Below are 57,671 nucleotides of genomic sequence, written 5' to 3' on the forward strand. Positions count from 1 at the left end.
CGCCCGCCGCACCGCCCGCCGCACCGCCCGCCGCACCGTCCGCCGCACCGTCCGCGTCGGCAGCCCCGTCAGCAGCCACGTCAACAGCGACGTCAGCAGCGACGTCGGTGGAGCGGCACGACGCCTCCAGGTCGGCGGCGAGGTCTGCCCACAGCCCCTCCACCGCCCGCACCAGCTCCACCCCGGGCGTCAGCGCCGCCCACGCCAGCGCCGCCTGGTCGCGCACCCCGACCAGGCACGCCTCCGGCGGCAGCGCCGGCGTCCCCTCGGCCGATCCCTCAGCCGCTCCGTCAGCAGGTCGGGCGCCCTCGTCGTCGTCGTCCTCGAAGGGACCGTCGAGCAGGCGCACCTTGGGGTCGAGCTCGTACTCGGCGGGGTGCACCGACGCGGCCTGCCACCACAGGCGCGCAGCGAGGCGCTCCTCCAGCAGCGAGACCGACGTCGAACTCATGTCCACATTCCACCACCCACCACCGACAGCCCGGAGTGCACGAACCACCACACCCCCACCAGGCTGGACGGCGTGAAGCCGGTGACCAACGAGGCGATGCTCATCACCTACGCCGACAGCCTCGGCGGCGACCTGCGCCAGCTGCAGCAGCTGCTCGACGGTGAGCTGGCCGGCGCCTTCGGCGGGGTGCACGTGCTGCCGTTCTACCCGTCCTCGGGTGACCGCGGTTTCGCCGTCGTTCACTACGACACCGTCGACCCGCGCTTCGGCACCTGGGACGACGTCGAGCGCCTCGCCGAGCGCTACACCCTCATGGCCGACTTCATGATCAACCACGTCTCCATCCGGTCAGCGGAGTTCCAGGACTACCTCGCCCACGGCGACGCCTCGCCCTACCGCGGCATGTTCATCCGCTGGGACGAGTTCTGGCCCGACGGCGCCCCCACCCCCGATGACCTCGAAACGCTCTACAGCCGCCGCGAGGGCGGCCCCGTCCGCACCTTCACCCGCGCCGACGGCACCGAGGTGCAGCTGTGGAGCACCTTCTTCGCCGAGCAGGTCGACGTCGACCCGTTCCACCCCGCCACCCAGGAGTACTACCGGCGCACCCTCGGCCGCCTCGCCCAGCTGGTGCCGATCGTGAGGTTCGACGCCGTCGCCTACGCCTTCAAGCGGCCCGGCACCAGCTGCTTCTTCGTGGAGCCGGAGATCTGGCAGGTCTTCGAGATCGGCACGGAGCCCCTCCGAGCGCAGGGCACGCAGGTGCTCCCGGAGGTCCACGAGCGCTACGAGATCCAGCTGGCCATGGCCGAGCGCGGCCTGTGGGTCTACGACTTCGCGCTGCCGATGCTCACCCTGCACGCCCTCATGACCGGGCGCACCGACCGGCTCGCGCACTGGCTGCGGATCTGCCCGCGCACGCAGTTCACCACGCTGGACACGCACGACGGCATCGGCGTGGTCGACGTCGCCGGGCTGCTGTCCGAGGACGAGGTCGACCTCGTCAGCGAGCGCGTCAGCGCGGTGATCGCCGACAGCCGCCACCTCGTGCAGGGTCGCGAGCCGGTCGTCCGCCGCGACGGCCAGAAGGCTCGCCGCTACCAGCTCATGTGCACCTTCCACGACGCGCTGGGCGACGACGACGCCCACCTGCTCGCCCGCGTGCTCCAGCTCTTCGTGCCGGGGATCCCGCAGGTGTACTACGTGGGCGCGCTGTTCGGCGGCAACGACCTCGAGGCGCTCGCAGCTGTCGGCGACCCGCGCGCCATCAACCGCCACGACTACACCGCCGACGAGGTCCGCGAGCGCGTCGCCCACCCGCACGTGGCGCTGTTCCTCGACGTCCTGAGGTGGCGCAACCAGAGCCCGGTCTTCGACGGGGAGCCCACCGTCACCGAGACCGGCGAGCCCGGCGGGCTGGTGCTGCGCTGGACCAGCGGTGAGGAGGCCGCCGAGCTGCGCGCCGACCTGGTCGGCCTGACCTTCGAGGTGGTCGAGGAGCGCGACGGCGGCGAGCGGGTCACGGTGTTCCGCAGCCTCCGGCCGGCGCCCTGACCGCGCTGGGGCCAGGAGATCAGGACGACGACGGGCGCGCCGCCCCGGCGGCGCCCGTCAGTCCCCGGGATGACGGTGGTGCGGCCCACGGGTGATGACCGTGCGTCGACAGTCCGGCTGCGCGCTGATGCCGGCGGCGGTGGTGGCGCGGGAGCCTTCCACCATGAGCGACCCGGCCGCCGTCACGAGCCTGCCCAGTCCCCCGCGGGCTGCCGCCCGGCGAGGCGCTGGGCGGCGCGCTGCCCGCGCAGCTGACCGAGGCGCTGACCGGGGCGCTGACCGAGCAGGTCTGCGGCCGGTGCCGCTGCTCGGAGCGGCGGTGCTCGTCGGGCTCGCGTGGGGCGCGGCGACGTCAGGCCTGCAGACCGTGCTGCCGTGGCCCTTCGCCGGGCTGGCCAACGCGGTGGGCCCGTGGGTGGCACCCGCGTTCCTCGTCGGGGCGTGGAGCAGGCGCCCGTGGGCCGCGGTGTTGGCCGGGGTGCTCGTGTGCCTCGGGGAGGTCGGCGGGTACTACGCCACCTCGTCGCTGAGGGGCTTCGGCATCAACCCCTCCTGGGTGCTGCTGTGGGCGGCCACCGCGCTGCTCGGCGGACCGGTGCTCGGGGCGGCCGGCTGGTGGTGGCGGCGCGCCCGGTCGCTGCGCCTGGCTGCGCTCGGGGCAGCGCTGCTGGGCGGGGTCTTCCTCGCCGAAGGGGCTGTCACGTACGGGTACTACCTGGGCTACGTCGGCGACGCCGTCGTCTTCTGCGCGCTCGGGGCGCTGCTCGTCGCGGCGCTCGGCGCGACCGGCGCGGTGGCACGGACGGCAAGGTCGCGACGGCGGGGTGTAGGTGCCGCGGCGGCGTGGCTGCTGCTCGTGCTGCCGCTGGGGGTGGCCGGCGAGGTGCTGCTGCACAGCGTCCTGGTCTGAGGCACGGGCGGTCAGCCGAGGCCGTGCACCCACAGGTAGCAGACGCCGACGAGCGTTCCGAGCAGCCCAAGCCGCACCAGCGCGTACTCCGCCTTCGACTGCGGAGGACGACGACGGACGCGTCGCTGCTGCACGGCTCGTGCCGATGGAGCAGCCGTGCGCGTCGAGCGCAGCAGGAGTCGCCGGCCGGGAGGACGTCGTCGGGCCCACGGCCAGCTGCTGGGCCGGGTGGCCTTGGCGTCATCGGCATGAGCGGGCGGAGAACCACAACGCTCAGGTCTGCTGCAGCAGCCAGGAGCTGACCTGCTGCACGAAGGCGGCAGCGTCGGCGCGCGCCCGAGGCACAGCAGCGGCCACCAGCTCCAGGTCAGCCCGCACGGACTCGTGGACGAGCAGGTTCCGCATGCCGACCGCCTGCCGGAAGGACCAGGCCAGCTGCTCGTCCACCAGCCCGAGCGTCGACGCCGCGTCGAACGCACCGCGGTAGCTCGTCGGAGGGCTCGTCCCCCGGCTCGACACCACGTGGCTGCACACCGAGGCAGCGCGGTCGACCACCTGCATGAGCATCCGCTCGACCGCGCGTCGGAGCAGGCGGTCCTCCAGCAGCCGGCCGCCGCCGACGGCGCCCACGGCATCGAGGTCCTCGACGAGCTCGGCCATCAGCGCCAGCTTCGCCTGCACGCTGAGGGGGTCGAGGCGCGGCGGTGTCATCCGGCGGCCATCCGCTCCAGCGCAGCCTGCCGCAGCCACTCGGTGTCGAAGACCTCAGATGCTGCAGCCATCTGCGTGGTCCCCCAGCGCCCTGGGCCGTCCTGCCAGAGGGGCAGCGCGCCCGTCAGACCGTTGAAGCGGGCCTCCGGGCCGGCGTCGTCGAGGACCATGAGGTCGACGCGCTCGGTGCCGCTGAGGTCCATGAGCTCCTCGAGGACGGCCAGCTCCGCAGCGGCGGTGCGCTGCGCGAAGAGGACGGCGACGTCGAGGTCACGCGCGGTGCTGGCGTCGCGGACTGCACTGCCGAAGACGGTGACCAGGGCCAGGCCGTGCCGTCGGGCGATCTCGTCGAGGTGGCCGTCGTCAGCGGCTGCGACCAGCCGCATGAGCGCCTCTGCGATGCCCATTCCGTGACGGTAGCGCGGTGGAGCTGGTCGGCGGGTGGTCCGGCGGCGCGACGCTCGCCCCGTGCCGGTCATCGGCGACCGCGGTGGAGCCGCGCCACCTGGGCCTCGACGGCGTCCAGGTCGAAGGGCGCGCCGCCAGCCCTGTCGTCGTCGAGCCGGTCATCGTCGAGCCCGTCGTCGTCGAGATCGTCGTCGTCCCCGGCGGCCTCCACGCCGGCACGAGCCAGGTGTGCGCCGGTGCCGGCCAGGCAGGACGGGAACACCAGGGCCCGGCTGTCGTCCGCGGAGACCGTCCTGACCACGCGCAGGTGCAGCACCGGGTCCTCGACCACCGCACCGGCCGAGGTGCGCAGCGGCAGCTCCCATCGCTCCCCGAGGTGCTCCACCAGCGACCTCACGCTGACCCTCCACGCACTGACGACCGCGTTCGCCTCTTCGGGGTCCTCGAGGCACGCGACATCCCCGACGGCCAGCATCCACGGGTCGTCGGGGTCCGCTCCGGCGGCGGTCAGCAGACCGGCCTCACCGAGGCTCGACGGCAGGGGCACGCCGCTCCGAAGGCCGATCCGGCCTTCGTGGCGCAGGCCGAAGACCGTCATGACCAGGTCGGTCAGGACGCTCACGCGGCTGGAGCCGCTGATCCGGACCAGGCGCACTCGACGCTCGCCCGCCACGTCCACGCTGGCCTCCACTTCGTAGGTCGGGCCTGTGACGCGGGAGTCGGGATGGCGGGGCTCGGGAACCCGCGGCTCGTCCAGTGCGCCCGCGAGGGTCTCGAGCAGGGCCTTGGCATGACCGTGCGCCTCGAGCGACGCGCCGGCGTCGAGCACCCCGAGCCACCGCAGCCGGTCCAGTCCCCGGTGGACCTCGGGCAGGAGCAGGAGGCTGCCGAAGGGTCCGCCGCGCGCCTCGAGCTGGCTCGCCGTCCACGGCTGAGCGCTCGCCGCTGCCGCGACGACCTCCGCGAGGAGGGAGGACGTCTGCTCACCGTGGTAGCTGCGGCCCGGTAGCGAGCGCACGACGACCTCCGCCGCTGCCGCGAGGAGGAAGGCACGGAACCACGTCCGCGTGCGTGGGTCGTGGGAGGTCCACAGCGCAGCACCGGGACCGGGGTGCAGCCCGTCGTCGTCCTGGGAGAGGACGTGGCAGTGCAGGCAGGCGGTCTCGAGGAGCCGAGCACGGGCCTCGACGTCGCTTCTAGTCTCGTCCTGCTCACCTGCGGAGCCAGGAGGAGTGCCGGGTGGTGAGCTCTGCCGCGCCACCCGGGCCAGCAGCGCATCGACGTCGCGCACGGCAGCCAGACCGTCGACCCAGCTGGCGAAGCCGGGCTCGCTGAGGGCGCTGGACAGCGGCCTGCAGTACTCCCACTCGGGTCCCGTGAGGCCGTCGGGGATGACCGGTGCCGGCCCGGCCACGACAGGCTCGGCGGTTGCGGGCGTGAGGCTCGCGCGCCGACCCCCGCGTGGACGCGAGCGGCTCTTCGGTGCAGGACGACGGCGTGTGCGGCGCTTCGGCATGGCAGCACCGTGGCGCAAGGCCACGACCGCTCGGTGATCTTGTCCACAGGCTGTGTGCTGTGGGCGGACGACGTGGTCAGCGGGACGGCGGCGCCTCGCTCGCCCACCGCGCTCCGCACGCGCGGCACGCGCTGTCGACCCACGTCCTCGGCGAGCGCGGGCGCACGGAGCGGTCTCCGCGCACGACGTCGCGCCGGTCGGCCTCCGCAGCCCGGCCGGGGCGTGGAGAGCCGAGCACCAGCCGCACGCCCTCGCGCTCCCCGCAGCCGGGGCAGGTGAGCGGCGCCGCCATCACCTCACGGTAGCCCTGGGGCCGGGACCGGTCGCCGACGACGGCCAGCTGGCACCCGACGCCACACGAGTGCGAGCGTGACGCATCGGTGTGAGGCAACGGCCGCGGCGTTGTCCCGCGGTCGCCGCACCGGCGACGGTCGAGCGGTGTCCCTGACTGCCACCCCGGCCACTGCCCGTCACCTGCCTGCGGACGCCCTCGACCTCCGCCTGCGCCTGGGCGAGTGGCTCGACCGACCGGGCAAGAAGCGGGCGCGGGTCACGCCGCACCGGTGGGACCGGCTCCCGCTCCTGCGCGCGGCGCTCATCGACGCCGCTCGCCAGCGTCGGCGCCTCACCTACGAGGAGGCGTCCGCGGCATCTGACGGCATCGCCCGGCCGCAGGGCATGGGCGAGGTGCTCTTCCTCATCGGTGAGGACTGCCGCCGTCGGGGCGAGCCCGACCTCGCCGCGCTCGTCGTGGAAAAGGGGACGCGGGAGGTCGGCGCTGGGTTCTCCGGTGACGCGGTCCGCATCCGCGAGGCCTGTTACGCCCGGTGGTCGTGACGCTGACACCCCTCGGTTGGGCGATCTGAAAGCGACGGTCCGCGGCCTCTCCTCGGGTGATGGCCCCCGGCTCGGTCAGTCGTCCGTGACGATCGACGACGACCGGTGACATGCTCAGGACGTCGGTCAAGCCGATCCCGACGTCGTCCCTCTGACGTCGCCAGGCCCGTCCGCCACTCCCTGTGATGAGCTGTCACCGTGGACGTCGACGTCGAGCGGGATTTGAGGCAGCGGATCATGGCCTGGGTCGCCGACCGAGCTGCGCGCAACGGGGGCTGGATCTCCCGCTCAGACCTGCTCGGCCACACCTTGGAGGACGGCACGTCCCTGCCGCTCATCGACTTCTCGCGCGGCATCCGCAACCCGCAGTCGATGGTGGCGACCCTCGCCATCGTCAGCGCGACGGACGGCCCGTACGAGGACAGGGACACCGGTGACGGCCTGCTCCACTACGCCTACCGCCGCGGCTCGGGTGGCGACAACCGCAAGCTGCGCGAGGCCCACAAGCGCGGGCTACCGCTGATCCTCTTCCTCAAGCCGGAGAAGAACGTCTACATCCCGGTGCACCCGGTCTACGTCGTCGACGACGACGAAGCGGCGGCCAGCTTCACCATCGCCCTCGACGAGTCCTTCCTCTTCATGAGGGACGTCGCCCACCCCACCGAGGACCAGCGCCGCTACGCGGTCCGGCTGGCCAAGCAGCGCCTGCACCAGCCGTACTTCCGCGGACAGGTCATCCGCGCGTACGCCACGCGGTGCGCCATCTGCTCCCTGCGTCACGCCGAGCTGCTCGAAGCGGCGCACATCTACCCCGACAGCCACCACGAGGGACGGGCCGTGACGACCAACGGCCTCAGCCTCTGCACCATCCACCACCGCGCCTACGACGCCGACCTGCTCGGCATCTCCCCCGACCACCGGGTGGCGATCAACCAGGCGCTGCTCGACGAGGTGGACGGCCCGATGCTGCGCCACGGCCTGCAGGACATGCACGGCCGAACTATTGACCTGCCACGGCGCCCGCGAGACCGCCCTGACACAGACGGCCTCGCGTGGCGCTACGAGCGCTTCGTCTCGGCCGGCTGATGCGACGCATGCCCAATCGCGTGAGGTCGCTGCGGTCAACGGGCGCTTCGCACTGTGGGCAGTGTGTAGCAGCCAACTCGCCGCTCACCATTTTGTATAGCGATTGATGACGAGTGCCGCCGGTTCGCGCGCACCCATCACTACGCAGGATTTATGAACACGTGGAGGTCCATCATTTGCTTATGCACCACAGCTACGTCTACCAGCACTCAGATGGCTGATTTCATACGTGCCACTAGAGCGCTTTCAGCTCCGAGCAAGTGTCGTCGCGACTCTACGCACGCCATGCCTTGCCGGGCCTGCTCCTCGGTTGCCTCCTTGGAGGCTTCATGACGGGTGCAGGAGCGGCTCCGCGTTCACATGAACAATCGCCCAGTCGCCTCACGGCAATGAGCGCTTTGCGGCGTAGGGCAGACGCGGGCGCTCCCTTAGCGATGTCGAGAGTCGTGAGCAACGGTGGTTGCTTCAGCTCCTTCAGCATGGCGATCGCCCGATGAACTAACTGTCGATCATATCGGCACTGGGAACAGGACCCTGCCTGAGTGCTCAACTTCCCAGGTCTCCGATACGTTGGCGCCTCACTTGCATCAACAGTCGTGCGCCACTGGCTCGGCTTGCGGCCGCCGGTTCCTGCGCGGACATCGGCCGCGCTCACAGAACCCGAATTCAATCGAACCCGTCCCACCATTCCTCCCGCCGAGCCGAGCTACGTCGCGAGGCGACAAGACCAGTCACCTGAGACCGCTGTATTGATCATGCCGTTCGATCCTGTGATCAAGCAACACTTCTCTAGGGAGAGGTTGTGGACCACCGTGGACCTCAATCGTGGTCGGGGGCGCTCACGTGCTGGTGGTCTGCTGACCGGCGGGCTGCAGTTCGTGACGCTCAGGCCGCGAGCACCAGGTGGTGCGTCCGGCTCACCGCCGGCAGGTGCACCACCTCGCCGTCGCGCAGCAGCGCGTACGCGTCGACGTACGGGTCGGCGTCGCGCGGGTCCTCCGCGACCGCGTCGGCCGGGGCGTGCCTCGCGAAGCTCCGCGCCCGCCACGCCTCCGTCACCACGTCCGGCTGCCCCGCGGCGTCCATGAGCGCGGCCTCGACGATCGAGCGCCAGTGCAGCTCCAGCAGTCGCGGGTGCTCGAAGACCTCCATCGACACTACGTGCCCGCCGATCCCCACGATCACGCCGCGCTGCGCCGGCACCGGCCGGGTGCGCGCCGCCGCGGCGGCCACGTGCGCCTGCAGCTCGGCGTGGACCTCGGCGTAGGAGCCGGTCGCCGAGCGCACGAAGCGCTGCTGGACCCGCTCGACACTGGCCCACACCTCGCCCTGCCGCTCGTGGCCCTCGGTGCGCCGGGCGCGGCCGTCGGCCCCACGAGCCACGCCGTGCAGCGCACCACGCGTCGCTGCCAGCACCCGGCGGGTGCCCCCGCCGTGCGACGTGCCACCGCCCCAGCGGCCCTGCTCGACGCACGCCACCGGCACCACCCGGGTCTGTCCGGGCTCGACCAGCACGCTCATCGCGACGGCGCGGGTCTGCCAGCCGCCCTCGAGCACCGTGCCCTCGCACAGCAGCAGCGGGCGGTGCCGGGGGTTGGAGACCTGCAGCGCCTCGACCGTCGGTCCGCCCAGCAGCTCGTCCACCTCGGACACCACCCCGCCGGTGGTGACCACGCGGCGACGGGGGCGCAGCGGAGCCCCCGTCCACACGGGGAACAGCGACACCGGACCGACCTGAGCGGCCCAGCCGACGTGCAGCGCTGTCAGCGCCATGACGACCACCTCTTCACCTAGTAACCTCGTTGATGCGTTAACTCTAGCGGGCCGGTCGGACGATTGGCGCGCCAGCGCGTTAACCTCACCCGTGTGGACGCCGACACTCCTGCCGTGACCACCCACCGCGGGCCGCAGACCTACGTGACGCCGGCCCTGGCCGTCGACGTCGCCGCCCTGACCGTGCTGCCCAAGGAGGCGCCGGGTGGGCTGCGACGCCTCGGCGTCGTCGTCGTGAGGCCGGACGGCGAGGACGGCTGGCGCCTGCCCGGGGCCTTCGTGCACGCCCCCGCCCGCTGGGCCGACGCCGGGCGCAACGTCGGCCCGTCACCGGCGGACGAGGTCCCCCCGCTGCGTGCCGCCGTGAACCGGGCACTGCGCAAGGCGGGCCTGCGCGAGCGCCTGCCCGAACAGCTGCACGTCTTCGACGCGCCGGACCGCGACGACCGGGGGTGGGTGATCAGCGTCGCCCACCGCGACACGCTGCCGCGGCGCGAGATCCCAGGAGCCGGGGTGGAGGTCGGCCAGGGCCACGGCCACCAGGTGGCCGTGGCGGTGGTGAAAGGTGAGGACGACGACGTCAAAGCCTTCCTCGACGGCGTCCCGCTGCGCCTGCCGTACGACCACGCGCACGTGCTGGCGGTGGCCGTCGCAGACCTGCGCGCCCGCTACGCGGTCGAGCCCGACCCCGGCCACCTCCTCGGCGAGTACTTCTCGGTGCGAGAGCTGCGCCGCGTGCACGAGGCGGTCAAGGGCGAGGAGCTGCAGGCAGACACGTTCCGCCGGCACTTCGAGCACACCTTCACCATGACCGAGCAGTGGGCTCCTCGATCTGTGGGTCGCCCTGCCTACCTCGCACAGCGCCTCCCCCGCGAGAGGTGGGGCCGCCCGAGGGGTGACCGACCGCTGCGCACGGCCGCCGCACGGGCGGCCAAGCTCGACAGCCGCGACTGAGTCGCCCGACAGTCAGTCCTTCGGCGCACCGCGCCGGTCGAGGTCAGCGACGAGCGACCCCCACGGTGCTCCTGCGGCAGCCAGCCGCGAGCGCAGCCCTCGCAGCTCGGCGGCCAGCTCGCGCTGTTCGTCCGACGCGAGCAGCACGGCGAACCGGTCGTCGAGGAGCCAGGACTCGTCCGAGCTCGCCCGGGCGGCCAGGGCGTCGAGGAACAGCTCCACCGCGCGCGCCCGGTCCGGGACCTCGTCGCCCGGCATGGAGTGCCACGCGAGCTGGCCGTCCCAGAGCTGCCCCCGCAGGCTGCCGCCCTCGACGTCGAGCACCGTGCCGAACGCCCGCTCGACCCCGCGCTCCTCGTGGAAGCTGGCGACCTCGTGGACGAGCCGCAGCACGTTGTCGTCGGTCAGCGACGCGCCCACGACGAGCAGGTGCCGCGTCAGCAGCAGGGACTGCAGGACGGCCGCCGCGGGACGCGAGCCGGCGTCGTAGCGGACGAAGTCCCTGCGCGACAGCACGATCGAGCGCTCGTCCTCCACGTCGCCGTGCATCTTGAGCAGCCACGGCGCGCGGCCCACGTGGGTCGAGTGCGGGAGCACCGTGGTGAGCGCGTCCTTGCGCACCGCGTCGTGCGCCCGCTCGTAGCAGTCGTCGAAGTTGGTGGTCACCACCTCGGCGCAACCGAGCGAGGCCAGCAGGGAGTGGCCGATCGCATGGCGGTCGGTCCGGCAGGCCTCGATGACCAGGCGCTCGAAGTCCGGGACCTGCTTGCGCAGTAGCTCGGCCTGGTCGAGCGGCCCCAGCCGCTGGAACTCCTCGCGGGGGTAGTCGCGACCCTCGCTCAGGCCGGTGACCAGCTGGGTCCACGTCGGCAACCCGGCGGGGACGCTGACCCCGGCGCCGAGGAAGAGCGCGAGGCTCCCCTCCCGGGCCTTGCCGGCCAGGTCCTGCGCGAGCGCGAGCAGCGACTCGTCGAGCTGCCACCAATCGCCGCCGTCGCTGCGGCGGACGTGCTGCATCGCTGCGTAGACAGCGGGGTCGTTGGTGACCACGGCGACGTCGACTCCCCGCGCGCGGGCGACCTGTCGCGCGGTGCGCAGCAGCGCCAGGACCACCTCACCGCGCTGCTCGGTGAAGCCGCCGCGCCCGATGCCGACGAGGGGGATCGCGAGCAGCGGCCGAGAGCGCAGGACTCCCCCGTCGCGGCGCGCAGGCCGCAGCCCTTCCTCGGCCATCGCCTCGAGCACCTGGCGGACGCCGTCCACCAGCCAGGCGGTGTCGTGCTCGGGCAGGAAGGAGCCGACGTCGACGAACCACACGCGGTCCTGGGCGCTGCCGATGCGCGCCCCACCCTCGGCCCAGCCCTCCGGTCGGACGGGTGCGCCGCCGATGGCACCGCGCCAGTGCGCACCCACCGAGAACCGCCAGTCCGTCGGGATGGCGACGGCGTCGAAGGCGAGCGCGCCGAGGTCGCCGTGGACCACGAAGACGTGGCCGGGCCCCGTCCACGAGTTCTGCGCAGCTGTCACTCACCCAGCGTGACAGCCGTATCCCAGCACGGAGCCGTCCATCTGGGGGATGCAGTTAACGCGCAGATGCGGTTATCCGGTATGTTGGCGCACAGTTGAGTCAAGGAGGTGGGCCACGATGGCTCCCACGCAGCACCAGCGCCTCACCAGCGCGCAGACCGACCGCGCCACCGGCGTCCTGCTCGGCCAGGCCGTAGGCGACGCGCTCGGCGTGCCGTACGAGTTCGGCACTCCCCCGACCGGCGAGGCGCAGATGCTCGGCGGCGGGCTCGGGGGCTACGCCCCCGGGGAGTACAGCGACGACACGCAGATGGCGGTGGTCATCGCCCGGGTCGCGGCCACCGGCGCCGACCTCACCTCCGAGGCCGCCCTCGACGCGGTCGCCGACGGTTTCATCGCGTGAAAGCAGAGCGGCCCCGCGGACATCGGCGTGCAGACCTCGTCGGCGCTGACCGGTGTCGTGCCCGGCCCCGGCTCGGCCGCGAGGCTGCGAGAGCGGGCGCACGCCATCGTCGCCAGCGGCCGGCGCGCCGGCGGTAACGGCGCGCTGATGCGGACCGGCGTCGTCGGGATCTCCAGTCTGCACGACCGCGAGCGCACCGCCGCCGCTGCGCGAGCTGTGGCGGAGCTCACCCACGCCGACCCCGACGCGCTCGACTCCTGCGTGCTGTGGTCGGAGGCGGTGCGTGTGGCGGTGCTGAAGGGCCGGTTCGACGTCGAGGGCGGGCTCGACCTGCTGGCGCCCGAGCGCCGGGCTCTGTGGGCGGAGCGCCTGGCCGATGCCGAGCGGGGCGAGCGGGACAGGTCGGCGTCCAACGGATGGACCGTGGCCGCCCTCCAGGACGCGTGGACGGCGATCCGCCGCACCCCCGTGCCGGAGGAGTCAGCGACGACCTCGCCGTGCGAGCACCTGCAGGCGTCGCTGCACGCCGCCGTCAGGTCCGGCCACGACACCGACACCGTCGCCGCCATCGCCGGAGCCCTCCTGGGCGCCCGCTGGGGCGGATCCGCCGTGCCCGCCACCTGGCGGCGGCGCATCCACGGCATCGGCGAGGTCCGGTCCCGCGACCTGGTCCGCCTCGCCGTGCTCTCCGCCCGCGGCGGCCGCGCCGACAGCCTGGGCTGGCCGTCCGGCGCGCACGTCACCTACCCGTGGGCGGCCCTGGACGACGGCGTGCCGCACCCCGCCGACCCTGGCGTGGTGCTGGGGACCACGGGCTCGGCGCTCGGCCGCGCTGCGCGGTCCGGCGCGTTTGGGGCCGTCGTCTCGCTGTGCCGCCGCGGCGTCGAGGACGCCGTGCCCGGCGTCGGCGCGAGCGAGCAGGTGGACGTGTGGCTCATGGACTCCGAGGCGTCGGGGGACAACCCGAACCTGGCGTTCGTGCTGCGCGACACGGCCTCGGTGGTCGCCGAGCTGCGCGAGGAGGGCCACACGGTGCTGCTGCACTGCGTCGCGGCTCAGCAGCGGACGCCGACCGCAGCTGTCGCCTACGCCGCGCACCGCGGCGAGGACCCTCGGGCCGCCGCCGCTGCGGTGTTGGAAGCCCTGCCCAGCGCGCGCGGCCACGGCCTGCTGTGGGACGTCGCCCGGGGCAGCGCCTCGGCCTGACACCGACGTCGTCGCTGCTCAGAACGCACTGTCGGTGGTGCGCTCTATCGTCGCGGTGCTGGTTCGCCGAATGTGCGGAGGTGCGGTGCAGGTCGTCGCCCATGTCAGTCCTGAGGAGCTCAGGTCGCTCATGCCGCTGCTGCGCGACGAGCGGCTCCTCGACATCCGGATCGACGTCGACGCCGTGGGTGACGATCTCGAGCTCAGTCCCATCGCGCTGACCGCGCTGATCATCCAGCTCGGGCTGCCGCCCGGCGGCGCTCGGAGCACGCTGAGGGTGGCGGCTCCCCAGGGTCCGTCGCACGGGACGACGACGGACATCGACGTCATCCGTCACGAGCACGGTGTCGTGGTCGTCGCGGTCCGGCTCCCGCTCGACGAGACGTTCACGCAGATCTCGGCTCCGGAGGGCACATCGGGCTGGGTGCCCGCGCCGACCGATGACGGGTCGCCGCGCTTCGAGGACGCGGTGGAGCAGGAGATGGGTGCGCTCGCGGCAGCGGGCGGCATCCTCTGGTTCACGCTCGACACGCTCTGGGGCGGCTCACCGACGCTGCGTCGGATCACGCAGTCACCGCTCGCCCTCTGCTGCGACCACACCGCTCAGCTCTTCTGATCACGGAGGCCACCATGGTTGTCGAGGAGTACTCCGATGTCGAGGCGGCGATGGCAGCGCTGCCCGTCTCCGTCGAGCGACGGCCGGAGGTGCGGCGGCTCATCGCCGGCCTGGTCTACCGGCGCGTGTGGATCCCGGAGAGCCGCAAGTACGTCGCGCTGGCTGATGACGGTCCCGTCGTCGCCTATGTCAACCGCGGCTTCGTGGACGTCCGCGACGCAGCAGGCGGCCACAGCACGCACTTGCTCCCAGGTGCTGACGGCGATCACTCGCGTGCAGCAAGGAGCCGCAGCGGCACAGGCGCTCGGGTGGCTGGTCTGTGCTCGACGTGCTTCACGCAGCTGCCGCTCACTGGCGTCTGCGACGAGTGCGGCTGAGCGGCGAGGCGTCAAGGCAGCTCTCCACGAGCTAGGGCTGCCGATGCCGTCCGGCCCCGCCGCTCAGACGGGTACACCCCCGGCCGCCATGACAGCGTCCCGCAACCTGCCGAGGGTCTCAAGCATCCACCCCCTGACAGCCGGCCAGGAGTCTTCGTCGTCCAGAGTGGCTCCCGGCATCACGACCTCCACGCGACACGCCTTCCGGGACGGCAGCTCGTCGAAGTGCACGTCTGGCAGGGCCGCGCGGATGGCCTCCTCATGCTCCAGGAGGAGGCGGAAGCGTCGGAGGTTCTCCGTGGCGTCGCTGGAGCCGAAGTACAGCTCGACCTTGGCGCCGCCCTTGCCGAAGTTCACGCCCCACACGGCACCTCCCACGCCGGTGGCGAAGTTCCACCAGTTCTCAGCCGGTGGGGTGCCGGTCCTCAGTCCGAGTCCCCCCACGCCGCTGGCCAAGGACGTCCAGTACTCCCGGTACTTCTCCTGCTTGGACGTCGGCCCGACCGCATGCCCTTCGGCCTGGCTCTTGGCCGCTGCGACGTAGTCGTTGGGCCTCACCACGACCTCGAGCTGCGGCGCGACGAGCGTGGAGGAGCCTCCCTCGACGGCCACGATCGTCAGGCGTAGCCCGAAGAACCGGATCTCCGCAGACGTCGACCCGTTGAGCCAGTCGAGGGCAGCCCGGTGCTCGTCCCTGAAGTCCTCGGCGATCCAGATGATCGTCGTGGGCTCGGTACCACCGGCGTAGGTGAGCAGCTGCCCGAGGTGCCGGTGGTCCGTCATCCCGTACTGGTTCTCGACGATCACCCGGCGGTCGCTCTGCTCCACCTCGCTGCCGATGAGGTCGAGGGAGTAGGCGCCCACGGGGTGCTCTCGAGCCTCCAGCTGCACCTCCAAGCCGATGGCCTCGCTGAGGGCAGCGCTGTTGGCCAGCAACCAGGGGGTGAAGTGGCCGTACTCCGTCGGCCACACCTCGCGGATGGGCACTTCGACCAGCCGGCTGATCGTGACCCCTGCCTTCACGAAGCTCGGCTGGTCGTTCCCGGGCCCCGTCAGGGCGTCCTCGTCCACGTCGTCACGCTCCCACGTAGCAATGACGGCGTGCAGCCCTCATCAATCACGGTCACAGCAAGGAGACGCCCTCACAGTCCGAGGCGCTTGGCGACGTCGTCACCGCCGACCCAGCGGACGAAGTCGGGATCTCCGCACACCACGAGCTGCTCGCGAGCCCGCGACAGCCCGACGTAGAGCCGCTCCCGCGCTCGGTCGCGCGTGCCTTTCTCGTTGAGCGCCAGCACCACGGCGCGCCGCTCTAAGCCCTTGAATCCGAAGACGTGGCCGTAGAAGACCAGCGCGTCGTCCCAGAACGAGCGCCAGTAGGCGGCCGGCCCGTCCTCCCAGCGGGACACCTGCTCGGGGTGGCGGCTGCCGGTGGTGATGAGCGCGACGTCCTGGGGGCGCCAGCCGGCGTCGAGCAGGTCATCGACCGCGTCGTCGGCCTCACCCACGGCGTCGTCCGGTGAGCACGCGCGGAACTCGACCTGCGGGCCGTCGCCCCCGCGCAGCTGCATCCGCGAGCCGACGAGCGGGGAGAACGCCGTCGCGATCTGCTTGCTGTTCCGCAGGTTGTCGTCCAGAACGAGCGGCACCAGCCCCAGCTCAGGGCGTGAGTACCGAGGGAACAGCGTCTGCCCCTCGTCGGAGAAGACGTAGAGGCCTCCGGTGTCCGGGTCGGAGAGCGAGGCGACGAGCGGCTCCCACCACGCCGGCGCGAAGTCCTGCGCCTCGTCGACGACGATGGCGTCGAAGCGCTGCCCCGGTGGCAGCGCGTGCGCCAGTTCCGTCATACGAGCCGGAAGCTCGTGCTCCCAGTAGGCGGCGTCCTCGCGACCCTTGTGCGGCTGGCCCGACCACTTCGCGCCGAGGTCGTGGAAGACGCCGACGTACTGGGGCCGGTGCTTGTGGTTCTTCCACGCGCCGGTCGCGCGCTGGAGGTAGCTCGCCAGGCCCAGGGAGTAGCACAGCAGTGCCACCCGCTGGCCGTCCTGGCCGAGCCGTCGCGCTTGCTCCAGCGCCATGAACGTCGTGCCGCTGCCCGCTCCTCCACGGACCTCGAGACGCGGCAGAAGCCGAGCGGCTCGGAGAAGCGCCAACTGCGTGCTGGTGAGGACGTCGACCTGCGCCTCGTGCTCAAGCGCCTGAGCCACCACATCGCGTTGCGGGAGGTTGCGACCGGCCAGCTCCTCGGCGAGCAGGTCTAGGTCGGCTCGCTGCGCCTGCCGGTTCCCCGTGCCCTGCTGCGCGAGGAGGTCCTTGAGGAACGGCACCAGACCGTCGAGCTGGTTCCTGTCCGCGACGGCCCAGCGCGGGAGGTCCGGAGCCGAGAAGCCCGCGGCCAGCGACGTGGTGGGCAGCACGACGGCGTGGCCCCACTTGAAGCGCTGCTTCGAGGTGCCCCGCCACTCCGCAGAGCCTTCGATGAGCGCCCGCAGGGCGTACATGCCGTCTCGCGCTTGAGCCGCGGGGTGGATGACCTTCTCGCTGCCGGCCGCCCGCTGGTGCCAGTCGAAGCCGTCGTGCCAGACCTCACCGCCCTTGACCTCGAGCACCACGACGCCGTGACCAGCGAGCCCGACGACGACGTCGAGCTCGTGGTCCTTCTCGTGGGTGGTGACCCTCTGGTTGGCCACCAGGAGGTCTTCCTCGCCGAGCGTGTCGCGGAGCTTCTGCCAGACGATCTTCTCCGTGCTGGTGGCGAAGCTGGGGTCTTCGGGTAGGCACCGCGGCACCTGTTCACCGTGTCAGGTGGGCAGCGTGAGGGCCACCCCTCCCAAGCATGACATCGCGGCACCCGCCAATGGCAGGGCTGTCAATGACAGCCCTGCATAGATATCGTGCTCTCGGTTCACGAGCCGCAGCGACAAGCCTCGACTTGCTGCGCAGCAACCCCTCGTCAGGGTGCTTCGAGTGATGAACCGGCGCCGACCGGCCGGCAGGCGCAACGACCGCGGCACGAGCCGCAGAGCTGGAGCGCATGTCATGGTTCCTTGTCGCGGCGATGGCGATCTACCGACCGGATGCCGCTTGTTCCTGCCGGGACATCGCACACACCCCATCCAGGCGAGGCTGGGCCGGCAGGGCACGGACCGCTGGGTCGACGCCCTGGCTCACCTCGACACCGATGTGCACACCATCGCGCTCGACCTGTGGACGTCCGGCAGGCGGATGACGGTTTGGCACCACGCCGCGCTGGGGGGCTTGCTGTCAGACGGAGCGCCGGTACGTCTGCACCCGGACCTCAACCTCATGCGGTCCGGCGATCTGCTGCTCTGCGTCGCCCCTGTCGACCATTGACGAACGTCATCCAGCAGCGTCCAGCAACTGGGGCAGATCTGCCGTCGTGATGAGGCCGACCAGCGGCTCCCTCCGCTGTCCAGACTCCGTCACCAACAGCGCGACAGCGGGGCGGCCTCGCTGACCGCCGTGCTGCAGCCGAGTCGCGGCATCAGCAGCGGTGATGGTCACCGGCACGAACACCGCCGCATCGACCTGCTCGACGTGCGGAAGAAGGTCCCTGATGGGGACGTCTTCGACGAGACCGATGCCAGGTGGGGTCAGGTTGGCGCCCAACCACATAGCAATTCCGTCCGTGGTCAGCAGCCCTGAGTAACCGTCCTTGGCGTCGTACACGGGGAACTGCGAGTACTGGTGCGAGGCGGCGACCAGGAGGACTTCGGACAACAGGTCGTCTGGCGCGAACGTCGCTGGCCGCGCCAGGTCCAGCACGTCGCGAGCCTTGGCCGGGCGGAGCAGCCGCTCCCGAAGCCTCTCGATGGCTCTGACGACCTCGGGGACCGGCTCAGCGAGTGGACGGCCGTTGATGTACCTGCCGTGCACCAGAGCGTTGCGGAGACTGGCCAGGGTGGACAGTTCCCTGCTCTGCTGTTGAGTGAGAAGCTTTTCGTCCTGCCCCCATCGGATCAGCTCCGACAAGCGCTCACCGTGCCTGGCCGTCAGCTTTTCACGCAGGTGGTTCTCGACCTCGTTGAAGGCAGCCAGGAAACGAAAGGCCATCGTCATCCGTACAGCGCATCCCCACCGGCGAGGGCGTACACGGTGGCGTCGTCTCGCTTCGCGCGGTATCTGTGCGTGGTGAGAACCTTGACCAAGTCCGCCTCGGCAGCCCGTGGGATGACAAGGTAGTCACCGTTGAGAACCGTGTCCTCATGCTTCACCCCAGGGAGCTGGCGCAGGTCGTTGAGCACGTCCTGTGGCAGTGCGAGGGTGAGGCGAGACGGCATGGGTGGCCAATCCCCGTCCTCAACGCCTGGCAACTGACTCCAGCTGTACTCCGCAGCGTCGTCCACGTCGCCGTCATCGTCCTCGAGGTCGGACAGCCAGTCGTCTGCTGTCGCCGGCAAGAGGCCGTCGCCGACGTCCGTGTAGACCGCGCGCATCTCGCCGACCGTGGTCGCAGCCTGTGCTCGCTGCACCGCGCCGGCGAGCAGCTCTGCGTCTTCGGCGCCGATGACAGCCCACGTCTCATGGAACGCGTACCAGCCGTAGATGACGTCCTCGTCAGTCACGGTCCCCAGTGTGCCCGCTGCCCGGAGTCATTCGCTCGCGGGCCATCACAACGTGTGGGCCGACAGCGCGCCGGTCAGAGTGGCGAAGCGGGCTCAGCGGTCAATAGTTCTGATCACTCCACACGGCTGTGGGCGAAAGCACGACAGGACGAGCCGCTGCCGCCTTCGCGTGCTGGTGCTGGCGATCACGACACGAGGCGGCGGACATGACGTCCTCCGTCACCATCGAGGCCACGGTCGCTCCGGTGTGGAGATGCGCGAAGGCCGCAACGCCGCGCTTCCTTGCAACTGCGAGCCCAACAGCCACGAGGTCGCCGACGCCGGCGCCGAGCTGACCGTCGAGGTGCACGAGTCCCGAAGCGTCGTCAGCCGCTCTTGGCGCGCCTCATCGACCTCCGGGCAGGGCAGCGGACCAGGCTGGCGGGCCTACAACCGGCGTCGGCGGCAGCTGCGCCGATCCGAGCAGACGAAAACCGACCCGCCGTCGTGCTCTCCAGCGCCTCATCCGGCGACAAGCTCCAGGGCTGGCGGGAAGTCCGCGTCGAGCTCGCCGCTGGAGAGCACACATCACGGCACGGCTAATGCATTGGACACCCCAGTGGCCAAGGCATCCCGAAGCACTCGAGCGTCGCCAGCATGGATCATTGCTCACGGCGACGTCACGTGGTCGCCGGGACGGCCTGGTCCGGAGGCGCTCGTGACCGAGGGGAAGAGCGGCCTTGCGGTGGTGGATGCCGAAGGCGTCAGGGAACGGGGACGGTGACAGCCCACACAATGGGGGCAGTGCCCGCGGGCTGACTGATGCCGACGCGGGGAAGCTCGGACCGCTGGGAGACCACGCGCAATTTTTGTGCAACCATCCCCTTCGGCGCGGCGATGCAGCCGCCGCGACGTTGCGACCGCTGGGGGGCTGTGTCCATCGAGCACTGCGTCACCGTCTTGGTGGCCTCACAGGCACTCCCCGCCACGAGAAGGTCATCGCCGTCCGCGCACAAGCCGCCGCAGATGCGCATCTTCGAGCGCCGGCTGTCGAGGCGCACGGCGCTCACTGGACGGCTGCGGCACCGACAGCGCAAGTGCGCTGATCTGATCCCTGGTGACGCCGCACTCGCCAGTCCCGCGGATCGCGTGCAGCTTCTAGGCAGCTGACGTGTCGTACGAACAAGCACTAGCTGCCCTGCGCGCGGACATGGAGCGGCTGGCCGATGTACAGGGGCGCATGCCGACCCCTGGTCAAGTGCACGCCCTCTTGCGGCGTCACAACGTCGACACGGACCAGCTCGAGGCGATCCTGGCCGCCATGCCTGCCGCGACGAGGAGCGAGCGGAGGTCGCCACCCACCCAGATGGCGCGTGCAGCGCGAGCTGCCACGAAGCACCAACCAGCAGCCGATCCAGGAGATCACCCTCCCCTCGCCGTCGCTCCGCGTCAATCACCACCCTTCGAACCTCATCCCGATCTACCAGGCGAGACGCAGGAGGACGAGGACGAGGACTGGAACGACGCCGATCCCTTTGCAGTCACCGACTCAAGATCGCACCTAGCGAGCGCTACCGACGATCCCGTCGTCGAGCAGGTCGCGTCCGACCTGCAGGACGACTATCTGAGGGCCGGCGCGCTGACGATGGTCGATGTAACGACGTTGGCTCACCGTCGAGGGCTACGGGGGGACGCCATCGAGCACGTCCTGCTTGCACTGTCGGCAGCTGGAGTTGAGGTGACTCAAGAGCGGGTCCAGCACGCCGATGACGCGGTTGACGACCTCGACGGCGGACGGGTCCGCCGGCAAGTCGGAGCTGTCGAGCGGGACCAACTGCAGGCCTACTTCGCCTCAGTTGGCCGGATCCGGTTGCTGGACGCGGCGCAGGAGGTGCGACTGGGGCGCGCCGTTCAGGCTGGGCGTCGCGCGCTGGAATCCCAGAAGATGGACACACTCCCGCAAGCGCCGGCAGGCGAAGGGGGGTCATCGACGTTGACACTGATCGTCGAAGCGGGCAGACAGGCCCATCGAAAGCTGGTCAGTGCAAACCTTCGTCTCGTCATCAGCGTCGCCAAGCTGCCCCGGTACCAACACAGCGGCGTGGACTTCGCCGACCGCATACAGGATGGCAACCTCGGGCTCATACGGGCCGCCGACAAATTCGATCCTGAGCTCGGATACAAGTTCTCCACCTATGCCACGTGGTGGATCCGCCAAAGCATCGACCGCGGCATCGGGGATCGTGGCCGCGCGATCCGCCTTCCGATCCACATGCACGACCGCGTCAAGAAGATCCGAGCTGTGCAGGCTCGCCTTGAGCGTGATCTCGACCGCGCTGTCACCCTCAAGGACATCGCCGACGAGGTCGGGATGGACGTCGGAGCAATAGCCGCCGCGGTGACCTGGTCCGAACCAGTTATCAGCTACGACGTGCTGGTCGACGCCGACGACAGTGTTCGCCTCGTGGACCTCATCAGCCCGGGAGCCGCGCAGGACGCCATCGCGGATCCGGCTCTTGTCGTCATGGGATACCAGTGCAAGAGGGACCTGACAAGGATTCTCGACGTCGTGCTGACGCCGCGTGAAGTCGAGGTTCTAGAACATCGCTACGGCTTAGACGGAGCCGAAGCCGACACGTTGGACAACATCGGTGATCGCCTGGGCGTCACTCGCGAGCGGATTCGACAGGTGCAGAACAAGGCGTTGAAGCTGCTGCGTGAGGATGCGCGCATCGACGACCTGTACGAGTACCTCGTCGACTGCGCGCGCAGCGACACGCTGCGCACACCGCTGGGCGAGCGTGCGCCCTCTCCGCCCGGCGCGATCACGACTCGCAAACGACGCAGGGACAAGCCATGGACGTGAGCACCTCCACCGGCACGCAGTCGTTCACGGCTGCAGCGGAAGCCTTCACCGCGTGGCTCGACCGACAGGTCACCATCGCGGGCCGCGGCGACGGGACAGACCGGCTCGGCGTGGCGCCGGCCTCTACGTTCTGGCTGGGTCGACTGGCCACCGAAGAGGAGGTGATGAGCAGCGACCTCGGCCAGCGCGCGGAGCGCCTCGAACCGTGTGCGATCGGGATCCGCCTTCGACCAGAAGAGCCGGGACCATGGGCCTTCACCGTTCGGGTCCAGGCTCGAGCATGGGTGCTCGAGGACAAGAACACCTGCCCCGACCCAGACCGGCCGTGGCGAGGTCTACCGGCAGTCGACGTGCCGGTCAGCGTCGCTGTCGACGCCGACCGGCCTTGCGCCGGCGCAGGTGCCGGCGCGCTGGAGCTCCAGCAAGCCTTCGCCGACGTCGGAGCCGCCGGTCTGGGCGCGGAAATCCGCGTCGAGCTCGAGAGCTGGGAGGGCGAACCGGAACTGGTGATCCAGCTCATCAACACCAGTCCCGCCAAGCACTCCCAGCTGCAGGACACCCACCTGTACGAGACAGTCCTCGAGGTCACCGGCCTAGCTACACGTCCTTTCCGCCTTGATGCCCTCCCGGACAGCTTCCGCTTCGACCGCAACGTGCCTGCCTACGGCATCAACGTCGGTGTCGACCAGCTGCCGGGGGCTTCGGGCTTTCGGACCACAGACACCGTCGGTGTCACCACCCGCCGTCCGGAGTACTGGAACAGTGAGCGCCCGGTCCCCGACTTGACGTTCGCTGCTCTCGCACGTGACCCGCTACCTCCTTTGCAGGCTCTCGTGGAGGCACTGGCCGAGTACCACCGACAGCAGTGGGAACCGCTGCTCGGCGCTCACCCGGAGTGGGATGAACCCATGCGCAGGGAAGCGGAGGCGGAAAGCCGTGCCGCTGGTGACGAGGTCGATCGGCTCCGCAAGGGTCTGCGGCTGCTGCAGTCCGATGCAGAGGTGCGACGCGCTTTCCAGTTGATGAACGAGGCCATCAACCACAGCGCGGGAGGCAGGTATGACAGCTGGCGCCCGTTCCAGGTCGGCTTCCTCCTCGGTGCGCTGAACTTCCTCGTCGATCCAGCTGAAGCATCAGTGGTGGACACCGTCTGGTTCGCCACCGGAGGGGGCAAGACCGAGACCTACCTCGGCCTCCTCGTCACCGCCGCGTTGCACGACCGCATGACAGGCAAGACCAGCGGTGTGACTGCCTGGTCTCGGTTCCCGCTGCGTCTGCTGTCCCTGCAACAGACCCAACGCTTCGCCGACGCACTCGCGGGCGCGGAACTGGTACGCCGACGCGAACGCCTCAAGGGCGCCCCGATCAGCCTCGGGTTCTTCGTCGGCTCCGGAGGCACCCCCAACAAGATCGTCAAGACCGCCACACCAGAGGGCCGTGACCCTGACCCGGACAGCCCTGGGATGCCGGATCGCTACCAAGTGCTGCTGCGCTGCCCTTTCTGCCGTAGCGCCGACGTCCGCATGCACTTCGACCGACGGTGGTGGCGGCTGACCCACCAGTGCCATGGGAACGACTGCCCGTGGCCCGAGGCCGCCCTACCGGTCTACGTCGTCGACTCAGAGGTCTACCGGTACCTGCCGACGGTGGTCCTGGGCACCCTGGACAAGGCCGCCAGCGTGGGGATGCAAGCAGCGATGCGAGGGCTGGTCGGCCCGCCCGTCGGATTGTGCAGCGAGGGTGGCCACGGCTACACCTACACCCCCCGGAAAGCGACGCCGAGTGGTTGCCTGGTCCCCGATTGCACAGCGACTGCCCGACCTCTGCCCATGCCAAGCGCTCGTTACGCACCGACTCTGCGCCTGCAGGACGAACTGCACCTGCTGCGCGACAGCCTCGGCGCTGTCGACAGCCACTACGAGAGCCTCTTGGACCACCTGCAGAGCGCACTGGGCGGCCCTCCCGCCAAGATCATCGCCAGCAGCGCCACCCTCAGCGGGCACGACCACCAGGTGGACGTCCTCTACCAGCGAGACGGGCGAGTCTTTCCCCAGCAGGGTCCGACGGCAGGGGAGTCCTTCTGGACCCGTCCCGGCTCCCCACCCCTCCGACACTTCGTCGCCGTCGCACCCCGTGGCGTGACGCTCGACCATGTCAGCGACCGCAGCCTCGACGTGCTGCAGCTTGCCGTTCGTCGCCTTGCGGAAGACCCGGCTACCGTCTGCGCCGAAGCGAACGTCGACCTCGTCCATGCAGAGAAGCTGCTGTCCTACTACGGCACCGATGTGGTCTACGGCAGCACCCTCTACGACGTCGAGGCTGCTACCCGCAGTCTGACCAGCAACACCAGCAGCAAGGGCATCGAAGCGGTACAGCTCACAGGGCAGACCGACTTCGAGGACGTGCGAGCCATCCTGCAAAGACTCGAACGACCCGAGATCGACTTCTCCGAGCGGATCCATGTGGTCGCAGCGAGCAGCATGCTGAGTCACGGCGTCGACGTCGCCCGCCTCAACGTCATGGTGATGTTGGGCCTCCCGCTCTCGACCGCCGAGTTCATCCAGACCACCGCTCGCGTGGGGCGCACGTTTCCTGGCCTGGTATACGTCCTGCACAAGATCGGACGCGAGCGCGACGCCGCGACCTTCCGGCACTTCGCCCAGTACATCACCCATGGCGACCGCTTCGTCGAGGCGATTCCGATCACACGTCGGAGCCGCCGCGTACTACGCCTGACGATGCCAGGCATCGTCGAGGCTCGACGCCTGGCCGTGATGGAACCCGCGTCAGGAGGGCGATTGACCACCATCAGCGCCCTTCGCAAGCACATGCACGACGCAGGCCTAGGGGCAGCCGACCAGGCCCGGGCCATCGCCGCGATCCTCGGCTTCGATGGTCCTGTCGACGATCTGCTGCGTGAGGAGATCCGCAAGTGGCTGGGAGTCTGGTTCGCCAACCTCGACGATCCCGCCAGCACCCGCACGTGGCCCAACCAGCTGGGCGCCTCCCAGCCCATGACCAGTCTGCGCGATGTCGAGGCCAGCGTTCCCATCCACGACTGACCCTGATGCCCAGTCCAGCCGGCATCACCAGCGCAAGACCGTCCATCGCCGCCAGGACATCGACACCCACCGGTCCTCCCTTCCGGGGGACTAGTTAGGAGCGACATGAGCGATCTCGGAACCCGTAGCGCAAGCCAGGTGCTGCGCACCTTCCTGCCGCAGCAGACCGCTGATCTGCGCGGGGGCGTCTACCGCGTCGTCGACTGGACCGGTGCCGCGCCGCTGGCGATCGACGACACCGCGGTGCGCCGCCGCTTGGTCCGTGAGGTGCACCTGTGGGAGCAGGCCGGTAACGACGGTGGCTTCGCCGACGACCTGCGCCGCCACGCACCCCTGCAGGTCGTCGAGCTCGACGAGGACCGCGGTGTCGCCGTCGAACGCTTTCCCCGGGTGTGGTTGTGCCCCACCTGCAAGCGGATCGGCAAGGACCGCCGCAACCCGTGCCGTTGCGGAAGCACGAGGTGGGGACAGCTGCACTTCCTCGGCTTCCACGAGTGCGGAAGCGTCGGCGAGCCTCGTATCCCCCGTTGTCCAACTCATGACGACGTGCAACTGATCGGCACCACCAGCACCCGCACGAGCGACTTGCGCTTCACCTGTCCCCGGTGCCACCGCGAGATGCAGAAGGGATTGGGCTTCCAGCAGTGCCCGGGGTGCCGCCAAGGCGGTCTGCACTGGAACGTGCACAAGGCCCGCACTGCCTACACCCCCCGCGGTCTGGTGATGGTCAACCCCGCGCGCCCGGACCGCCTCCAAACCCTGAAAGCCGCTGGCGGTCCCTCCAAGGCCCTCGACTGGGTCCTGGACGGTCTCGCGGCCAACAGCCCGGCGACGATGACCGGACTGCCCAGTCCGGCTGAGTTCCGCGCTCAGTTGTTGAGCAACAACATGCAGCCGGAGATGGTCGAGGCCCTCGTCGCTCAGGCCGACCGCATGGGCCAGCTCGCTGAGGGCACTGCTTCTGCCGCTCTGGACGCCATCCCCCCTGACCGGCGCGAGGCCGCCGAGCAGGAGGCCTTCGACATCGCGCTGGCCCTCGGCGAGGCCCGCACACCCACCACTGCCCTCATCGCACCCGCTGGAAGCTCCCTCGCACAACGCTACGCTCAGGACTACCCCGCAGCCCTGGAGCGTGCTGGGCTGGCTGGCTTGGACCTGGTGGAGACCTTCCCCGTCCTGAACGTCATGTACGGATTCACGCGTGGGGACAATGATCCAGCCAAGTGTCGCCTGATCCCTTTCCGCCATCCCAAGCGTGACGGCTATCGCCTGATGGGGGACCTTGCGGAGACCGAGGCCTATCTCGTTCGACTTGATCCGGTGCGCGTCGCGGGTTGGCTCACCGCCCGCGGACACACGCTGCCTGGGTGGTCGCCCCAAAGCACGGACGCCCGTACAGCGCGCATCGCCATCGCTGCTTCGAGTGACATCCCGATGCCCGGCGATCGCCCGGCGGCGGCAACCGTGGGATCCGACGTCCTGACGCTGATCCACAGCTACGCCCACCGGATGATCCGGCAGACCGCCGTCTACGCCGGTATCGACCGCGACGCTCTCAACGAGTACCTCGTGCCCACGCACCTTGCATTCTTTCTGTACGCCACTCCGCGCGGCGCCTTCGTCCTGGGTGGACTGCAAGCCGTCATGGAGACCGACCTCGACGAGCTCCTCGGAGCTGTCACCAACGCCGAACCACGCTGTCCACTCGACCCTGGTTGCGCCCGTGGCGCCGGCGCCTGCAGTGCCTGCCTGCACCTCGGAGAGACTTCCTGCCGCGGTTTCAACACCTTTCTCGACCGTACGGGACTCTTCTCCCCTGGTGGATACCTGCGGTGAAGTAACCCCGCCGGAGGGGCCTGGATGTGCACGCTCAACTGCAGCACAGGCGCGGAAGGTCACGTGCGCATCGCGCAGCAAGGCATCACCAAGAGCGCAGATTCCCATTCGCGACGAGGTCGGCGAAGCGGCGGGTGATCTGACTAGCCACGTGAGTTCCATGCACCAGCAGGCCAGCTTCCAAGTTCTTCTCCACAGCTGCATAGGAAAGGTTCGCGCTGGTCACCAGCGCGATCCGTCCGTCGATGACGAGGACCTTCGAGTGCTGGAGGCGTGGCTGTCCGGAGTCAGCGTCGTAGAAACCCAACATGCGCACACGAGGAACTGCCCTCCCGATCGCTTCCGCAGACTCACGACAGTTGCTCACATCCGCGACGACAGTGATCCGCACTCTCCGCTGCGCAGCTCGAGCCAGAGCCTCGACGAATGGAGCTGTGGCACCGCCGGAGTAGGTCGACGCGAGCACCGACTCCTCGGCGTCGTCGATCATCCGCACGATCGCGGACGTCGTGCGGACCGAGTCACCTGGAAGCTGCGGACTGCTCCACACGAGCGTCGGTGGTGGCGGTACCCGCTCGGCGGTGCTGGCGATCGCTCTAAGGGCGGCGGCGACTGCCCGGTGATTGCCAAAGCCGTCGATCACCCCTCGGACCAGTTCCTCCGCTCGGTCGCGCTTCTCCGGCGCGAGACTCCGGGTGGCACGCCGCGGCGCCCGGTCGATGTCGAGGCCGTCAGCCACCCTGCGCAGCTCCGAAGGCCCCAGGAGTGCGGCGAGCGGCTCCAGGCACGCGAGCCCTGCCTCTGTCATGAGTCGACATCGGCGAGTAGACCAACCACCCCTAGCTCGACGAGCTGGGCGGCGTAGAGCGTCGACACGAAGCGCCGGTCCAGGAAGCGGTTCGCACCGTCGCACGACGTCTCGGACAGGAAGGTGCAGAAGTGGCACGCCGCTCCATGCAGGAAGTCCTCCTGCCCCCGTGGCACACGGTGCGAGCAGACCGGGTCCGACGAGCAGCGAGACGAGCGGAGCAGAGCTCGGCGGACGAGTGCCTGCATCGCCTGTGGCGTAGACAGCTCGACGAGGCCACCAAGGGTGCCGTCGCTGTCGGGTGAGGTCGTCGAGATGAGGAAGCCAGCAGCTGGGCCGTGGTCTCCGCTCTCTCTCCAGGCGTAGATCCGCTCTGTCAGCGAGGCCGAGCCGTAGCCCGCGTCGAGCGCCATCTGCCGGATGACGAGGTGGGCGAGCGTGTGCACCGCCCAGTACCTGGGCGGCTCAAGGCGGCTATCCGGATCGATGGCGGCAGCTGAGGTGCTCGTGCGGCGCGCGATGTTGCGCCGGTGCGCAGACCTGTGGGCGTCCCATAGCTGGGACCCGAGGACAGCGTCTTCCCAGGGGCGCACGACGTCCTCGCGCAGGCGGACGAACACACCTTCACCGTGGTCCTCGGTCGCCGGCACCCACGAGGGCCTCTTGCGAGCGAGAGGTGCCAGACGCTCCGACGCATCGCCGATCCTCTCGAAGGCGTCCACGCGCGTGAAGCCGACGAAGGCGTTGACCTTCTTCAGCCGGTCGACTGCGGCCACCGTCTCGACAACCGGGCGCAGCGCCTCCGGCACCTGCACGTCCCTGATGCGGAAGTCGCTCTCGCGAGCGTGCTTGGCGAAGTCAGCCGGTCGGATGAGGGTGTTCCACTCCGGTGAGCGGAGCTCGACCGTCGTGTACGGGGTGGTGCGACCCGCATCGGCGCCGCCGTCGGCGGCGACGAGCGTCAGGGCCTGCCAGACCGTCGCGTCCGGCACGTCGGCGAGATCGAGCCCCTGCTGCTGCAAGAGCATCTTGAACATCGGCACCGTTGCCTCAGCGGTCACCATGCCACGGACTTGGTCCGGGACGGCCTGGAGCCGTGCTGCCACGTCCGCCACGGTGAGCGTCTTGCTCTCGGGCACGACCAGCAGGCTAATGGTGGCGGGAAACCACTGGTTCGCGGCGCCGAGGAGCATGAACTTCGTCTCGGCCCCGCACTTCGCGAACGTCCCGAGGTGAGGGTGCCTCCCCCGACACCGCGGCATCCGCGCCGCGCCAGCTGTGCCCGTGAGCTCCCGCATGCTCCTCGTCGACTGGCAAGAGACGCAGGTGACGCGAACCTCGGGCCCGATGTTGCTGCGCCACTCGAGCATCCGAAGCGGTGTCGGCGGGTTCAAGCCAGGCGTCTTGTCACAGGTCCATGTGCCGCCGTGCGAGTGGTGAACGAAGGCTGCGTAGGGAAACTCGTCGAGGTGGCCGTTGAGGCAAGCCACGAGGTAGCGGGCAGGAACGGCAACGCTTTCGCGCGCCTTGCCGCTCCCCCGGCGGCCCCGGCACCCCTTGTGGACGAACCTGGCCTGGTCCGGGCGCATGCCGATCGTGTTGACGAAGGTGAACGAGCCGCTCTGCCCTTCGAACGGCGCGAGGAGGTCGCATCCCGTACAGCGCAGCCACCGCGGGAAGACCGTGGCGGGCACTCCGAGCCGAGGTACCTCCCGCGGCTGGACCTCGACGCGCGGTGGGCGCCGAAGTTCCCGAACCTGGCGCCCGAGCTGCGCCTTGACAGCCTCGAGGAGTCGGGGTTCGAAGACCGGAAGCGCGCCGCCCATCTGCGCGTACGCCCGCTGCCAGGAGTCGAGGCCCTGCGGCATGACAGCGATGTGCGGCAGGTCGACGGAGGCACCGATACCGGCGGTGTAGAGCAGAGCTGTCGGTCGGAGCGAGCCGACGCGGCCGAAGTTCTTCGGCTTCACCAGGTCGACTCCCTCGAAGGGGTCCACGACCTCCGATGACGCGATGTAGGCATCCGCGCCCTGTGGCTGGTCCGATCCATCCTCAGCCGGACCGGTTCCAGTGCCCGCGCTCATGCCTGCGCCTGCGCGTCGAAGATCCACGCCGGCGCGTCCGGCGGATCAAGATCGGTGACACGGTCACCGAACGAGCGGACGATCAGGCTCACCTCCGGTTGGACCTCGCGCATCGAGTTCGCCACGCGCAGGTAGACGTCCTCGCCGAGCACCACGCCGTCCTCCGGGCTCTTGAGCAGCGAGCCCTGGCCGGTGTAGGTGATGGCCGGCACACCCTTGGCCTTCGCGTACCACGCATCAAGACGGCGGGTCACCTTGGCCTTGACTTCCTCGACCCGGTCATCGGCACCCGAGCTCGCAGCCCGCCGCGCGATGACATCCACCAGGTTCTCAAGCGTCGAGAAGCGCGAAGTGATGCTCCCGGCGCCCTCCTGCGGGGAGTACGAGTTCTGCTGTCCGACGTCGAGCACCCGGGCGATCGACACGAGAACTCCGGTCAGACCACGTTCGAGAGAGCTGTCCGAGTAAGGCGTGACCGAGAGTGCTTCCACATGTGCATAGAACGTCCGGTGGTCGTGCTCGAACTGCTCGTAGTGGGCCATGTCGCGCGGGCGAGAGCGGTTGGCCAGAGTGACGACCAATCCCGGCTTGTCGGAGACGCGTCCGACCCGCGACGAGGCCTGGATGTACTCGGCCGTGTTCTTCGGCTGTCCGACCACGAGCATGAGCCCCAACCGGCCGACGTCGACACCCACCTGGAGCATCGAGGTGGCGAGGACGACGTCGAACGGCCGTTCCCCTGTTCTCCTCGGAAGGGTCTTTCCGTCCTTGCGGAGCGTGGCGTTCTGGCGGTGCGCCTCGGTGGAGTCCCACGCCGGGTCGAAAGGCGCCGAGAGCCGGTCGAGGGTCTTGGTGATGTCTGTGGAGGCAATCCTGGAAGTGAGCTCGCCGATCTCCAGGCCGACGACGCCGCGGCGGGGGTAGCCGCTGGCCTTGTCGGGGTTCGTGATGCGCGTGGTGACGTCGTCATCGAGGTAACGACGCATGCCGGCGAGCTCGCGTGTTGCGCTGAAGTACCCGACCAGCGTCATGTACGGGTCAGCCGCCTCGCCGTGCGCGTCGAAGAGCTTCTGCCCGGCCAGCAGCAGGATTTCGCTGACCCGGATTTCTGCCAGCGTGAGCTTGGCGCCGTGGGCGCAGACCCCGAGGTAGCGCCGTCCAGGGCTCTCCGCGGAGACCGGGATCTCCTTCGAGAAGTAGGTGTCGGACACGTCGAGCACCTGCGGCGGGAAGATCTCTACGTCGCGCCCGTAGAGGCGCCGGACCTGTGCCTCGGCGTTGCGACTGGTCGCCGTGGACGCGATGACGAGCGGGCGCACAGAGGCGGCTGTCGCTGCATCAGCGCCCCGCTGCCAGCTGCACAGCGTGTCGACCGCAACCTCGAAGAGCCCGACGGCTGTACCGAGGGCACCGGTGATGAGGTGGAGCTCGTCCTGGATGACAAGATCGGGCGGCCGCAGGCGAGCGCAAGGTTGCACGGTGACCTTGGGGAGGGCTCCGCTGGCGTTGTGGCGCCCGCCGGAGCACACGTCGTTCGGGGTGTCCGGGTGCCGGTAGCCGTGACGAAGGCACCGCTCCGCGACGTGTCCGAACAGGTGAGCCGCCTGCCCCTCTCGCGCGATGCGCGCGAACTTGTCCACCGTGGCCAGCAGGAAGGTGGGCGGGTATCGGTAGATCTCCTCGTCCACGGTCAGGATGGGCAGGCCGTCCTCCACGTCGCCACCCTCGGCGAAGGGACACTCGGTGCCGAGCCTGGCGCCGCAGTGGACGACGATGCGGCGCCGTCCCTTGTCGGGGCGGATGTGCTGCTTCGGAGAAATGGGGGTACCGCACCACGGGCAGCGTTGGAGCTGGAGGACGGTGACGCCGTAGGGGCGGCCGTCGTGCTCCAGGGCGCGCGCGATCTGCTCCTCGCCTTCGGTGAAGGACCGAGGGCTCACGTTGCTCCCGACCCACAGGCCGATCCGGAAGGGTTCTTCCCCCCAGGTCGTCGGGTCCTCGCGGCGCACGAGCTCTGCAGCACACACGAGGGCGGTGGCGCGCTGGAACTGCTGAGTGGTGAGCAGCCGAAGGGTGTACCGCATGACGACGGCCACGCCATCGCGGCCGTCCAGGGGCCCGTCGGGCGACTCGACGGCACCCTGGAGCCGGCGGACGGCGAAGGTGTAGGCGGCGAGTCCTAGGTAGGCCTCCGTCTTGCCACCGCCGGTGGGAAAGAACAGCAGCTCAGCATGTGCGGCCTCGCTGCTGCGGCGCAGAGATGTCGGATCAGTGAGTGCAGGCAGCTGCATGAGGATGAATCCGAGTTGGAAGTGCCTCCACGAGGCGGCCTTCTCTGCCCTGGACGCCACCTCCTCGACAGCCGCCTTGATACTCAGCGTCGAGTCCTCGGAACGCGCCTGGGCCACCTGGCTGTGGAACCGTTGGTCAGCCATGACTCGGTTCATGAACTGGAACGCTTGAAACGTCTGTGGGTCGTCTCCCAGAAGCGCGAGGCCCTCTGCCAGCCGGTCGGCAGCCACATACGCATCCTCGATGGCAGTCTCGGCCACGCCCTTGAGGTGCGAGGGGAGCGCTGCGGCGTCTGTCCCGCGGTCGGATAGCCAGGCGCGGTAACCGTCCACCAGCGGGCGGAGTCCTTCGACGACCTCGCCCCGCTGAGCCGTGGCCAGACGTCGCATCGACAGCATCGTTCCCTCGACGCCAGAGGCGACCGTCTGCGGAACCTCCGCCTCGGGCACCCAGGTCGTCCTGACGCGGTTGGCCGTGCGTAGCCCTGGGGTGAGGTCCCGCTGCCACACCCCGTCATCCGACGGGTCCACCGTCGTCCACGTCGCGGAGCACGTGCGGCCGACTGCAAACTCAAGTCGGTCGCGGTACAGGAGCTCGAGCCTCTCCTCTTCCTCGACCAGCCCGGGAGGGAGCCCGTCGAGCGGGTCGTGGATCGGGAGGAACGCGTTGCTGCGGTCGGCGGCGGTCACCTCGAGCTCTGCCTGGAAGAGCCACTCGCGTGGGGGGAGGTTCCCGTCGGTGATGCGACAGTTCTGTAGGGCCACCTCGACAACGAGGGTGTCATCGCCATCGGCCAGCACCTCGACGGAGATGGAGACCTCCACGGATCCATCCCGCTTGAGGACCGGGCGAGTAAGATCTGCACCGGCCACGAGCTCGTCGGCTCCAACGTGGGCCGTGTACGCGTGCGGCGTTCGATCGAAGTACGTTCGCGTGCGGCCGTCGTCGCTCACCTCCCGTCGCGAGGCATAAGCACCCCACCGGGCCGTCATGGTGAGTCCGGGTCCGCCAGCAGCAACACGGAAGCGGAGCCCCATGGACGACGGAGCGATGAGCTTGGACGCCGGACCCCTGTCGTCGGCCTCCCCCGGGTCCTCGGACTCAGTGACCTCCAAGTCGTCGATCTCGGGCACACCGGTCACCGAGTCATCGACCGGCGCGAGCAGCGGTGCTTCAACGGTGCGAAGCTCAGCGACGTCCGCACTAGCGTCGACACTCAGCGGCTCGTCCGGCGCGCGGTCCGGGTCGACCTTCACCGGGGCTAGGGCGCCCGCCAGGTAGCGGCCTCGCGGGTTGCCGACAACCGTCTCCTCCGCACCACCCCAGGGCCCTACAAGGTCTGCGACCAGCAGGCGGTGCAACTCTCCACGGACGTCGGCTGACGTCGGCGCCATCTCGATCATGCGTCCTCGTCCTCCAGTAGCCCCAGCTCGTCCGCATCTCGTGCGGCGACCCTGACATCTCCGTCCTGGGCGGCTGCGCGGCGGTGGTTCTCCTCCAGCAGCCGGTCGAGCAATTCGACGCGCGCCGCGGGACTGACGGTGAACCGCTCCATCTGCCGGTAGGTGTGAAACCCGTGCCCAAGGCGGATGTCATCCCACCCATACGCGCCAGCTACGGCTTCATCCAGAGCGACGTGAATGTCCCTGAGCCGGTCGACGTCAGCATCTCCTCTGACCTCGGGGTCGTTGACGAGGTTATACAGCTTCGTTAGGCCGAGCTGGCGACGCACCATGACGTCCCGACGCTCTTCATCGAGGGTCCTCCCGACAGTCGCAAGACTCCCCGACTGCTGTGGCCGCGGGAAGGTCTCGAAGACGTCGGACGGCGTGTACCGGATTCTGGTCTCCAAAGTAGAGCCATACGTGACAGCCCACGTCTGGTGCAAGCTCGACGAAAGTATGGCTTGATCCTCATGGTCATCCGTGACAAAGACACCCAACATATGGCTAAAAACCTGCCCCGTCGAGACACGTACGGGCATGACCGCCTTACTCACTAGTGCCACAGCAAGGACTTGCGTAAACTCGGATGCGACTTGATAGAGTTTTTGGGCACGACTCTCGTAACGCCACCAATGCTGGCGCAACGCTGGCTTATTGGTCAGCCCAGACCTATAGGGCAACAGTTGCCGCTCAAGCCAACGGAACGGCTCCACGAATGATCGGACCTGTTGCTCATCCATGGAACCCATGTCGATGACCCAGCGGCTTGCCGAGCAATCCACCCTGCCGTTAAGATCTTCTCCGTTGAGATAGGGCCTCAAGACGGCCGAGTTCCGGGGATCCGCGGCCATCATCTGCCTAGCTTCCGCCTCGGGCAGGATGAATCCGATGCCATTGATGTTCGAGCCGATGAATGCGATACCACGGTTTTCGACGAGCCTGAATGGCCTTCCCGCGACGCGCCCCTGCGCCTCAAGGCGCGTCGATATTGCCGCAACCTCTACACCGCTACAGACAAATGAGGTGCCCGGCGCAGGCGCTGAAGCCGACGCCCACACCGCGGCATACTCCAGGTTGGCACTCCTGGCTGGCCACGGCGCGCTCTGAAGAGCTCGCCTCAAGACCACACCCCGACTTATCATGCGATCAAGCGCGACTTCTCGCGTATCTCCTTGTGCGATCGTATTCGTCGCGACGAGGCCAAGCTGCCCGGTAAGAGAACTCAAGAGCGACTCGGCGCGCAAAAAAAAGTATGCGACAAGATCCGCATTGCCGGAGGTCCCGCTCGCCACTTGTTCCACAAGCCATGACCGCACGTTGGCACCCATCGCCTGACTTATTTTCTTGGCTCCCAAGAAGGGTGGATTACCGATGATTGCATCGAAGCCGCCGCCTTCGAGGACGACGTCGGGGGCCTCGAGCACCCAGTGAAGAGGTCTCCACCGGTCGTAGTCGGTCTCTGCAGACGGCGCGAGCCCCTCATCGATGATTCGGTTGAGCATGGCTCGGTCGCCGACCTCTTCTCTTAACAGAGCGTAGGAAAGGTTCTCGTACGCCTCATCTAGCGCCCGCCCTGGCTTCCCACCCAGTCTGAGGCCGGCCGCGACGACGCCATCGGCGAGGGCGCGCAGCTGGGTCAGCTGATCATGGAGCTGCTGCATCAGCCGTCGCTTGGCCCGGGTGGATCGCATCGCGTCGCCATCGGAGACGGGCGACGCGAGCTGGTGTCGTATTTCGGTGGCGCGCTGGATGGCCTCCCGCACGTCAACCGTGAAGCCGGGGTTGCGCAGGCGTGCAGGGCTCGGGTTGATGTGCAGCCCTTCAAGCTGGCGTAGCTCCGTGAGACCGAGCAGCGAGTTGCCGCAGAAGATCTTGTCATCGACGAACGAGAACGGCCGATTGGGGTCTAGCGAGACGAGCCAGAGGGACAGCTTGCACATCTCGACGGCCATCGGGTTGATGTCAGCGCCGTAGAGGCACTGTGCGATGACCTCTCGGCGGGCCTCGACCTCCCGACGGCGACGCTTCTCGGCCGTGGTGTCGCTGCGAGTGATTCCCTCGCGGTCCCATGCCTCCAACAACCGGTCGCCGAGGTAGCGCGCTGCGGCGACCAAGAAGGCGCCGGACCCGACAGCGATGTCTGCGACCTTCAGGTCGAGCAGCTCAGAGGAGGACACCGGCATCCACTGGGTCGTGTCCGCGGTTTGCAGCGGGCCGGGCGAGTAGACCAGGGGTTCGAGGGCGTGGTGGACGACCTCCTCGGCCAACGACCGTGGCGTGTAGTGCGTCCCGGACGTTGCGCGGGACCGCGTCTCGACCACGACCAGGCCACCAGCAGGGACGACGAGAGGTAGGCCCCGCGGGTCCTGGCGCATCAAGGTGTAGTAGCCGGCGAGCTCCTCGACCAGATCGCCGTCGCCGACGACCGGGCGCAGCCGCCGGCGCGCCTCGTCCTCCACAGCGGTGTCCGCGTTGGCGGCGTAGGCCTTCGCCAGTTGACGCGCGGTGCGGGCCTTGGCTGCTGGCTGATCCTTCTTCAGCCACGCCACCAGCTGGGCCGCGAACTCGTCCGGGTCCTCCCCCGCCTCGTCCGTGAACTCGTGCAGGAGCTCGAGGGGGACTTCGGGCTCCGCTCCCGCCTCAGGTCCTTGGAGGCCGACGACGACCTCCTCGGTGTAGCGGGCGGAGTAGCCGAGCAAGCCCTCGTAGACGTAGCCGATCTGCTCGACGTCGAGCTCCCGGAAGGAGACCTGGCGGTCCTCCCCGTCGACCACGGCGTGTTGCACCGATCGGAGCACGTGGTACATGACCCGGTCGTCGACGAGCACCGCAAGGCCACCGGTACTCGGGTCGACGGCTGTCAGCCAAGGAAAGCGCGACGGGTCGAACAGCGAGCCGCCGTAGGCCGGCATGCGCAGGTCCTCGAACGTCGCTCCGTCGAAGAGAGCCCGACTCGCCGCCAGCAGCCGGTGCCAGGTGTCGTACGTCGCGGCCAGCGCCTCGTCGCCCTCCACCCCGACGGCGTGCCGTCGCCGCTCATCCAGGCGATCGAGGACGTCGGAGATGGCATAGGCCTCCCGGTACAGCTGCTCGGTCGGCAGCAGCTCGTTGGCCTCGGCGAAGAGCAGGAAGACGACGCGCATCATCGACGTCACCGCGGCGTCGTAGACCTCATGGCCGTCCGCCGGCAGGGGGGTGACGAAGCCGTCCGCCAGAGCTCGCAGGTGCGAGGTCGAGAACGACTGCACCAGGAGCTCTACGGATGCCCGGACCTGCGAGCCCAGCGCGTCGGTGATCTCCTCGGCGCTGACCACGCTGGCCTCAAACAGCGCATGCAGACGGCGGTCGCTGGAGCCCGCGGCGAGAGATGTCAGGCGCGCCAGGGCCCAGAACGCGTCCCTGAGGTCGGGCTCCTCACGGAAGAGCGCGCCGTCGAAGACGCCGGAGCCTGCAGCGCCCTGTGCGCTCTGCCACGCCAGGGCCCACCAACGCCCGTCGGTCACCACAGCAACCGGGATGCGAGCCGTGCCCCCCTCGCCCGAGGCGCGGAGCAGTGCAGCTGCCCGGTCGAGCGCTGTGGCCGTCCACCCGTCCGCCCCCGGAGCCGCGAGGTCCTCGGTCGGCTCGACGACGAGCACCAACGCCGAAGGCCCGTCTGCGACGCTCAGCATACCCGTGCTCGTCACCGTCACCGAGCGGTCGAGGTTGGACGCCGTCACCTGGACGGCGTCGCTCATGTCGAAGTACTCCCCCCACCCGAGGACGTCGGCGACCATCGACTGGACCCACGCGTCGCGGACATCGAGGTAGCGACGCATTGAGGTGGACTCCCAGCGGTCGCCCGCCCGCACCCATGCGGTCCAGGCACGCTCCCACTCCGTGAACCCCGCCCGGAACGCCTCTCGCACGCCGTCGACGGCGCCGTCCGGGCGCGGCATACCGGACGGGAACTGGGCCTTGAGCGCAGGGCGGGACAGAAATGGTCCCTCGGTCACCAGCAGGCTCAACCAGTTGAACGGGTCCTCGCGGGGACGACCTGGACGGCTCGGCCTCATCGTGCGGCCTCCTCGGCATCGGCGGGGGTCAGTGCGAAGACGAGTGCTGCGGTGAACACGTGTGCGGTCGGCTTCGCGTACCGGGCGCGGACGGCCTCTCGCTCTCGCGCGCGCTCCTCGGCCAGAGCGTCGAGCCGCCGCTGGACCTCTCGGATGTCTCGTCGGCGCTGTGCGGCGCTGCCCTCTGGTTCGAAGAGCAGGCCCTCGGCTTCACGGGCTTCGCGTTCCATGCGGGACAACGATGTCGTCAGCGTGGCTTCGAAGCGCTGGAACGTCCCGTCGACCCGGGCGAGGTCGGCGTTCAGACGGTTGTCCAAGTCCGCTTGCAGATCGCGTAGTCGGCGGTCCCTCCGGGCGTCGACGGCGCGCTGGACGCGGTTCCGCAGTCCGTCGACGTCCTCGGCGTCGTCCGAGTTCCAGCGCGCCACGACGGGCCGCAAGGCAGTGAGCGGGACACCGACGAGTCGGTCTCCGTCCAGGGTCGCGGCCAGGAGTTCTTCGGAGAGCTCGCCGCCGAGCTCCTGCCGACGACGAAGGCGCGTCCCGGCGAGGAACACCTCCTCGTGCAAGCGCTGCCCCATCGCCCCGGTGAGGACGAGGCGCGCCACCGCCGCGGCGAAGGAGTCCGGCAGGCCGGGAACCACCACCGCTGTCGCCCGGCGGATGGACGGCGCTGGTTGCCAGAGCTCCTGCCGCAGCGTTCGGGTGGCCATCCGCACCAGGGGGTGGCCGAGGTGGGCGTGGACCACGTCCGTCCTGCCGTCGGCGACCGCCTCAGGGTCGAAGCTGATCGCGCGGCGCTTGTGGGTGAGCGGGTCGTCGAGGTCCGCCGTCGCCAGCTGCCAGCTCGGGCCGAGGCTGCGGGGCACCTCGTAGACGGGGACGTCGGTGTCCTCGTCGCCGATCTCCACGAGCGCGGGCTGGCCCTGCAGGGCGAGTGCCGTGTCCACCACACGCCTGACGTTGGCCGGGCGCAGGTGGAGCCTGTCGCGGGCTGCGCCGAGCTCGTCGACGATGCGCGTCAGGTCCGAGGAGACCCGGCGTTCACCGGCGAGCATCTCGTTGACCGCCTTCTGCGAGGCGTCACGGGGCGTGCGCGTCGGGCGCGCTGGGCGGCCGAGCAGCTGCCGTTCGATATCCGGTGCGAGGACGGGGTTGGCCGACCCCAGGTCGGCTCGTACGTTCTGCATCTTGTTGGTGAGCAGCCGCAGCAGGTCCATGTCTCGCGCTAGCGCCGACGCCCCGGTGCCATCTGGGGCGAAGTGCCAAGCCGTCGGCGTCTGCTTCTGCCCGTACCGATCGATCCGTCCGATGCGCTGCTCAAGCCGGTTCGGGTTGAAGGGCACGTCGAAGTTGACGAGGCGGTGGCAGTGCCGCTGGAGGTCGATGCCCTCACCAGCCGCGTCTGTCGCCAGCAGGACACGCACGGGGTGCTGAGTCGGGTCGGCGTTGAACCGACGCCTGATGTCCTCGCGCTCCTCCTGCGGGGTCTGCCCGTGGATGATCGCCAGGCGGGTCGAGTCGTAGCCCGCACTGGTGAGCACGGTGCGCATCCACTCGAGGGTGTCCACGTACTCGGTGAACACGACGACCCTCTCGTTGAACCACACGCCGCCTGGACGCACGACGGCGTCGAGAAAGGTGACGAGCTCGCGCAGCCGGGAGTCGGCCGCCGCTTCGTGGCGCTCGCCCCACGCGATGAGGGCCTCGAGGTCGTCGACGTCCTGTTGCGGGAGTTCAGGCAGGACCCGTCGCGCGTCGAGGAGGGTGTCCAGCTCCACCTGCGCCGCACGGCCCTCTTCGTCGTCGGAGGCGTCCTCTCCCAGGACGTCGTCGTAGTCAGGCAGCTGCGGGTCACGACCATCGCGACGCGCGTCGAGGTAGGCCCGGGCGGTGCGGGCGAAGGACCAGGGCGAGGACAGGAAGCGCTTCTTGAGCAGCAGCGCTGTGATGTCGGCTGCACTCTCCCCGGTCGACCGAGCGGCCCGCTCCCGTCGTCGGAGAAGAGTGATGAGCCGGTCGTAGGCGGCTGCCTCGTCGTCGCTTGGGGCCCAGGGCAGGCTCTGGACCCGGCGCTGCTTGAAGTCGTTAGCGGGCAGGTCCGACTTGAGACGTCGGACGGACACCTCACCGAGGGCCAGGCGGTCGACTTCGGCCCCTCGGGCGAAGCGGTGGTCGTCCACCATCTCGAGGAGCGCCGTGAAGGATTCCTGGTATCCGTTGTGCGGGGTGGCGCTGAGGAAGAGCCTGTGCTCGGTCATGCGGGCGAGCTCGCGCACCGCGAGAGTCCTCTGCGAGTCGATGGCGTAGACCCGCCTATCGGAGGCTCGCTGCGGCGCTGACGGGGCGACGTGATGCGCCTCGTCGACCACGAGGATGTCGAAGGCGAACGCGTTCGCTGCCGACCGTCGGCGGGCGACATCGAAGGCCGCCTGGAGGAGACGCTGCGCGCGCGCCGTCGGCAACCAGGACATGGACACGATGACGCGAGGGAACAGGACGAAGGGGTTCGCATGGACCCCGTAGCGGCGGCGGACCTCCCGCATCGCATCCGAGCTGACCACCTCGAAGGAGAGGCCGAACTTCTCCGCCATCTCGTCGCGCCACTTCAGCACCAGACCCGCGGGGCAGACGACGACGACCGATCGTGCACGGTGCCTGAGCAGGAGCTCTTGGACGACGAGGCCGGCCTCGATCGTCTTGCCGAGCCCGACGTCGTCCGCAAGTAGTAGGTTCGTCCGTGGAGCAGCCAGCGCACGTCGCAGTGGTTCCAGCTGGTAGGTCTCGACGCGGGCTCCGCTGCGGAACGGCGCCTGGTAGGCCCTGGGATCCGCTGACGTCACCGCTCCCCAGCGCAGAGCGTCGACGAAGGCGGCGAGCGTCGCGGGGTCGTCGACGTGCTCCGGATCGAGGTCACGCGGTAGGCCCTGCTCTGGGACGAGGTTGGTACCCGCTTCGATCTCCCAGACGACACGGAGCTCGTCGCCGTACCGGTCCTCGCTCATCGCCTGCAGCGTGACCGCGTTCTGGAGCTGAGCCGAGCCGTCGTCGGCCGAAGACCGGGGTAGGCCCTGTGCCGTCACGTCGGTCACGACCCAACGGGTGCCTCTCGCATCGACGAGTTGTCCCACCTCAGGTACTGCTGTGGCCACGGTGCGGAGCCCTCCTTGGATCGAGTCCCGAGTTGACCCTAAGCAACCGGCCAGTGCTTCCGGACCGGGACCGCAGAAGACGTCATCGGATGATGCGCTAGCACTTGCCGCTCAGCGCTTGGCGGCCGGAGCGCTGATGCTTGCGGTGTGGCGAAGACTGGGAACGGCGTGGCGCGAGCGACCTTCGATGCGGGGCGCCATCCAGGCTCCTCGGATGCCGTGTACTCGCGTCGGATGCAGCAACTCAAGCGGCGGGACAACGCCGTTGAGCTGGCTGTACGCCAGCTCCTCCATGCCTCGGGGCTCCGCTACCGAGTGGCCTTCCCCATCCCCGGACAGCGTCGTCGCACGATTGACATTGCCTTCACGCGAAGCCGCGTTGCGATCTACCTCGACGGATGCTTCTGGCATGGCTGCCCGATACATGGGACCTCACCCAAGGCGAACTCGGAGTGGTGGCGCACGAAGATCGCGACGAACAAGGCCCGCGATGCAGATGCGACTGCCCAGTTGACCGACATGGGCTGGACCGTGCTCCGCTACTGGGAGCACGAGGATCCGGCAGCGGTGGCCGCCGATATTCGCACTCGGCTGGCGAGTCAGGGAGCCCAGTAGCTGACGTGCGCGTCGAGCGCCTGCAGGAACTCGTCCGTGTAGCGCAGCCGGCTCCGTACCAGCCTGTCGCGGAAACCCTTCGTCGCCCGATAGGACAAGGGCTCGGACCCGTGCTCGGCGAGGACGCGAACGAGGTCCTGCTGGTCGCCCTCTCCAGGCGCCCGGGGATACTCGGAGACATAGGCACGCCACCTCTTGCCCTCGCCGCCTCGCGCGGCGGCTGGCCAGGCCGCGCCGTCAGCCAGCAGTTCTTCACGCCAGACGGTGTCAAGCAGCTCCGCCCGCGCGATGAGGCGACCGCCCACCCAGTCGGCGACCCGCGTGCTCACTGCATTGCCGACCAGCTTCCACCGGTCACGTGACGGGGCAGCAGCCGTCCAACCCGACCTGAACCCTTGAAGCACCTCCGCCGCCTCGATGCTCGGACGCACGACCTGCCGCCCAGGTGGTTCTCCAGGCAACCATACGGCCGGCGGGCTGGCGACGCTGACGGTCGACCCTCCCTTGAGGGTGGGGACAGCACCGCTGGCCCACCCCAACCCGCGATTTCCCTCGGTCCAGGAAAAGCCAGCGGCGGCCGCCTTCAACGGGGCGGGCGCCGGACCCTCGTCCTCGGACAGCAGCAGTGGCGCAGGGTCCCTCTCCAACGAAGCCAGGAGCATCACCCGACGTCGCCGTTGGGCTAAGCCGGTGAACCGGCTGTCGACCGTGCGGTACGCCCAGAGGTAGCCCGCTCCCTCGAGGTCTCTGACGATGCGTTCCATGGCTCGGCCCTTGGAGAGGTAGAGCATGTTAGGCACGTTCTCCAACATCAGCCAGGGGGGTCGGTGCCGTCGTACCAGTTGCAGGACACCGAGGACGAGGCCGGACTGCTCCCCCTCAAGACCCCGCGTCCGTCCCGCCTGACTCAGGTCAGTGCATGGAAATCCTGCGGTTACGAGCTGAGCGCCCCTCAAGTCCGTGAGAGCGGCTACGTCGTCGAGGACCGGTACGTCGCTGAACTGAGCCTTGAGGACCGCAGTGGCCGGCGCCCAACGCTCGCAGAACGCGTCGACCTTGCTCGCACCACTTCGAGCAAGGCCAATCTCGATCCCGGCAATGCCACTGAACAGGGATAGGGTTTGCAGTGCCGAGACACGCGGCGCCCGAGCCTTACTCATTCGCGGCTCGACGCCAGCTCGGGAAAAGCCCTCAGAGATGCCGCGATGAGCTTTTGTGCAGTACCAGCGCCGCATTGAAGATCCTGGCTAGACTCGCGCCCACTTGCTCGTTCACCGCTCCATGAACTGGGGTGCAGCAACCTGCCACCACCCTCTCCAATCACCACATACTCGCAATCTACCTCCCTAGGGTACGCCTGGATCATCTGCAGAGAAGGCGTAAGCCAACGAACTGTGGCCATGAAGCCCTCTAATAAGTGACACAACAACATTGAAACCGCTCACATCGAGCACAGAGACAGGCGATGGCAAGTGGCGTTGGCAAGGAGAATAGCAGCCTACCGCGACCGGAGCGGCCTGGGAGACAGGGGCACCGTTGCGACAGGACGTCGGCACGAGAGAGCGTGAAGACCGTCTGCCAGACCGTGTTGATAAGGGCAGCGTTGACTACCGCCAGGACTTCCACGGCGGCGGATGCTGATCGGCAGGTTGTTCGACGCTGTCTTGCTCATTGCCATGGACGACGGCGCACGACTGATTGTGGTGAATTCAGCCGTTATTGTGACCCTTGGACAGCTGCACGCTCGGCGTTGCGATGCGCCGCGATCATGTCACCGTGTACCGACGCCAGGCGCCTAAAGTCATACTCCACCCACAAAGACGTGGCGCTGAAGACGCAGGCACTGCGCCACGTGTGCGTCGACGACCTGGCGGAGTGACTTCAGCAGAACCGCGTGGGGCAAAGCCATCCCGGGACATTGAAGTCGTCATCGTCGTCGAACGATCCGCCAACTGAGCCGTCCACATCCAAGCTCCCGGCGCTTCCACCTTCTCCACTTTCCTCGTACACCGGGTCGGGTTTGTCCTTCACGGTGAGCACCAGCATCCGGCCGAGACGGACCTCTTGCGCCTCCGACGGAAGACTGCGAACGACCAGCGATCCGTACTCGCTAGCCTCGGGAAGAGACAGACGAATCTGGCGCTCCCCTGGCGGCTCGGAGAATGGGTCCGGATAGGGAATCGCGTCCCGTTCACGCACATAGGAACTAGCGACTTTGTGCTCGGGCTGCGCGCCAGGCTCGTACCGGAATTCTACCAATTCCTCGACGTCATGGAAGAGACCACCCTCGTCAATGAGCACGCTTGCCTCCACGTCTGAGGGCACCGGCGGCATCGACGGATGCGCCTTGAACCATGCCGCTTCCTCGTTCCGCAGCACGAATAGATAGACATCCTTGTCCGTCTGCACCGATTCTCCAGGCGCTGGGGCTGAGCCAACGACCGTCCAATTCTCGTCCTGTATGGGGTTGCGACTGAGGGGAGAGGCGTCAATCGTGTTTGCCCAGCCCTCCTCGGCGTCTCGGAGAAGGTCTTCCCGGAGTTCTTCGTCGTCGGTTTGCTCCAAGGCTCGTGATCGAATGGCCTCCTCGACCCTAGCCCCATACTGCTCGTGTGCGGCAGAGGGCAGCTTGCCGGATAGGTCGGGCATGTCGAATGACGCGACAAGCGGTTCCTTCTCTGCCTCACTCGGTGCGGTGAGAGCGCCGTATCCCATGCAGCCTCCCACAAGAACCAGAAGGACAAGCGACAAGCAGCCTCGACCGCTTGAACCATCAGTCATCTGTGAACCCCCCCCAGTTAGTGTGTGCTTTGACCGCGCGGTCGAGCCCGTGCCTTCGCTCCGCGCCATGTATTGCCAGACCTATTTGGGTCGCGTCGCCTTTTCATCGACGACCTCGAGTCCCGCCTATTGACGGACGGCGCCCTGACCTTACGCGGGTGCCGCAGTTAGTCATCGCCCTAGCGGCGGCGCGCATAACTGCGTGGCGATCGCGTGCGCGGACAGGTCCGGCACCGAGCGCGCGGTGGAGTGAAACGAAGGCACGAGCATCGTCAGCTCCGACGGCTGGGTTGTCTCCGAGGTCGGTACAGCAGCCGGGGTGGCTGGGCGGAACTCGACCTGGCGGCGTCAGGGGACAAAGCGGCTCACCGAGCACGCGCACCTGTGGGATGACCGCCCCACCAAAACGTACGGGGCTGTGGCTCCACGTCTGTGAGTGTTAGCGACCGCCAGGAGTAGCCCGTTGAGTGTGATCTGCCGGTCACACCCGAGGGGCTACTTTGCGGACGAGGCCTTCTCGCGCCGCGCGCTGAGCCTTCGAGTGGACCACGCGGAGCCTCAGGTGGTCAGCACGGCGTCAATGAGGCCGCAGCGTCACTGACCACACCGGAACCTCCGAGGACGACAACGCTGGTCGCTCCCAGCCGTCGGATCTCGACGAGGGTTGATGCGGGCACGCATTCCTTCTGCGTGAGAAGTAGTGGGCGATTCGTCGGCCCGGACACGGCAGCGCCAGCGAGCCCGTCAGGGAAGTTGGTACCGCTGGCGAGGAGAACCGTCGACGCTTTGGCCGGGTAGACCTCCTTGCTCGCCGCTGCCGCGGTGGCGTAGCGGTCGTCCCCGTAAGTGCGTGTCACGGCAACACCGGGAAGTCGGGTCTTGAGCTGCTCGAGCACACGGTCGGAGATCACGTTCGGGCCGCCCATCACGACCACCTTGCTGGGCTTGATGTACTCAAGGTTCACGGCCAAGGAGTCGGGGAGGTTGTCTCGCTGCGTCAGCACGAGCGCGCCACCCACCCGCCCGGCGGCGGTACCCCCGCCGAGGGCGTCGGCGAAGGTTTCGCCCGATGCTACGTACATCGTCTTGCCTCGGTCACCGGCGATGAAGGCGGCGTCAGCGGCGGTCTCATAGCGGTCGTCACCATCGAGCCGCAGGACGGAGGCGATGTCCTTGAGCTGGCTCTCCACGACACCGCTGATCGACCGCTCCCCGCCCAACACGTAGATGCTGAGTGGGTCGAGCCGCTTCAGCTCTCCCACAACGTTGGAGGGCAGTGCGCCATCGGCAGGCACGAGCAGCAGAGGCGCCTTCCTCTCCGCGGCGATCGCGCTGGCGGCAAGTGCATCGGGCCAGTTCGCCGCCGAGGCCACGAAGACCGTGTACGCCTTGTTGTCACCGGAGTAGGTGGCCTGGCTGACCGCGACAGCGGTGGCGATGCGGTCGTCGCCGAAAACGCGGGTGCTGTCCGCTGCCTGTGCCGCTGACGCTGTCGCCGCTGTCAAGGCAGCTGCAGCGGCCACTGCAGCAATCCACTTCGCTCCGCTGCGCATGATGTCGTCCCCCGTCATCGACCGGCTGATCCGGCGCACGACCCTTCCATGACGCACTTCGGCCACAGGGGCGCCACGCCGTGGTTGCTCGAGCCCACTGTCGACGACGAGTTCGTCTGGGTCAGCTCGACATCTGGTCGGCGGCCTCCTGCGCCGCGCGCCACACCAGGTCCCACCCGGCGCAAGCTCCGCGGCCCGTTCGCAGGCCAGCACCAGGCTCGCCTCTCGCGCGACACCGGTGCCGGCGATGTCGAACGCCGTCCCGTGGTCGACCGACACCCGCACCACCGGCAGCCCCACGGTGATGTTCACGCCCTGGTCGCCGTACACCGCCTTGAAGGGCGCGTGGCCCTGGTCGTGGTAGCAGACGACGACCATCTGGTAGCGCCCCTTCACGGCCGCTGGCAGCAGCGCGTCAGCGGGGAGCGGGCCCACCGCGTTGATGCCGCGGGCGCGGGCGGCGGCGACGGCGGGCGCTAGCACGTCGGCGTCCTCGTCGCCGAACAGGCGCGACTCCCCCGCGTGCGGGTTCAGGCCCGCGAGGGCCACCTCGGCGTCCGGGCGCCCCAGGGCGCGCGTGAAGGCCCCCGCCAGGCGCAGCACCGCCTCGGTGCAAGCCGTTTCGCTAACGAAGCGTGACCGACGCGGCCGCCTCAGCGCCGGCATCGCCCGTCAGCACGCACGTCACCCCCTCGGCACGGCGCTCTGCCGTACCGTTCTCGCTGGCTCACGAGCTGCAGTGACAAGTACCTGGCTTGCTGCACGGCCTCCTCCTCCGCGGAGGTGCCCCAGGGGTAGAGCTGGCCGAGCGTCCGTCTCGGTCACAGCGGAATCTCCACGGTGCGGCCGAGGGGTTCCTCAGAGGACCCGGAGGCTTTCATGTCCCTTGCACCCCTCAACACCCCCGGCCGCGACGACGTCGTCCTGCGCGTCGAGCGCCGCCGCCCCGCCCGCGAGCGCCTGTTCCAGCGGGTGGTGCGCCAGCCGACAGGCGAGCTGACTGTCGACGCCACCCCGTGGCTGCCGGTCTCGGTACCCTTCAACGACGGGGGCCGCGACCTGCCCTGGCAGCCCGTGGACATCCCCGCGCACCGGGACCTCACCGCGCTGCTGAAGGCCAGCCGCGCGCTCACCGCTCTGCTGCCGGACCAGGACGCGCACTACCGCGTCACCGAGGCGGAGTTGTCGCGCCACGAGCTGGCGGGGCTGCTGCGCCCGTCCCTCGGCGGCGGCCCCGAGTATCCGGCCACCGGGGACGAGGGCGGACCCGACGAGGAGCAGGACGTCGACGTCCAGGGCGCCGTCCCGTTCCACCGGAGCGCGTCGGTGAACGGCGCCGCCGTCGTCGTCCTGAGGCTCCCCTCCGCCACGAGCAGTGCCCCGCGCGCCGCGGACCTGCTCTGCCTCCTCGCCGACGGCGAGGACGGCGGCCTGCGCGGCAGCGACGTCATCGCCTCTTCCTTGTGGTGGAGCGACGACGAGATCACCAGCTGGGACGGCGGCAGCGTCGTCGAGCGGGCCGGGCGCGCAGCGGTGCTCGTCCGCGGCACCGGGGACGAGATCGGCACGCCGGTGGTCCGCCGCTGGCCGAGCACTCGGCGGGCCCAGGCCCAGCTGCTCGCCCGGTGGGTCGAGGAGCAGAACGCCGAGGTGACCGCCGCCCTGTGCTGGGAGCCGCTGGACCCGACCCGCCGGCGGCTCACCGCCCGCGAGCGCTTCCGGTGGGAGGAGGCGCTCGCCGGGGTGAGCGCGACGGTCGAGGTCATGGACCCGTCACTGCGGCGGGCGGTCCAGGCGCTGCTGCGCGCCGATGAGGCCTCGCTGTACGCCGGCACCCGCCGCGCGCTGCTGCACCCTCGCAGCCCGGAGGGCGAGGAGCTGTACGAGCGCCTCGACGCCGTCGCCTGCGGCGGGGCCCTCGGCGAGCTCCTCGCAGGCTGACGGGACGACGATGAGCGAGCAGCAGCCCGCGCAGGAGCCGGGGTACGACGACAGCGTCCGCGTCAGCGGCGAGGAGCGCGACCGCCTGGAGCAGCCGGCGGAGTCCCGCGGCGCCGCCTTCATCCGGTGGAAGGCGCGCGGCCGGCTCCACGCGATCGACCGCGGGCAGAGCCAGGGCGTCCACGAGGTGCTGTGGATCGCTGTCGGTGGACGCGCGACGTGCTCGTGCGGACTGCTGGTCGACCAGGACGACGACGGCCGCTCCGAGACGTCGCTCCTGCGCGCCCACGGCCACCGGGTCCTCCCACAGCTCGGGGGCCCCGAGTGGGTGCTCGTCACCGGCACGACGACCAACCGTGACCACCCCGGCTGCACCGTCACCTGCCAGCGCTGCGGCTGGCGGCGCCGGCCGAGCACCTGGCTCGACGCCGACCGGCTGCGACGCGAGCACCGCGCCGGCGGCTGCGTCGGCGCCTAGCGCACGCCCGTCGACGGCTGACACCCAGCGCCTCAGCAGCCGGGGCAGCGCCCCGTTGCTCCGTCCGTGTCGCGCTGTCGGGGGTGCCTCCCACCCTTCGAGCACCGGCACGCCCCGCTCACCGCCACCCGCTCTCCTGACCCGTCCCCTGAGAGGCCTCCCATGCCCGCGAAGCGCCGCACCACCCGCCGCACGGCCGCCCGCAACGCCACCCGCCGCGCCCAGGCGACGGGACGCCGCCCCGCCCCGAACGCCGCCCGCACCCGCGAGGTGGCCCGCCAGCGCGCCACCGCCCTGCTGACCGCCGTCCACGACGGCGACCCCGCGCTGATCACCGCCGCGCTGTCCGACGTCCGCTCCCCGCAGGCGTGGGTGACCACCGTCGCGGCGCTGCTGCACCACCACGTCGTCAGGCCCTGCGCGGAGCTGGGCGAGCTCTTCGGCACCTCGGCCGCGGAGGAGCTCGCCGGGGTCCTGGCCGGCGCACCCGAGCTCTGGGACGGCGAGGCGAGAGCGGCGCGCGACCTCGCCGTCGCCGCCGTGGCCACAGCCGACGGGGATTTCGGGCCCGACGCCGTCGCCGACCAGCTGGTCGCCAGCACCCCCGCCGACGACCTCCACCTCCTGGTCGACCTGGCCCTCCTCGCCGGCGCCTGCACCCAGGCGCGCGCCGAGGCTGAGGGGCAGGACTGGCAGGACGACGTCCAGCGCCACGCCCACGGCGAGGCCTGCGGCTGCCACAACGAGATCGACGCCGACGTCGTGGAGGACCACGTCGAGGCCTGTCTCGCCGCCCGGCTCAGCGCCGACCCGGACCTGCTGCGCAGCGCCGCCTCCCGCCTGCGGCGCAAGGGCTCCCTGCCGCGCGCCGTCGCGGAGGAGTTCGCCGACCTCGGCGGCACCGCCCGCCTGGAGGCCCTCGCCGGCACGGACTTCCACGACCTCGACGACGACGACGCGCGCCTCGTCGTCCTGGCCCTCCTCGACGCCGTGATGATCAACCCGGACGGCGCGACGGTGGCCGAGCGCGTCGAGCTGCGCTGGCGCGCGTGACCGCCGACGAGCGGCCGTTCCGGCCCGTGGAGATGCGCGACGCGGTCGTCGTCGGTGACGCCCTCCTCGACGACGACGGCGTGAGCAGCGGCTTGCAGCACCTCGAGCGGACGCCGGGGCCCGTGACGCTCGCGGACCGGCAGGGCGTCTTCGTGCACAGCTTCAAGTGCCTGGAGTGCGACCTGGAGTTCGCGACGTTCAGTTGGCGCGCGTTCCGCCACCGCGCGGACACCCTCGCCTGCCCCGAGTGCCGCACCGTCACGCCGAAGATGCACTGGGCCAGCCAGCTCTCCGGCGAGGCGACCTTCGACGGCGGCGGCGCCTCCCCGGAGATCTGGACCTGCGTGCCGCTCTTCGGCGGGACGCTCAAGGACGACTCCTCCGCCCCGCCCGAGCACCGCCACCGCCACCCCGACGGCGAGCCACCGGCGGGGCAGCCATGACCCGGCCGCCGTCGGTGCGCGCGCTGCACCCCCGCGACCCCGCTCGGCTCGGCCCGTGGCAGCTGACCGGCCGGCTGGGCAGCGGCGGCGCGGGCACCGTCTACCTGGGGCGCGACAGCTCTGGGGCGACGGCCGCGGTCAAGGCGATCCGGGCGGACGTCCTCGACGACGACGGCGACGGCGAGGCCCTCGCCCGCTTCGCCCGCGAGGCGGCCGTCATGGCGGGGGTCGACTCCCCCGCCGTCGCCAGGCTGCTCGGCGCCGACGTCGCGGCCGACCCCGCGTGGATCGCCGTGCAGCACGTGCCCGGGCCGTCGCTGTGGCAGCGGGTCGGCGACCACGGGCCGCTCCCGCTGGCCGACTGGTCGGTGCTCGCCACCCGCCTGCTCGACGCGGTCGCCGCGCTGCACCGGGCCGGGGTGGTGCACCGCGACCTCTCCCCGGGCAACGTCATCCTCGGGCCGGACGGGCCCGTGCTCATCGACTTCGGGCAGGCCCTCTCGCCGCTGGCCTCGCGGGTCACCCGCGCCGACCAGGTGCGGGGGACGCCGGGTTACATGTCGCCCGAGCAGCTGGCCGGCGCGCCGGTCGGCGCTGCTTCTGACGTCTACAGCGCCGCCTGCCTGCTGGTGCACGCCGCGACCGGTCGCCCGCCGCACGGCGGCGGCAGCCGCTCGGAGGTGCAGCAGCGGGGACTGCGGGCCGACGTCGACGTCGAGGGCCTGCCCTGGCTGCAGCGCCGCTTCCTCGGGGAGCTGCTGCTCCTCGACCCCGCGGCGCGGCCCAGCGCTGAGCGCGCCGCGCAGCTCTGGCGGGAGGTGGTCGAGGTGGCCACCGTGGGCCGCACGCTCGTCCACGCCGTCCCGCGCGTCACCACCCGGAACGCCGCGCCGTCACGCCCGGCGGTCGTGGCCCCGCCCGTGACGCGGCTGGACGTCGCTGCCCCGGCCGCGGGTCGTCCCCCGGCGGCGTTGCCGGCTCCCGTCGCGGCGCCGCCTTCGCCAGCACCGGCGCCCGCCGTCCCGCCAGCGCCCGCGCCGTCCACGGTCAGGCCGTCCCCCGTCAGGCCGCAGCACGCTGCCCGCTCGGTGGTGCTCACGGCGGTCGCTGCGGGTGCGGCGGGCGTGCTCGTCGGCGCGGTGGTCGGCGGTGCCGTCGCGGCGGGGCGCGACCGCAGCGCCGAGGCCGACCGGTCGGTCGCCGCGTCCAGCCCCACGACCTCCGCGGCGGCCGCCCCGCCCACCCCCTCGGCAGCTGCTGCGGCGGCTCCCTCGGCGGTCCCGGCGACGGCCTCCTCGGCGAGCCGGTCCGTGTCCGGCCCCGCGTCGACGTCCGGCCCGACCGAGCCTGCACCAACGACGGCGCCGCCTGACACCGCAGCCGACAGCTCCGCGGGACTCCTCGCGCTCGCGCCACCGGTCGGCGCGGCGTCGTCGAACGTCCCGCCTGGCTCCTCGACGGGCGCCAGCAGGAGCGCGCTGGTCACCGCGGTGCCGACGCCCGCGGGCGACCCCACCACGGCCGCGGACCTCGCAGCGCTCCAGCAGGCCGCCCTCGCGCGCGACTACCCCTTCCCCGGCGGCAGACTGCGGTTCACCAGCGCACCCCGCACAGCCTCCGACGGCACCACATCCGTGGAGGTCGACATCACCGCCGACTTCGCCCGCACCGTCAACGGCGGGTACCGGCTGAGGGTCTTCACCGACGGCATGGGCGGCAGCTCGGCCTGGTACTGGACGTGCCTGCGCCAGGTCGGGGGCACGACCGTCCACGAGGACCTGTTCGGCTTCGACAACACCGCGCGCGACCGGTGGACGTCGATCCGTGTCGAGCTCGACGCGTACGCCGGCTGCAGCGCCGACCCGAACCTCCCGCCGACGTCGGCGTGATCGCCGGGAGAGGCGCCGTCTCCTCGCGCCCCTGACCCGTCGCCGCCCGCGACGATCAAGGACGTCGCGCACGGGCCGCGCGTCGACGGTCCACCGCGTGGGTGCAGGATCTGACGCAGCGTGAGCCTTGCACCTCGAGACGACGGGTACGTACCGTGCTCGCGCAGCCGGCACTGGCGCCGGCACGAGCCCGGGGGGACTCTCATGCACCACTCGATCCGTCGACTCCTCGCCGCAGCCGGCGCCGCGGCGCTGGCCGGCGCCGGCCTCGTTGCTGGAGCCGCACCCGCCTCCGCGGCGACCGCCCTGCCGACCGACCTGCTGCGCCAGCTGGTCGTCGAGCCGGAGTCCAACTCCCCCGCCTACGACCGGGACCGCTTCGAGCACTGGGTCGACGCGAACGGCGACGGGTGCAACACCCGCCGCGAGGTCCTCAAGCAGGAGTCCACGGTGCCCTTCCGCCAGGGCAGCTCCTCCTGCAGCCTCACCGGCAGCTGGGTCTCCTACTACGACGGCGCCACCACCACGAACATCGCCGACTTCGAGATCGACCACGCGGTGGCCCTCGCCCAGGCGTGGCGCTCGGGGGCTCGCAACTGGAACGACGACCAGCGCCGGGCCTTTGCCAACGACCTGGACTTCGCCGGCACCCTCGTCGCGGTGTCCTCGGCCTCCAACCAGGCCAAGGCCGACAAGGACTTCGCCCAGTGGCGTCCCCCGGCCGGCCAGCAGGCCGCTTGCCGCTTCGCCATCGAGCAGGTGCAGATCAAGTACCGCTGGAGCCTCAGCGTCGACCAGGCCGAGCGCGACGCCCTGGCCACCTTCCTGCCTTCGTGCGGCTCCTCCCCCGTGGAGGTGCCCGCCAAGGCCGGTGCGCCCGCTCCGGGCGGCAACCAGGGCGGTGGCGGTGGCGGCGGGAGCACCAACCTCGGCTCCCAGCTCTCGCCCGGGCAGTCGATGAGCGGCGGGCAGTGGCTCATGGCGCCCAACGGCCGCTACGGCCTGGCGTTCCAGCCCGACGGCAACCTCGTCGCCTACGGACCGGACTACCGCCCGCTGTGGCACGCAGGCACCTACGGCAACCCCGGCGCCCGCTTCACGCTCCAGGGCGACGGCAACGCCGTCATCTACGCCCGCGACGGCCGGGTCCTGTGGCACACCTACACCTGGGGCTACCCCGGCTCCACGCTGCGCGCCCAGTCCGACGGCAACGTGGTCGTCTACCGCTCCGGCGGCGCTCCCGCCTGGTACTCCGGGTGGGACACCGGGCAGCGCGCCCAGGGCGGGAGCCGCGGGGTCAACCTCCTCGGCCGGTGAGCCGCACGCGCGTGCACGTCGCGTGACGACAGCGCCCCGGTCCGTCGGCGGACCGGGGCGCTGTCGGTGCACCGACGGCGCTCGGTCAGCCCCTCGTCGACGCGTCGCGCCCCGCGGCGATCCGCTCCGCCACGCGCCAGGCGTTGGCCATGATCGTCAGCGTGGGGTTCGCGCCGGTGCCGGTGGGGAAGGAGCTGCCGTCGACGACGAAGAGGTTCTCCACGGTGTGCGCCCGGCAGTCCCGGTCGAGCACCGACGTCCCGGGGTCGTCGCCCATCCGCGCGGTGCCGTGCTGGTGGGAGCAGTTGCCCGTGACGCGGTCGGGGTAGACCTTCTGCACGCTCGTGGCGCCCGCCGCCTCGAGGATCTCCGCGCTCCTGTCGATGAGGAAGCGCCCCATCGCCAGGTCGTTCTCGTGCGGCGCCAAGGTGATGCGCGCCACCGGCATCCCCCAGTCGTCGACCAGCTCGTCGTCCAGGTCCACGCGGTTGTCGTGCTGCGGGAGGTCGTGCACCACCATCGAGGCGGCCATCGAGTGGTTGAAGAACTCCCTGTCGATGCGCTTGGCCTCCGCACCCCACGCGGGCCGGTCGGGCAGCGACCAGTTGATCGGCAGCGGGATGCCGACCCCCGACGTCGCCATGTGGCCGCCGCCGGCGAAGCCGCGGCTGTCGTCGTGCCCGTAGAACTCGAAGGAGCTCGCGCTGACGTAGCCGCCCCCTGCCCACGCGTAGACCGGGTCGTCGAAGGTGGCGACGGCAGAGCTGAACTCGTGGAACGTCACGTTGCGGCCCACCAGGTCGTTCTCGTTGCCCAGGCCGTGGGGGTGGGCGGCCGAGCGCGAGAGCAGCATGAGCCGGGCGGTCTCCACCGCCCCGCAGGCCAGGACGACGACGTCGGCGCGCTGCTCGTGCAGCCGCCCCTCGGAGTCCTCGTACACCGCGCCGGTGGCGCGTCCCCGCGCGTCGACGGTGATCTCCCGCACCACGCTGTCGGGTCGCAGGTCGTAGCGCCCGGTGGCCACCGCCTGCGGCACGAAGACGTTGAGCGCGCTGGAGCGCGTGCCCGTGGGGTCACCGTGCTGCTGGGCGAAGGCGCTGATGACCGTCGCCGGACGCCCGTCGAACGGCTGGGACAGCGCCGCCTGCGGGGTCGGGAAGGAGTTCCAGCCCAGCGCCGCAGCGCCCTGGTGGTACTTCTGCGCGTAGCGCGACATCGGCATCGGCGGGCAGGGGTAGCCCTTGGAGCGGAACGACTCGTACTTGTTGGCGCCCGCCTGCCCGGAGACGCCGAAGGCCCACTCCACCGCCGTGTAGTAGGGCTCGAGCTCGGCGTAGCTGATCGGCCAGTCGGCCAGGGAGGCCCCGGGGACGTCTCCGACCACGGAGTGGAACCGGAAGTCCTCCTCGGTGAACCGGGGCAGCCAGCCCTGCCAGTGCACGGTCCCGCCGCCCACCATCTGCGGGACGGGGCAGAACAGCTGCGTGGTCGCGGGCTCGTCGAGGCCGGTGCGGTGGGTGCGGGGGTTCAGCAGCGGGTCCGGCCAGAGGTCGTACCGGTTGATGCTGGCCAGCTCGTCACCGCTGAAGGTCTCCTTGGTGCGCCACGGCCCCTTCTCCAGCGCGACCACCCGCAGCCCGTGCTCGGTGAGCACCTTGGCGGCGGTGGCGCCGGATGCGCCGGCACCGATGATGAGGACGTCGGTGGGGTCGTGTCGTGTGTCGGCGGTCATGACAGGCCTTCCGTGCCGGGGTGCACGCGGTCCTCGGCGAAGTAGTCGATGGTCGTGTAGCGGCCCTGGTGGACCTCGGCGAGGCTCGCGGGCCCGGGGAAGCCGATGACCTCCCAGCCGACGTGGTCGCGGTTGCCGCCGTAGACGGGGTCGGCGTAGAAGCCCTGCCGCGTGTGCAGCGCCAGGAGGGGCACGAAGCCGAGGTCGACCTCGGCGCTGGTCTGCTGCAGCGCGGTCTCGACAGGGGCCCCGTACAGGGCGACCTTGGCGCGAGCGGCGTCCGCCTCCTGCTCGCGCCCCTCGGGGCGCTCGAGCTCGTGCAGCACGGCGTCCTGGTCCTCGGGCCCGAGGTCCACGAAGCGCCCGCCCCGCGCTGCGGCGGCAGCGTCCAGCGCCGCCACCCCGGCCACGTACCGGGCCCGGACCACGTCCAGGCGCTCGGTCCAGGCCTCCAGCCTGCGGCCGGTCAGCACCTCGAAGCCGTTGCCGTCCGGTGCGGCGTAGACGTACCCGGGACCCGACAGGTACCTGTCGAGGAAGTCGATGGTGCCGGCCTCGGCGGCACCGGGGGTGTCGTCGGTGGGGATCATCCGCGCCATCGCCGCGGCGATGGTCGCCCGCTGGTGCGGGTCGAAGAAGGTGGCGCTCACTTCCGCCTCGCCAGGGCGACGGCGAGGATGATGATGACGCCGCGGACCACCTGCTGCTGGCTGGTGTCCAGCCCCGCGAGCACGAGCCCGTTGTTGATGAGGCCGATGAGCAGGGCCCCGACGAAGGTGCCCACCACCGCGCCGGACCCGCCGAACAGGCTCGTGCCGCCGAGGATCACCGCGGCGATGGCGGACAGCTCGTCACCGCTGCCCCACTGGAAGCGCCCCGACTCCAGCCGGCCCGCGTAGAGCATGCCCGCCAGCGCCGCCAGCACCGAGGAGATGACGAGCACCGAGAAGGTGATGCGGCGGGTGTTGACGCCGGTGAAGTCGGCCGCCATGCGGTTGCCGCCGGTCGCCAGGACCTGCCGGCCGAACCGGGTCTTGCTGAGCCCGACCGCGCCGACGGCCACGACGAGCGCCATCCACACCAGCAGCCCTGGGACCGGCCCGAAGTTGCCGCCTCCGAAGACGAGGTTGTAGGTCGGCTCGAGGATCGGCTGCGGTGCGGAGTCGGTGATCCACTGCGCCACGCCGACGGCGATCCCGAGCATGCCCAGCGTCACCAGGAACGACGGGATGTTGAGCATGCTCACCAGGGCGCCGTTGATGCAGCCGACCACCAGGCCGACCAGCAGACCGGCGGCGATGCCCACCACGAGCCCGTAGGAGGAGATGGCCATGGCGGTGACCACGCTGGCCAGGCCCGCTGTCGACCCCACCGACAGGTCGATCTGGGCGCAGGCGATGACGTAGGTCATGCCCACGGCGATGATGGCGATGATCGCCGACTGCCGGACGATGTTGAGCAGGTTGTTGGTGGACAGGAACCCGTCGTCGCCGAGCGTGACCGCGAAGGTGGCGAAGACGACGACGAAGCCGATGTAGATGATGTAGCGGCGCCAGTCCAGCTGCTGCAGGAGCGCGCTGCGCCGCTGCGGCGCGCCCGGCCCAGCGGTGGCGGGTGGGGACGACGTGGTGGTCATGCTGGGGCTCCTTGCACGGAGAGCTGGAGGGCGTTCTCGTCGGGGATGGCGTCCCGGTCCAGGACGCGGTGCACCGAGCCTTCGCGCAGCACGACCACGCGGTCGCTGACGGCGAGCAGCTCGGGGTACTCGGAGGAGATGACGACGACGGCGAGCCCGCCGTCGGCGAGGTCGCGGATGGTCTCGAGGATCTCCGTCTTGGTGCCGATGTCGACCCCCGCTGTCGGCTCGTCCATGACCAGCACCGAGGGCTGCGTCCCGAGCCACTTGGCGATGACGACCTTCTGCTGGTTGCCGCCGGAGAGCCGCCGGACCGCCTTGGCGTCGTCGGCGACCTTGACGCGGAACCGCTCCACGAGCCGCCGGGCCTCGCCGCGGGCGGCGCGGTCGTCCACCAGCGGGCCCGCCCGGAACCGGCCGAGCAGCGGCAGCAGGAGGTTGTCGCGCACGGAGTGGTCCAGCACCAGGCCCTGGGCGCGCCGGTCCTCCGGGATGAGGGCGATGCCCGCGGCGATGGCGCGGCGCGGGTCGCCCAGGCGGACCGCCCGCCCGCGGACGAGCACCTCCCCCGACCGGATGGGGTCGATGCCGAACAGGGCCCGGGCGAGCTCGGTGCGCCCGCTGCCCATGAGGCCCGCGATGCCGACGATCTCACCGGCGGCCACCGAGAAGGTGACGTCCTGCACGCGCGGACCGGCGGTGACGCCGCGCAGCTCGAGCGCCGGGGTCGGGGAGCCGGTCAGCCCGTCGGTGCCCGCACGCGCCTCACGCCTCCGGTAGGCCAGCTCCCCCTCGACGGCCTGGCCGACGATGCCTTCGATGACCTCCGCCGGCGTGGTGTCGGCCAGGCGCTCGGTCATGAGGCGCCGGCCGTCGCGCAGGACCGTGATGCGGTCGGCGATGCGGAACACCTCGTCCATGCGGTGCGAGATGTAGATGACGGAGATGCCGCGCTCCTTGAGGCGACCGACCAGCTGGAAGAGCGCGTCGGCCTCGTGCCGGGCGAGGCTGGCCGTCGGCTCGTCCATGATCAGCACGCGGGCGTCCTGGGCGAGCGCCTTCGCGATCTCCGTGAGCTGCCAGTAGGCAGTGCCCAGCCGGCCGACCACGGCCCGCACGTCGACGTCCACCGCCATCTGCGTGAAGACCTCCCGCGCCCGGGACTCGGCCTCCCGGTCCCGGATGAGCCCGCCGGTGCGCGGCTCCACGCCGAGCAAGATGTTCTGCGCCACGGTCAGGGTCGGGACCAGGCTGAACTCCTGGAACACCATGCCGATGCCCGCGGCCCGCGCGTCGTGGGTGCTGCGGATGTCGACCTCGCGGCCGTCGACGAGGATCTGGCCGGCGTCCTTGGTGTAGACCCCCTGGAGGATCTTCATCAGCGTGGACTTCCCGGCGCCGTTGCCGCCGGCAAGGGCGTGCACCTCGCCGCGGCTGACCTCGAAGTCGACGTCGGTGAGCACCCGCACCGCGTCGAAGGACTTGTGGATGCCGTGCATCCGCACGGCGGGCGCGGCCGTGGACACCAGTGGGGACATCAGCCGGCGAAAGAGTCGCGCAGCTGGGCGGGGGCGTCCTCGGAGTACACGGTCTTCCACGCGTCCAGCACGTTGTCGTGGGTCACGCCCAGGGACGGCAGGGCGACGTACGCGGGCACCTGCTCGCCGAGCAGGCTCAGCGCCGCCAGGCGCGCCTCCGTGACGCCCTGCTCGTAGGGGCGCTGAGCGCCGAGCCCCACG

General features: G+C 70.2%; 41 protein-coding genes, 3 pseudogenes and 2 riboswitches (1 of these 46 running past the window's edge). Of the genes and pseudogenes, 19 read left to right on the plus strand and 25 right to left on the minus strand.

Annotated features, from left to right (window positions below; all coding sequences use genetic code 11):
• Positions 1 to 451, minus strand: a pseudogene (locus tag ACUN9U_RS15885) (hypothetical protein); the annotation flags it as partial.
• 72 nt (positions 452 to 523) lie between these two features.
• Here ACUN9U_RS15885 and gtfA point away from each other — a divergent pair.
• Positions 524 to 2,005, plus strand: coding sequence for a sucrose phosphorylase (gtfA, locus tag ACUN9U_RS15890; RefSeq protein ID WP_445485991.1), 1,482 nt, complete (start codon positions 524 to 526; stop codon positions 2,003 to 2,005).
• Between the two features lie 298 nt (positions 2,006 to 2,303).
• Positions 2,304 to 2,915 (plus strand): DUF6518 family protein, encoded by a 612-nt coding sequence (locus ACUN9U_RS15895; RefSeq protein WP_445485992.1) that lies wholly within the window; start codon positions 2,304 to 2,306, stop codon positions 2,913 to 2,915.
• Between the two features lie 273 nt (positions 2,916 to 3,188).
• Here ACUN9U_RS15895 and hepT read toward each other — a convergent pair whose 3' ends face one another.
• The 4 genes from hepT to ACUN9U_RS15915 form a co-directional block, all read right to left on the minus strand.
• Positions 3,189 to 3,626, minus strand: coding sequence for a type VII toxin-antitoxin system HepT family RNase toxin (gene hepT, locus ACUN9U_RS15900; RefSeq protein WP_445485993.1), 438 nt, complete (start codon positions 3,624 to 3,626; stop codon positions 3,189 to 3,191).
• Positions 3,623 to 4,033, minus strand: coding sequence for a nucleotidyltransferase family protein (locus ACUN9U_RS15905; RefSeq protein WP_445485994.1), 411 nt, complete (start codon positions 4,031 to 4,033; stop codon positions 3,623 to 3,625). The genes hepT and ACUN9U_RS15905 overlap by 4 nt, the downstream gene beginning before the upstream one ends.
• A gap of 68 nt (positions 4,034 to 4,101) precedes the next feature.
• Positions 4,102 to 5,448 carry a hypothetical protein gene (locus tag ACUN9U_RS15910; protein ID WP_445485995.1) on the minus strand — a complete coding sequence of 449 codons (1,347 nt, stop codon included), beginning with the start codon at positions 5,446 to 5,448 and terminating at the stop codon, positions 4,102 to 4,104.
• Positions 5,449 to 5,626: 178 nt separating this feature from the next.
• On the minus strand, positions 5,627 to 5,842 hold the full coding sequence (locus ACUN9U_RS15915) for a hypothetical protein (RefSeq protein ID WP_445485996.1): 216 nt from the start codon (positions 5,840 to 5,842) through the stop codon (positions 5,627 to 5,629).
• Between the two features lie 146 nt (positions 5,843 to 5,988).
• On the opposite strand from ACUN9U_RS15915, the gene ACUN9U_RS15920 reads away from it, so the two are divergent.
• Both ACUN9U_RS15920 and ACUN9U_RS15925 read left to right on the plus strand, forming a co-directional pair.
• Positions 5,989 to 6,387, plus strand: coding sequence for a hypothetical protein (locus ACUN9U_RS15920; protein ID WP_445485997.1), 399 nt, complete (start codon positions 5,989 to 5,991; stop codon positions 6,385 to 6,387).
• A 198-nt stretch (positions 6,388 to 6,585) separates the two neighbouring features.
• Positions 6,586 to 7,473: an HNH endonuclease gene (locus ACUN9U_RS15925; protein ID WP_445485998.1), complete on the plus strand. Its 888-nt coding sequence runs from the start codon at positions 6,586 to 6,588 to the stop codon at positions 7,471 to 7,473.
• Positions 7,474 to 8,358: 885 nt separating this feature from the next.
• Here ACUN9U_RS15925 and ACUN9U_RS15930 read toward each other — a convergent pair.
• Entirely contained in the window at positions 8,359 to 9,246 is an 888-nt protein-coding gene (locus tag ACUN9U_RS15930) for an ARPP-1 family domain-containing protein (RefSeq protein ID WP_445485999.1), read from the minus strand.
• Positions 9,247 to 9,360: 114 nt separating this feature from the next.
• On the opposite strand from ACUN9U_RS15930, the gene ACUN9U_RS15935 reads away from it, so the two are divergent.
• Positions 9,361 to 10,200 carry an NrtR DNA-binding winged helix domain-containing protein gene (locus ACUN9U_RS15935; RefSeq protein ID WP_445486000.1) on the plus strand — a complete coding sequence of 280 codons (840 nt, stop codon included), beginning with the start codon at positions 9,361 to 9,363 and terminating at the stop codon, positions 10,198 to 10,200.
• Positions 10,201 to 10,212: 12 nt separating this feature from the next.
• Here ACUN9U_RS15935 and ACUN9U_RS15940 read toward each other — a convergent pair whose 3' ends face one another.
• Entirely contained in the window at positions 10,213 to 11,727 is a 1,515-nt protein-coding gene (locus tag ACUN9U_RS15940; protein ID WP_445486001.1) for an SIR2 family protein, read from the minus strand.
• Between the two features lie 118 nt (positions 11,728 to 11,845).
• Between ACUN9U_RS15940 and ACUN9U_RS15945 the strand changes: the two are divergent.
• From ACUN9U_RS15945 to ACUN9U_RS15955, 3 genes and pseudogenes are all read left to right on the plus strand, one after another.
• Positions 11,846 to 13,336, plus strand: a pseudogene (locus ACUN9U_RS15945) (ADP-ribosylglycohydrolase family protein).
• 85 nt (positions 13,337 to 13,421) lie between these two features.
• Entirely contained in the window at positions 13,422 to 13,952 is a 531-nt protein-coding gene (locus ACUN9U_RS15950) for a hypothetical protein (RefSeq protein WP_445486002.1), read from the plus strand.
• A gap of 14 nt (positions 13,953 to 13,966) precedes the next feature.
• A complete protein-coding gene (locus tag ACUN9U_RS15955; protein WP_445486003.1) occupies positions 13,967 to 14,329 on the plus strand; it encodes a hypothetical protein in 363 nt (120 codons plus the stop codon).
• Positions 14,330 to 14,392: 63 nt separating this feature from the next.
• Here ACUN9U_RS15955 and ACUN9U_RS15960 read toward each other — a convergent pair whose 3' ends face one another.
• The gene (locus tag ACUN9U_RS15960; RefSeq protein ID WP_445486005.1) at positions 14,393 to 15,400 is read right to left on the minus strand and encodes a DUF4268 domain-containing protein; all 1,008 of its coding nucleotides are present in this window, start codon (positions 15,398 to 15,400) and stop codon (positions 14,393 to 14,395) included.
• Between the two features lie 71 nt (positions 15,401 to 15,471).
• Complete coding sequence (locus tag ACUN9U_RS15965) at positions 15,472 to 17,118, minus strand: ATP-binding domain-containing protein (RefSeq protein WP_445486007.1); 1,647 nt, start codon at positions 17,116 to 17,118, stop codon at positions 15,472 to 15,474.
• 114 nt (positions 17,119 to 17,232) lie between these two features.
• A riboswitch (SAM riboswitch) is annotated at positions 17,233 to 17,340 on the plus strand.
• Between the two features lie 73 nt (positions 17,341 to 17,413).
• Between ACUN9U_RS15965 and ACUN9U_RS15970 the strand changes: the two genes are divergently transcribed.
• Complete coding sequence (locus ACUN9U_RS15970) at positions 17,414 to 17,683, plus strand: hypothetical protein (RefSeq protein ID WP_445486008.1); 270 nt, start codon at positions 17,414 to 17,416, stop codon at positions 17,681 to 17,683.
• 6 nt (positions 17,684 to 17,689) lie between these two features.
• Here the strand turns inward: ACUN9U_RS15970 and ACUN9U_RS15975 are convergent, their stop codons facing one another.
• Together ACUN9U_RS15975 and ACUN9U_RS15980 are read right to left on the minus strand one after the other, a co-directional pair.
• Entirely contained in the window at positions 17,690 to 18,409 is a 720-nt protein-coding gene (locus ACUN9U_RS15975; RefSeq protein WP_445486009.1) for a CBS domain-containing protein, read from the minus strand.
• A complete protein-coding gene (locus ACUN9U_RS15980) occupies positions 18,406 to 18,915 on the minus strand; it encodes a hypothetical protein (RefSeq protein ID WP_445486010.1) in 510 nt (169 codons plus the stop codon). Before ACUN9U_RS15980 ends, ACUN9U_RS15975 begins: the two co-directional genes overlap by 4 nt.
• Positions 18,916 to 20,065: 1,150 nt before the next feature.
• Between ACUN9U_RS15980 and ACUN9U_RS15985 the strand changes: the two genes are divergently transcribed.
• From ACUN9U_RS15985 to ACUN9U_RS15995, 3 genes are all read left to right on the plus strand, one after another.
• Positions 20,066 to 21,760, plus strand: a complete 1,695-nt coding sequence (locus tag ACUN9U_RS15985; RefSeq protein WP_445486011.1) for a sigma-70 family RNA polymerase sigma factor — start codon at positions 20,066 to 20,068, stop codon at positions 21,758 to 21,760.
• The gene (locus tag ACUN9U_RS15990; RefSeq protein WP_445486012.1) at positions 21,751 to 24,822 is read left to right on the plus strand and encodes a helicase-related protein; all 3,072 of its coding nucleotides are present in this window, start codon (positions 21,751 to 21,753) and stop codon (positions 24,820 to 24,822) included. The genes ACUN9U_RS15985 and ACUN9U_RS15990 overlap by 10 nt, the downstream gene beginning before the upstream one ends.
• Positions 24,823 to 24,927: 105 nt before the next feature.
• Positions 24,928 to 26,658 carry a hypothetical protein gene (locus tag ACUN9U_RS15995; RefSeq protein WP_445486013.1) on the plus strand — a complete coding sequence of 577 codons (1,731 nt, stop codon included), beginning with the start codon at positions 24,928 to 24,930 and terminating at the stop codon, positions 26,656 to 26,658.
• Positions 26,659 to 26,743: 85 nt separating this feature from the next.
• On the opposite strand, the gene drmC is transcribed toward ACUN9U_RS15995, so the two are convergent.
• From drmC to drmD, 5 genes are all read right to left on the minus strand, one after another.
• Positions 26,744 to 27,466, minus strand: coding sequence for a DISARM system phospholipase D-like protein DrmC (gene drmC / locus ACUN9U_RS16000; protein ID WP_445486014.1), 723 nt, complete (start codon positions 27,464 to 27,466; stop codon positions 26,744 to 26,746).
• Positions 27,463 to 29,463 carry a DrmB family protein gene (drmB, locus tag ACUN9U_RS16005; RefSeq protein ID WP_445486015.1) on the minus strand — a complete coding sequence of 667 codons (2,001 nt, stop codon included), beginning with the start codon at positions 29,461 to 29,463 and terminating at the stop codon, positions 27,463 to 27,465. Before drmB ends, drmC begins: the two co-directional genes overlap by 4 nt.
• Before the next feature lie 83 nt (positions 29,464 to 29,546).
• On the minus strand, positions 29,547 to 33,245 hold the full coding sequence (drmA, locus tag ACUN9U_RS16010; RefSeq protein WP_445486016.1) for a DISARM system helicase DrmA: 3,699 nt from the start codon (positions 33,243 to 33,245) through the stop codon (positions 29,547 to 29,549).
• Positions 33,242 to 37,282 (minus strand): Eco57I restriction-modification methylase domain-containing protein, encoded by a 4,041-nt coding sequence (locus ACUN9U_RS16015; RefSeq protein WP_445486017.1) that lies wholly within the window; start codon positions 37,280 to 37,282, stop codon positions 33,242 to 33,244. The genes drmA and ACUN9U_RS16015 overlap by 4 nt, the downstream gene beginning before the upstream one ends.
• 56 nt (positions 37,283 to 37,338) lie before the next feature.
• Positions 37,339 to 40,494, minus strand: coding sequence for a DISARM system SNF2-like helicase DrmD (gene drmD / locus ACUN9U_RS16020; RefSeq protein WP_445486018.1), 3,156 nt, complete (start codon positions 40,492 to 40,494; stop codon positions 37,339 to 37,341).
• Positions 40,495 to 40,713: 219 nt separating this feature from the next.
• Here drmD and ACUN9U_RS16025 point away from each other — a divergent pair, with 219 nt between their 5' ends.
• Positions 40,714 to 41,109 (plus strand): very short patch repair endonuclease, encoded by a 396-nt coding sequence (locus ACUN9U_RS16025; RefSeq protein ID WP_445486035.1) that lies wholly within the window; start codon positions 40,714 to 40,716, stop codon positions 41,107 to 41,109.
• On the opposite strand, the gene ACUN9U_RS16030 is transcribed toward ACUN9U_RS16025, so the two are convergent.
• The 4 genes and pseudogenes from ACUN9U_RS16030 to ACUN9U_RS16045 form a co-directional block, all read right to left on the minus strand.
• Positions 41,094 to 42,344 (minus strand): DNA cytosine methyltransferase, encoded by a 1,251-nt coding sequence (locus ACUN9U_RS16030; RefSeq protein ID WP_445486019.1) that lies wholly within the window; start codon positions 42,342 to 42,344, stop codon positions 41,094 to 41,096. The genes ACUN9U_RS16025 and ACUN9U_RS16030 overlap by 16 nt on opposite strands.
• A 646-nt stretch (positions 42,345 to 42,990) precedes the next feature.
• Positions 42,991 to 43,824, minus strand: a complete 834-nt coding sequence (locus ACUN9U_RS16035) for a hypothetical protein (protein WP_445486020.1) — start codon at positions 43,822 to 43,824, stop codon at positions 42,991 to 42,993.
• Between the two features lie 632 nt (positions 43,825 to 44,456).
• Positions 44,457 to 45,461: a cell wall-binding repeat-containing protein gene (locus ACUN9U_RS16040; protein ID WP_445486021.1), complete on the minus strand. Its 1,005-nt coding sequence runs from the start codon at positions 45,459 to 45,461 to the stop codon at positions 44,457 to 44,459.
• 103 nt (positions 45,462 to 45,564) lie between these two features.
• Positions 45,565 to 46,055, minus strand: a pseudogene (locus tag ACUN9U_RS16045) (4-hydroxythreonine-4-phosphate dehydrogenase PdxA); the annotation flags it as partial.
• A 113-nt stretch (positions 46,056 to 46,168) separates the two neighbouring features.
• A riboswitch (SAM riboswitch) is annotated at positions 46,169 to 46,276 on the plus strand.
• A 46-nt stretch (positions 46,277 to 46,322) separates the two neighbouring features.
• On the opposite strand from ACUN9U_RS16045, the gene ACUN9U_RS16050 reads away from it, so the two are divergent.
• The 6 genes from ACUN9U_RS16050 to ACUN9U_RS16075 all read left to right on the plus strand — a co-directional run bounded on the left by ACUN9U_RS16050 (position 46,323) and on the right by ACUN9U_RS16075 (position 52,564).
• Positions 46,323 to 47,384: a hypothetical protein gene (locus tag ACUN9U_RS16050; RefSeq protein ID WP_445486022.1), complete on the plus strand. Its 1,062-nt coding sequence runs from the start codon at positions 46,323 to 46,325 to the stop codon at positions 47,382 to 47,384.
• A 10-nt stretch (positions 47,385 to 47,394) separates the two neighbouring features.
• A complete protein-coding gene (locus tag ACUN9U_RS16055; RefSeq protein ID WP_445486023.1) occupies positions 47,395 to 47,862 on the plus strand; it encodes a hypothetical protein in 468 nt (155 codons plus the stop codon).
• A 162-nt stretch (positions 47,863 to 48,024) separates the two neighbouring features.
• Positions 48,025 to 48,915 (plus strand): hypothetical protein, encoded by an 891-nt coding sequence (locus ACUN9U_RS16060; protein ID WP_445486024.1) that lies wholly within the window; start codon positions 48,025 to 48,027, stop codon positions 48,913 to 48,915.
• Positions 48,912 to 49,358 carry a hypothetical protein gene (locus ACUN9U_RS16065; protein ID WP_445486025.1) on the plus strand — a complete coding sequence of 149 codons (447 nt, stop codon included), beginning with the start codon at positions 48,912 to 48,914 and terminating at the stop codon, positions 49,356 to 49,358. The genes ACUN9U_RS16060 and ACUN9U_RS16065 overlap by 4 nt, the downstream gene beginning before the upstream one ends.
• The gene (locus ACUN9U_RS16070) at positions 49,355 to 51,247 is read left to right on the plus strand and encodes a protein kinase domain-containing protein (protein ID WP_445486026.1); all 1,893 of its coding nucleotides are present in this window, start codon (positions 49,355 to 49,357) and stop codon (positions 51,245 to 51,247) included. Before ACUN9U_RS16065 ends, ACUN9U_RS16070 begins: the two co-directional genes overlap by 4 nt.
• Before the next feature lie 204 nt (positions 51,248 to 51,451).
• Complete coding sequence (locus tag ACUN9U_RS16075; RefSeq protein WP_445486027.1) at positions 51,452 to 52,564, plus strand: GmrSD restriction endonuclease domain-containing protein; 1,113 nt, start codon at positions 51,452 to 51,454, stop codon at positions 52,562 to 52,564.
• An 85-nt stretch (positions 52,565 to 52,649) separates the two neighbouring features.
• Here ACUN9U_RS16075 and ACUN9U_RS16080 read toward each other — a convergent pair whose 3' ends face one another.
• The 5 genes in view from ACUN9U_RS16080 to ACUN9U_RS16100 are tightly spaced (at most 11 nt apart) and all read right to left on the minus strand, a layout consistent with a single transcriptional unit that may run on beyond the window.
• The gene (locus ACUN9U_RS16080; protein ID WP_445486028.1) at positions 52,650 to 54,296 is read right to left on the minus strand and encodes a GMC family oxidoreductase; all 1,647 of its coding nucleotides are present in this window, start codon (positions 54,294 to 54,296) and stop codon (positions 52,650 to 52,652) included.
• Positions 54,293 to 54,946 (minus strand): gluconate 2-dehydrogenase subunit 3 family protein, encoded by a 654-nt coding sequence (locus ACUN9U_RS16085; RefSeq protein WP_445486029.1) that lies wholly within the window; start codon positions 54,944 to 54,946, stop codon positions 54,293 to 54,295. Before ACUN9U_RS16085 ends, ACUN9U_RS16080 begins: the two co-directional genes overlap by 4 nt.
• On the minus strand, positions 54,943 to 55,932 hold the full coding sequence (locus ACUN9U_RS16090) for an ABC transporter permease (protein WP_445486030.1): 990 nt from the start codon (positions 55,930 to 55,932) through the stop codon (positions 54,943 to 54,945). The genes ACUN9U_RS16085 and ACUN9U_RS16090 overlap by 4 nt, the downstream gene beginning before the upstream one ends.
• Complete coding sequence (locus ACUN9U_RS16095) at positions 55,929 to 57,458, minus strand: sugar ABC transporter ATP-binding protein (protein WP_445486031.1); 1,530 nt, start codon at positions 57,456 to 57,458, stop codon at positions 55,929 to 55,931. Before ACUN9U_RS16095 ends, ACUN9U_RS16090 begins: the two co-directional genes overlap by 4 nt.
• An 11-nt stretch (positions 57,459 to 57,469) precedes the next feature.
• Positions 57,470 to 57,671, minus strand: the end of a protein-coding gene (locus ACUN9U_RS16100; RefSeq protein ID WP_445486032.1) for a substrate-binding domain-containing protein. The gene runs 992 nt beyond the window's last position; the window shows 202 of its 1,194 coding nt (coding positions 993-1,194); its start codon lies beyond the right edge, outside the window; its stop codon occupies positions 57,470 to 57,472.

This window comes from Quadrisphaera sp. KR29 (genome assembly GCF_052644995.1).

Coding starts and splice junctions, on each gene's coding strand:
- ACUN9U_RS16090 (WP_445486030.1), bottom strand. CDS start 55,932: ATGACCACCACGTCGTCCCCACCCGCCACCGCTGGGCCGGGCGCGCCG.
- ACUN9U_RS15955 (WP_445486003.1), top strand. CDS start 13,967: ATGGTTGTCGAGGAGTACTCCGATGTCGAGGCGGCGATGGCAGCGCTG.
- ACUN9U_RS15995 (WP_445486013.1), top strand. CDS start 24,928: ATGAGCGATCTCGGAACCCGTAGCGCAAGCCAGGTGCTGCGCACCTTC.
- ACUN9U_RS16050 (WP_445486022.1), top strand. CDS start 46,323: ATGTCCCTTGCACCCCTCAACACCCCCGGCCGCGACGACGTCGTCCTG.
- ACUN9U_RS16060 (WP_445486024.1), top strand. CDS start 48,025: ATGCCCGCGAAGCGCCGCACCACCCGCCGCACGGCCGCCCGCAACGCC.
- ACUN9U_RS16055 (WP_445486023.1), top strand. CDS start 47,395: ATGAGCGAGCAGCAGCCCGCGCAGGAGCCGGGGTACGACGACAGCGTC.
- ACUN9U_RS16080 (WP_445486028.1), bottom strand. CDS start 54,296: ATGACCGCCGACACACGACACGACCCCACCGACGTCCTCATCATCGGT.
- ACUN9U_RS15990 (WP_445486012.1), top strand. CDS start 21,751: ATGGACGTGAGCACCTCCACCGGCACGCAGTCGTTCACGGCTGCAGCG.
- ACUN9U_RS15915 (WP_445485996.1), bottom strand. CDS start 5,842: ATGGCGGCGCCGCTCACCTGCCCCGGCTGCGGGGAGCGCGAGGGCGTG.
- drmA (WP_445486016.1), bottom strand. CDS start 33,245: ATGATCGAGATGGCGCCGACGTCAGCCGACGTCCGTGGAGAGTTGCAC.
- ACUN9U_RS16070 (WP_445486026.1), top strand. CDS start 49,355: ATGACCCGGCCGCCGTCGGTGCGCGCGCTGCACCCCCGCGACCCCGCT.
- ACUN9U_RS16035 (WP_445486020.1), bottom strand. CDS start 43,824: ATGGGATACGGCGCTCTCACCGCACCGAGTGAGGCAGAGAAGGAACCG.
- ACUN9U_RS16075 (WP_445486027.1), top strand. CDS start 51,452: ATGCACCACTCGATCCGTCGACTCCTCGCCGCAGCCGGCGCCGCGGCG.
- ACUN9U_RS15975 (WP_445486009.1), bottom strand. CDS start 18,409: ATGACGATGGCCTTTCGTTTCCTGGCTGCCTTCAACGAGGTCGAGAAC.
- ACUN9U_RS16030 (WP_445486019.1), bottom strand. CDS start 42,344: ATGCGGCGCTGGTACTGCACAAAAGCTCATCGCGGCATCTCTGAGGGC.
- hepT (WP_445485993.1), bottom strand. CDS start 3,626: ATGACACCGCCGCGCCTCGACCCCCTCAGCGTGCAGGCGAAGCTGGCG.
- ACUN9U_RS16040 (WP_445486021.1), bottom strand. CDS start 45,461: ATGACGGGGGACGACATCATGCGCAGCGGAGCGAAGTGGATTGCTGCA.
- ACUN9U_RS15930 (WP_445485999.1), bottom strand. CDS start 9,246: ATGGCGCTGACAGCGCTGCACGTCGGCTGGGCCGCTCAGGTCGGTCCG.
- drmC (WP_445486014.1), bottom strand. CDS start 27,466: ATGACAGAGGCAGGGCTCGCGTGCCTGGAGCCGCTCGCCGCACTCCTG.
- ACUN9U_RS15905 (WP_445485994.1), bottom strand. CDS start 4,033: ATGGGCATCGCAGAGGCGCTCATGCGGCTGGTCGCAGCCGCTGACGAC.